Genomic DNA, 57,380 nt, shown 5'->3' with positions numbered 1-57,380 from the left:
CCCGTAAATCATGAAGGCGATCGAGAAGGCACCGAATTCGGACGCGCTGACCGATCGGGCGATGACGACGGCGAGCGCGAAGTTGCTGGCCGCCGACAATGCCTGATCGACCAGATTCCAACTGACCCGACGGATCAGACGATTCGACAGCCACGCCATGTGATCATTTTCCCGTCACTGCGCGGGGCGCAGCGCCCGCCAAGGCCATGGCGTGATTGACCTGCGCCTGGGTCTGGGCTGCGGCGAAGACACCGTACCGCCACCGCAACATGCGGCCACCGGTCCCGAATGCGAAGTCCTGGTGGACGTCGAGCTGTTCACTCCAGCGCAGTTTGGCGACATTCGGCCCCGGTGACAGGTTGATCCACCGGTCGCCCCGATCGGCCGCATCCGCAATCGCCTCGCCCTGCAGGAAGGTCACCGGGCCGAGATCCCAGACGTCGGGGACGAAGCCCGACGAATGGATGTAGGAGGTCCCCGGCGCGTGCAACACCAGCTGGGCCGCGACGACACGACCGCCGAGTTCGAGTTCGAGGATGCGTGCCCTGCCGCGGCGCCCGAGCTCGGGCAGCAGCATCCGCAGCAGCTCCCGGCGGGACCGTTCGGCGAACGCGTCCGGATGCCGGTTCCGGGACTGTTCGCTGTCCGCCCGATTCCTGTGCAGAGCGAGGAAACGGTTCACCACCGCGAGATCGAGGTCCTCGGTGTATTGACGGACCGCCCACGGGCGTCCGTCCTTGGCCAATCGATTCCTGGATCGGCGCAGGCTCTCCTTCACGTTGCGTTTCAGACCGGCCTTGGTCAGTTCCCAGCTCTCACGCAACGGGATGATCACGCAGGCCCGTCCCAACTGCGGCCGGTGGAAAGCGACCGGCTTGCGTGTCCCGACCACCCATTGCGGCTCGAACCATCCCTGCTGGCCGGTGATCGCGGTCTCGGTCCAATCGGCGCCGACGTCGGCGGCCAGCACCGCCGCGACGATGTCCCGCACCGCCGATCGCTGCTGGTCGGGCGCGGCCAGGATCTGCGGCAACTCCAACAACGAACCGCCCTGGCCTGCACCGGCCAGCTGGAGCCGCCGGGCCAGCACCACACCGCCGGCTCGGACCCGGCTGCGGAAGAACGGGGCCACCGCCGTCAGCCGACCGCCGTCCCGCTTGACGAACAACACCCGATCCTCGGGCTCGGTGAAGACCTCGTACCAGCGCTGCACCCACTCGGGTGCGGCGAACGGATTGACCAGTCCCCGTTGGGATGTGAACAGATCGTCCCAGGCCTGTCGCTCCGGCCCGGCGAGCTGGGCCAGCGAAACCAGCTGGACGCCGTCCGGTCCCGGCCGTTGTTGATCATCGACAGTTGATCCTTCTGCCGGAACCGGTGGTGGCGTCGACGCAGCGCTGGTTCTCACGGCTATCCCCCCGAATAGACACGAACACTGACAGCCACGCTAGCCGATGACGTTCGCCTGTTCGGCGAATCCGACCGATTCCTGAGGCTCACCACCGTGGCATTAGTTGATCATGGCGCGGGGTACACCGGACGTGGCGGTGGAGGCGGCATACTGCGGCCCATGACTCCGCAGTCCATCATCTCGACGGTTTTGCTGGTCGTCGACTACGCCGTCAAGCTGATCGCGATCGGGACGGTGCCGGAGAATCGCCGGCCCAGCTCCGGGCAGGCCTGGCTGTTGCTGATCCTGTTCCTGCCGATCGTCGGTCTGCCGTTGTTCTTCCTGATCGGCTCACCGTATGTGCACGGACGCCGGCATCGGCTCCAGGCCGAGGCCAACCGGGCGATCAAGGAATACACTGCTGCCCATCCGTTGGTGCCGGCGACGGTCCGCTCGACGGCGACCAGCGCCACCCTGGTGACGCTGAACCGTCAGCTCACCTCGATGCCGTGCGTGGTCGGCTTCACCGAGGATCTGCATCCCGATGCGCGGGCCTCGATCGCCAGTATCGCCGCGGCCGTCGATCGCGCCGAGCGGTACGTCCACCTGGAGATCTATGCGCTCGGGCTGGACGAGGTGACCGAGCCGTTGTTCGCGGCGATGGCGCGAGCGGTCGAGCGCGGTGTCACGGTGCGGGTGCTCTACGACCAACTCGGTTCCAGCAAGTACAGCCGGCATCAGGAGATGAATCGGCGGATGACGGCCGCCGGCATCGACTGGCATCGGATGATGCCGATCAACCTGCTCAAGGGCAAGTGGCGGCGGCCCGATCTGCGCAACCACCGCAAGCTGGTGGTGATCGACGGCGAGCGGGCGTTCATGGGCTCGCAGAACCTGATCGAGCCGGGTTACCACAACAAGCGCAACCACAGGATCGGCAGGGAGTGGATCGACCTCAATGTCGAGGTCAGCGGCGAGATCGTGCAGTCCCTGGACGTCATCTTCGCCACCGACTGGTACGCCGAGTCCGACGATCTGCTGGTCTCCACCGCGACCGGTGAGGTGCGCGACGTCGACGGTCGCCCGGCCGCGATCGAGTCCGGGCCGGAGGTCGCGACCGACGCCCATCCCGAGCAATACCATCCCGAGTACCGCGATCACCGGACGCCCGACCGCGAACCGACCGTCTTCCAGTTGGTGCCGTCCGGGCCGGGATTCCCGACCGAACCGAATCTGCGGCTGTTCACCTCGATGCTCTACCTGGCGCAGCGCTCGGTGTCGATCGTCAGCCCGTACTTCGTACCCGATGAGTCGTTGTTGGCAGCGATCACCACCGCCGCCTACCGCGGTGTCGTGGTCGAACTGTTCGTATCGGAGAAGGCCGACCAGTTCATGGTCCATCATGCCCAGCGGTCCTACTACCAAGGTCTGCTGGAGGCCGGCGTGCGGATCTATCTCTACCCGGCGCCGTACGTCTTGCACACCAAGGCGATGACCGTCGACGACCAGGTCGGCGTGATCGGCTCCTCCAACATGGACATGCGTTCCTTCGCCCTGGACTACGAGATCATGCTGCTCGGGATGGGCGCCGATTTCACCGCGGGTCTGAACCGAGTGATCGGCGATTACCGGGACCGTTCGACCGAGCTCGACCTGGCCGCCTGGACCCGTCGGCCCTGGCACCAGCGCTATCTGGACAACGCCCTCCGGCTGACCTCTGCGCTGCAGTGAGAACTAGTGATAGTCCTTGCCCGGAACCCAGTCGCTGAAGACGTAGTCGTCCTCCGACACCTTCGCCCCTGATTGCCGGGCCGCCTTGATGGCCTGTTGGCGATCGGCCTCGTTGCTGTCGCTGAGCTTCTTCAACGCGCCGCGCAGATCGGTGATCGCGTCGACCAGATAGCCCTGCACGATGTTGCCCAGGGTCGGGCTGACCGGCTTGCGTTTCGCGTCGACGGCCGCGATCTCCGGGTTGCGCACGATCGCCTCCGGCATCAAGAAGACGTTGTCCCGGACGAAGGCGACCCCTTGTTTGTAGGCATCGGTCGCATCGGGATTGTCCGCGACCAGATCCAGATTCAGCGGCGGCTGGTCCATCGCGGCGATCATGCCCTTCTGGTACTCCTCGGTCAGCAACGAGTCCACCAGTCCCTGCGCGGCCTGCAGGTCGTCCACACCCTTCGACACGAAGTACGTCGGCGACGGACTGCCGCGATAGGTCCACGGATCCGTCCCGGCGGTCGGAACCAGGATCGGGCCGAATGCCATCTTGTCCACGAACGTCGGCTCGATGGCCTTGCAGCCGCCCGGCGAGAAGTTGCCGTCCACGAACATCGCGACCGCGCCGGCGGCGAACCGGGTACGGGCGTTGACGACGTCCAGGGTGTTGCTGCCGGGCAACAGGTACTTCTGCTCGTACAACTCCTTGAGGAATTCGATCACGGTGAGGTAGCTGTCGTCGTGGTAGGCGTACTCGCCGCTGAACTTCAGCCCTTCGGAGCCGGCGAACCCGGCGACCTGGGCGAGCTCGTTGACCTGCTCCTCGGCCCGGCCGCCGTCCCCGCCGAGCGCCATCGTCAGCGGGATCGCCTTGACCGCCGCCAGTCGCCGGCAGAAGTCCTTGAAGCCGGCATAGTCGGTCGGCGGCTCGGTCGGGTCCAGACCGGCCCTGCGGAGATGGTCGGTGTTCATCCAGGTCAGCGTCGAACTCTGCCGCATGCTGAGCATCGGAACGCCGTAGATCTTTCCGTCCAGGCTGGTGATCCCGTCGGTCATCGTGCCCTTCGGCAGCTTCGCCAGGTCTGCCTCGGACAGCTTGATCTCGTGCACCCAGTTGCCGTCGACCAGGGCAGCCAACGGGATGCCGACGACGTTGGAGTAGACCGCCGGCATCTTGTTGGCCTGATGCGCCAACTGCAGAGCTTGATCGGCCTTGCCGGCGTCGCTGTAGGTGTGGACGACCTTGACCCCGAGTGCCGTGGACTGGGTGGCCGCCCAGTCGTCGTTGAGGGTCTGGAAGGAGCTGAAGTGATCCCACCAGTCCAGAGTCCCGGCACCGGAGGCGACCGCGGGAGTGTCGGAGCTGGCCGCATCGTCAGTGCAGCCGGTAGCGAGCCCGGCGGTGGCGAGCACCGACAGACCGAACAGATTCCGCCGGGTCATTCTGGTCATGATCATCCTTCTGGTGTTGATCAGGAGCTGGCGTCGCGTCGGATCAGGACTTCACCGCACCGGCGATGCCTTCGACGAAGTAGCGCTGCAAGAAGATGAACAGCAACACCACGGGCACGATCGAGATCACGCCGGCGGCTGCCATCCCGCTCCAATCGGTGGCGCTCTCACCGACGAACGCCTGCATACCGACGCTGACCGTGCGGAGGTTGGGGCGGCTGAAGGTGAACACCAACGGCAGGAAGAACGAGTTCCAGGTCGTGATGAAGGTCAGGATCGCGACCGTCGAGGTCACCGGCATCGCCAACGGCAGCATCACCGAGAAGAACGTCCGGAAGAAGCCTGCTCCGTCGACGATCGCGGCTTCCTCCAGTTCCCTGGGCATCTGCCGGAAGTAGCCGTAGTAGATCAGGATCGCCGACACGTAGGCGGCCCCGCTGAGCGCCAGGATCATCCCGGCCAGTGAGTCGATCAGACCGAGCCGCATCGATACCTGGACGATCGGGATGATCGTGTAGCCGGTCGGCACGAACAGAGTGGCCATCAGCACCCCCATGAAGAGCTTCGAGCCGCGGAACCGGAACCGGGCCAGCACATATCCCGCCATCGCGCAGCGCACCGTCACGATCAGCACGGTCAACCCGGTGACGACGATCGTGTTGATCAGGTAGCGACCGAAGTGCGCATCGGTCCAGGCGCGGACGTAGTTGTCCCAGCGGAAGTCCTTGGGGATCAGATTGAGGCCGCCGGCGAACATCTCCATGTTGTCCTTCAGCGACGCCGCCACCATCCAGATGAACGGGAAGATCCACAGCACCGCCGCACCGATCAGGAACGCCGCGCCGATCCACCAGGGCAGCCGCCGCAGGAACCGACGTCGACGACCGGTGTCGGCCGGCGGCGCCGCCGTGAGCTGGGCAGTCATCGCGCCTCTCCCCTCATCCGACGGCTGGCGTACAGCCCCCACAGCTGGAGGACTCCGACGACGGCCACCAGGACGCCGAAGAGCACCGCGGCCGCGGAGGCATGACCGAGCTGCGGAACCGATGCGCCGAACGCCCACCGGTAGATGTAGATCTCGATGATCTCGGTGTGGAAGTACGGTCCGCCGGCGGTCAGTGTGTACATCAGGTCGAAGTTGTGGAAGGTCTCCTCGACGGTCAGCACGGTGATGATCACCAGGAACGGCTTGAGCATCGGCAGGGTGATGTCGGTGAACAGGCTGCGGGTGCCGGCGCCGTCGATCCGGGCTGCCTCGTAGACGTCCTGCGGGATCGTCTGCAGTGCGGCCAGCCAGTAGATCATCGTGACGCCGAAGAACTTCCAGACGTACAGCGCGGCAGCGGTGGGCAACGCCCACTCGGGTTCGCCGAGGAAGCTGATCCCGCCGCTGCCGAGTCCGATCAGCACCTTGTTGATCGGGCCGCTGGCGGGATCCAGGATGAACTGCATGACCACCCCGATGATGGCGGTCGTCGTCACCACCGGGATGAAGAACGCCGACCGGAGGATCCCGACCAGCGGCATCCTCGGAGAGTTCAGCACCATCGCCAGCAGCAGACTGAGCAGCACCCGGGCCGGCACCACCATGATCATGAAGAGCAGGGTGATCTTGAACGAGTTCCAGAACAGCGGATCGGTCAGGACCGCTTGATAGTTCCGGACGCCGACGAAGCGTTTGTCGGCGTCGAAGCCGTTCCACTCCAGCAACGAGTAGCCCAGGCTGGCGATGATCGGATAGAGCGTGTAGACGCCGTACAGCACGACGGTCGGCAGCAGGAACAGCCAGATCCAGGTCGTCTTCTTCCAGTCCCGCCAGCCGCGGCGGGGCGGACGATTCGCCGGTGTCGGCGACTCCGCGACCTCGGCACGTTCACGGCTCGCCGACAGGGCTCGGGTGGTCATCGGTCCCGCCTTGTCACTCAGCGACGTTCCGGTCGGAGCAGCAGCAGCGACGCCGCCGGCAGCGGGAGCGAGACGTCGATGGTGATCGTTCCGTCCGGATCGGCCTGGACCGTTGTCGTCTCCTCGAGCTCCTCCAGCCCCTGCCGCGCGGTGATCTTGGTCAGTTGCTCCGGGGTCGGATCCTGCGGTGAGCCCAGTTCCTTCCATCGGGTGTGGGCGTTGCTGTGCTCGGCATCGATCCGGTAGTGGGTAAGCCCTAGGGTGCCGACCGGAGCATTCCGCACCGTCAGTCGGACCGTGGCCTCGTCGGTGCTGGTCCGATATTGATCATCGGTGTGTCGCCAGACCAGGATCGCCAGCGTTCCGTCTTCCGCCCGTGAGGCGAGGGCGTCGACCTCCTCGCCCATGCTGCGGCCGGCCTCCGGGTCCAGGTCGTCGAGCGTCCAACCGGCGTCCGATGTCGCGGCGATCCGCTCGGTGCCGAGCAGGGACAGCATCCGATAGCCGTTCAGCAGTGGCTTCTCCACGCCGCCGGCGGTCTGGAACGACCGGGTGCCTTCGAAGTAGCGCTCACCCTCGAAGTAGAAGCTCCAGGAGGTGGCGCGCTCGACCTGCACCACTTCCTCGGTATTGAGGTCGAGGATCTTCTTCATCAGCTTGGCCTGGAACACCGGGTAGTACTCGGTGTTCTGGAACTCGTAGTTGGGATTGTCATAGGTCCCGAAGTGCGCCGGCACGGAGGCGTCGCACTCGTCGACGTAGACCGGCAACTGCCGATACTGCTCGTACTGCGCGATAGCCCGGTTGAACTCACGGATGTCGTTGATCATCTTCGTCGACGACGGGCTGAGCTGTTCCGACGGCGGGCTGCCGATCGGTCGGTACTCCCGATTGGTGAAGTAGCTCCCCTTGGTGTGGAAGGAGATGAAGTCCAACGGCTCATTGCGGCTGGAGGTGTAGTCCAGGAAGCCCTTGAGGAATTCCAGTCCGCCGTCGGTCACGGTCGGCCCGCCGACCTTGCCGGTCGGCAGCACGCTGCGGACGGCTCGGGCGGTGACGGTGTAGAGCCGGTTGAACTGGTCCAGCGAACCGCGCCAGTAGGAGATGTCCGGCTCGTTCCACAGCTCCCACAACCAGCTCGAGACCTCCTGCTCGCCGTAGCGCTGCACGCAATGCTCGACGAGCGCTGCCACCAGGCCGCCCCACTTGTCGTAGTCGCGGGGCGGATAGCCCCAGGCCCCTGCCTCATAAGAGGTGTAGACGGTCGGGCTGGGCACGACCGTCAACGCGGCCGCTTCGTCACCGAGCAGGTCGCGCGGGGTGAAACCGAGCTCGACCAGCACGTGATGCCCGGCGTCGACGATCGCGTCGTAGGCCTGATCGACGATCGTGAAGTCGTAGATCGGGTTGCCGTCGGCATCCTCGTGATAGACGTTGCCCGAGCCCCAGTGCGGGATGCCGAAGCCGCTGCCGGAACAGAAGACGTAGTGCGGTCGGACGTGGTAGCCGCCGCGCTCGGAGGAGAACTTCTGCAGCAGGCGTTTGCCGGTCGGCGTGTAGGTCCAGTTGATCTCGTCGTAGCCGATGCTCTCCCACGCCGGCGTCAACGGTCCCTGACTGTCGGCGGCATCCACGTCGACCCGTGCGGACCGTACGTGTGGTGCGTCGGGGTCGCTGGGCAGCGCGCGCGGAAACGAACCCAAGCGGGTGCGACTGACGTGGGTGGGGGCGATATCGGCGGTCATGCCTGTCGGAGACCTCTACTTCCTCGTGAGTGTGTCCACGCCGAACTGCCGGTCGGAAAGGACGACGGCTGCGGCGTGGTCTGACGGCGATGGGTCCCGAGCCTTCCCGAACCAACGGAGGTTGTCAATGACAAATCGTTTACAATTTACGAGGCATCGGGACTCGACTACAGTTCAGCTCGAAACGTCGGATCGCGCCGGAAGGAGAGTGAACCGTTGATGACCGAGGGCGTGCCCCAGTTGCCGTCGCAGCGCGCGCTGGGTGATCTCGTCACCGACGTGATGCGTGACATGATCACCGGTGGCCGGTTCGAGCCCGGTCAGCACCTCAAGGAGTCCGAGCTCGCCGACGCGCTGGACGTGAGCCGCGGCCCGATCCGGCAGGCGCTGGCACGTTTGGAGCAGGAGGGCCACGTGGAGATCCGCCGGCACCGCGGCGCCTTCATCAGCACCCTCACCCGGACGGATGTGGAAGAGGTGCACACGCTGCGCGGCGCCATCGAGCGACTGGCCGCCAGCCGCGCCTGCACCCGGCTGGACGCGACCGGCTTCGCCGAGCTGGACGCGGTCCTGGACGAGATGAAGAGCGTCAGCACCCCGATCGCCCCCGAGGACGCCGCCCGGCTCGACCTCCGCTTCCACGACATCATCTACACCTACAGCCAGCACGGCCGAGTGCAGCGCGTCTGGGAGTCCATCCGTGGTCAGGTCACGGTCTTCCTGCGCGCCCGCAACGCCAGCTTCCCCGACTTCGGGCAGGTCGGGCACAGCGAGCACAAGGAACTGCGCGACGCACTCGCGCTGGCCGATCCGCGCGCCGCCGAGGACGCGATCGACAAGCACATCCTCGGCGCCTACGAACGCCTGAAGCGGCTCGATCTGCCGGACCGCTGACCTCATCCAAGAGCCCCCACCCAAGAGCCCTGAGCTTGTCGAAGGGCTGGTCTGAAAGGCAAGCCGCGATGGTGAACAACAATGCAGAACCGCAGAACTACCGGATCGGACTGGCCACTGACGACGCGGCGGTCACCCTGCGGAATCACCTGGCCGAGATACTCCGGAACGATCAGCGGGTTGCCGAGGTCGTCGACTTCGGCGTTCCCGACGCCGACGACCACACCCCCTACCCGGTCCCGGTCATCCGGGCGGCCGAAGCCGTCCGGGACGGACGACTCGACCGGGCCATCGTGCTCGGTGGGACCGGTCTCGGAGAAGCGATCTGCGCCAACAAGGTCCGCGGCATCCGGGCAGCGGTCGCGACCGATCCGTTCTCACTGGAGCGTTCCGTGCTGTCCAACAACTGCCAGGTGCTGGCGCTCGGCGAGCGGGTGGTCGGCCTGCCGCTGGCCGCCCGGCTGGTCACCGACTGGCTCGGCTACACCTTTGATCCGCAGTCTCCGTCAGCGGCAAAGGTCGCGGTGATCACCGAATACGAGAAGACCGGCCGCCTGGACTGGCCTCGGCGACCTGAGCATGGATCGCGATGATCAGGAATCGCCATCCAGGTCGGTCCGCTGTCGGCCGAGGCGCAGCGTCGATCCGGTGAAGTCGATCTCGTAGAGCTTGCCGCGGGCGTTGTTGAAGGGGCGATGCACGATCAACAACGGCCGGCTGAGACCGGACCAGAACGGCCCCGCACCGTGGTCTGGTGCGGGGCCGTCGTCCATCCGGTGGCAGGTGATGGATTCGAACCAACGTAGGCGAAGCCGACGGTTTTACAGACCGCTCCCTTTGGCCGCTCGGGCAACCTGCCATGCCACCGACGTTGTCGGCAGCGGAGAGAACCATACCAACTGATCTGCCGGTCCGCGAAACCGAACCCGGCGCCGCCCGGATCCAGCGATCTGGGACGGGCGACAAGGCACCGTCGACAGGGCACAATGTCGCCATGGCATCGGAGAGTTCATTCGACATCGTCAGCAAGGTCGACCGCCAGGAGGTGGACAACGCGCTGAACCAGGCCGCCAAGGAGGTCCGGCAGCGATTCGACTTCCGCAACACCGATGCGGCGATCGCCTGGTCCGGTGAGTTGATCGAGATGGAGGCCAACTCCGAGGAGCGGGTGAATGCCGTCCTGGACGTCTTCCAGACCAAGCTGCTGCGCCGCGGCGTCAGCCTCAAGGCGCTGGACGCCGGCGACCCGCGGACCTCCGGCAAGCTGGTCAAGATCACCGCCTCGATCAAGGAGGGGATCAGCACCGAGAACGCCAAGAAGGTCTCCAAGCTGATCCGCGACGAGGGCCCGAAGGGCGTCAAGGCGCAGATCCAGGGCGAGGAACTGAGGGTCAGCAGCAAGAAGCGGGACGACCTGCAGGCCGTCCAGGCGTTGATCAAGGAACAGGACTACGACTTCGCGGTGCAGTTCACCAACTACCGCTGACCGAACTTCTCGATCGCTGCGGCGAGCTCGGGGACCTTCGCCGCTCGGGACTCCAGCGACTCCCCCTCGACCGCTGCCGCCCAGGCTTCCTGCATCGACCGGACACCCGCTGCCGATCCGCCGGGGTGGCCGTGGACGCCGCCGCCGGCGAGCACCAGCAGATCGTCGGTGCCGGTGGCGGCATAGGTCGCATGGGCCAGTCCGGCGGACTGTCCCGAGGACAGCACCGGCAGGATGTGGTAACCGCCGAGGAAGGGCCGTCGGACGGCTTCGATCGAGGCCAGCACCTCGTCGTCGGATTCGTAGAACTTGTTGGCGATCCCGTTGGTGTGCAGATGATCAACACCGGCCAGCCGGGCGAGTTTCTGGAAGGCGCCGAAGCCGATCCCGAGTTGCGGCCACCGGGAGAACGCGCCGAACATCGCGCGGTGGCCGTGGATCGGCAGCTCGGATCGCTCCCGCAGGTACTGCACGCCGGCCAGCCCGACAGTGTTGACGCAGACCATCACGCAGCTGCCGCCGGCCTCGGCGACAAGATCATGATTGGCACCGAGCCGGGAGATGTCGTCGGTGATGTTGAAGGCGTACATCGGCATCCGGCCGGTCCGGTCGGCGTACGGCTTGAGCACCGACATCACCGCCCGGACCCGCTCGGCCAAGGGCAGGTAGGGCGCGCTGCCCTGCAACTCGTCGTCCTTGATGAAGTCGATCCCGGCCTCGGCGATCTCGGCCACCAGGGCCGCCAGCTGGGCTGCGGAGAGTCCGATGCTGGGTTTGATGATCGTTCCGATCAGCGGCCCCGTTCCGCGGTCGACCAGCTTGCGGGTCCCCAGCACACCGAACGCCGGCCCCGGGTAGGCAGCGGCGAACGCCGGCGGGAGGTCGAGGTCGACCAGCCGCAGCGCGCCGACCTCCCGGAGATCGAACAGGTTGCCGGCGACCGCGGCCAGCAGATTCGGCAGCGAGGCGCCGAAGTTGTGCAACGGAAAGGCGATGGTCACCCGGGCCCGTCGGGCGTCGGCCCAGTCCCCCGAGGAACCGGGCAGCGGCGGCCGGCCACTGGGTGGCAGGTCGACGATGGATTCGACGGCTGCGGCATGCAGAGCGGTCAGCCGCTCGGTCTCACCGCGCACCGCGACAAAGGTGCCGGTGGACTGCTCCCCGGCGATGGTGGCGACCGTCTTCTCCAGCGGGAGGGCGGTCTCGATCTCGTAGACCGCACGTACGACATCCATCAGATCAGTTGCCCTCAGTTCCACGGAGACGGAGTGGTACCTGGCTTGTCGAACCTCATGTCGGCGTCATCCAGCACCAACACCCAGTCGTTGCCGTTCTCGGTGCCGCCCGGCGGGTTGAAGGTCTGGATCCCGCTGTTGGTGCGGGTGCCGTCGGCACGGCTGGCCCCGTTGCGGGTGTTGTACCACCAGACCTTCACCTGGTTGCCCGAGATGTGTCCCATCTCCAAGGAGAACGAACGCCCGGTGTAGCTGTAGGCGAAGAGATACTCGTTGCCTCGTGTGGTCAGGATCCGGTCGTAGCGCCAACCGGCGTCACCGTGCACGATCGACGGGTCGTAGATCCGGCTGAAGTACGGGCGAGACAAGATCAACTTCTTCAGATACTGCAGCTGACCGGCACCCGGATCGTCCAACCCCTGGTACCAATACTTCCGGACGCCGTAACCGTTGACCGGTCCGTCGGACTCGACGTGCATCGGCATCACCGCACCGTTGCCGTAGGAGTGCCCGCACGCTCCGGCGAACACCGCCCAGTAGGCGTACCGCCGGATGTCCTCGGCCTTCCAGAACGGCTGATCAAGATCATGCAGCCCCTGCGGGACGCGTTCGTAGCTCGGCTCGCCGTCCAGAGTCGGCTTCGGCGGATACAGCTTGTGATCCTCCAGCACGAACTTCCAGTTGTCCTCACCCTTCCACAAGGTCGGCAGCTGGACACCGGTCTCCTCGGTGCTGATCTCGGCGAACGCCTGGGCGTAGGTGCGATGCCCGGACTGGAACAGGTGGAAGTCCAGCCAGTCGGCGTTGTGGAACCAGGTCGCGGACGAATATCGCCCGAAGGGATGGAAGGTGATCAGGTGATCAGGATCGACCTGTCGGACGGCCTCGCCGAGCTTGGTCCAGATCTCCAGCCGCTCGTGGGCGATGGTGTCGCCGCCGATCAGCCAGACGATGTTCGGCGCATGCCGATAGCGTTCGGCGATCCAGGTCCCGTAACGCTTCGCGCCGGCGACGGTGAGCGCACCACTCTTGACCACCGAACCCCAGACCGCGTCCATCCCCATGTAGAGGCCGTATTCGGCGGCCAGCTCGACCATCGCGTCGACGTGTTCCCAGTACGGCTCGTTCGGCTTGTCCATGTTCTGACCGATGAACGGGGTGTCGCCGTAGTAGTTCTTGAACGCCAGGCTGGCCGGCACCACCTGCAGCAGGGCGACGTTGAAGCCCTTGTCCCGCCGGTCCTCGAAATAGGTGGGCAGTTCTTCGCGGGACAGCTTGTGCAGCAGCCAGGGCGTGTCAGCCAACCAGAAGAACGGTTCGCCGTCCTGATGTTGGAAGAAGCGCCCGTTGTCGGAGATCCGGATCGGGCCGTGCTCCTCCCACGGCGGCTTGGCGGCCGCAGCGGTTGACGAGTCGGCGGGCTTGTCGGTCGACGAGTCGGTGGGTTCGTCGGCGGTTGCCGTACCGCCGTCGAGAGCCATCGACCCGGCCCAGGTCGCGACGCCGGCCGCGAGCACGGTGCGACGGGTCAGGCTCAGCCGATCGACCGGCTTGATGATCTCCGCGGTTCCGTCGGACATCGTTGTCTCCTTCGTGGGGGGATCTGTCGGGCTACTGCCCGGCGGCCTTGTCCGGATTGGGCAACAGGTGCTGGATGGTGATCGTCGCGTCCACCGGCTGGGTGATGTGCGGGATGTAGTCGGCGCTGTTCGGGTCGGGCCAACCGATCCAGTCGGTCGAGTTCACGTTGACGTAGTAGGCGGCCGAGTGCAGTGGCGCGTACGGCACCTCGTCGGTGGTGATCTTGGTGATCGCAGCCGTCAGCTTCTTCAGCTCGGCCTCGTCGAGCGTCTGGCCCATCTGCTGCAGCAGCTTGTCGACCTCGGCATTGTGGTAGCGGCCCTGGTTGGCGACCGCCGCGGTGCCGATCGGCTTGAGGTATTCGCTGTTCAGCTGCGAATTGAGGCTGGCCCAGATGTCGTCGCCACTCAGCAGGTACTGCTGGATCATCTGGAAGTCGCCGTTGCCAAGATCACGAGCCCACTGCTGCCCCGGGATCGACTTGACCTTGACGTCGAGTCCGAGGACCTCCTTGAACTGCTTCTTGATCGCCGGACCGAAGGTCTTCCAGGTCGTGTCGTCGGAATTGGATGTCATGGTGAGCGGATAGCTCTTGCCGCCCTTGGTGAGCTTGCCGTCCTTGACGCTGTAGCTGCTCGCCTTCAGCTCGGACTTGGCCAGCTCGACGTTCTGCTGGTGGCGGACGTCGACCAGGTCGGCGGGCAGATAGCTGCCCCAGCTGTCCGGCTCCAGGCCGGTCGGGCTGGCGGTCTTGGTGCCGGAGTTGAACAGCTTGGACAGGCTGTCGGCGTCGATCGCGGCGTAGAGGGCGCGGCGGACGTGCACATCGTTGGTCGGCCCCTTCTTCATGTTGAAGAGCAGACCGGTGGAGAATCCCGCCGGGTAGATCCAGTACTTGTTGTGATCGGGATCGGCACCGACGAAGTCGTCCTGGTAGTTCTGCCAGGACATGCCCGCCCAGGAGATCTCGTTCTTGAGCAGCATCTGCTTGCCGGATTCCTCCGACGCGAATGGCTTGATCTCCACGTGCTTGACGCCGTTGAACTTGCCGTTCCAGTAGCCGTCGCGGACCTTCAGTCGGATCGACTGCGGGCTGAAGGACTCCAGCGTGAAGGCCCCGGTGGTGACCGGCTCCTTGTTGGTCCACTTCACCGCGTCCTGCTTCTCCCACACGTGCTTGGGAACGATCGCCCGCGGGATCTTGCTGTAGTTGCTCAGGTCGTGCAGCTGCGGCGCCTTGTAGTTGATGATCACCGTGTGTTCGTCGGGCGTCTCGATCGAATCAAGATCAGGAATGGGCGCGACCGCCAGGCCGTCGGTCGTGTTCGGCAGCTCGAGGGTGTACTTGACGTCGGCGGAGGTGAACGGCTTGCCGTCGCTCCAGGTGACGCCTTCCTGGAGATGGAAGGTGAGCTTCTTGCCGTCATCGGAGAAGTCGTAGGACTTGGCCAACCAGGGTTGCACCTTCATCTCGTCGGCGCGGTTGACCCGGAGCAGCGGCTCGAAGATCAAGTTCATCAGCGGGCTCTTGTTGGCTGCCGGTGAGAAAGGATTGAAGTTCTGGGTGTACGAGGTCGCACCGCCCATCGCGAGCTTCAAGGTGTCGACGACCTTCCCGGTCGGCGCTTTGGTGCGTTCGGTCGAACAGGAGACACCGGCCACGGCTAATGCCAGGGCCAGGATGACGGCGATGATGCGGCTCTTCATTGATCTCCCACCTTCTACGTCTGTTGGGTTTCGGCCTGTTTCTGTTCGGCATCGGGGCGTTCGAGGTGGAGCCAGCAATGCGTCCAATGGCCGTCGCTGGTTTCGCTGCGAGCAGGGAATGTGGTCCGGCAGATGTCCATCGCCGACGGGCAGCGTGGATGGAAGCGGCAGCCGCTCGGTGGGTCGGCGAGGTTCGGCGGCTCACCGAGTTCGAGCGCATCGCCGGGATCCAGGCTGCTCTCCGGATCGGGGGAGGATTCGAGCAGCAGCTGGGTGTAGGGGTGCTGCGGGTTCTGGATCACCGACTCGGTCGGCCCACCCTCGACGGTCTGGCCGGCGTACATCACCTGCACCGCATTGGCCAGATAGCGCGCACTGGCGATGTCGTGGGTGATGTAGAGCATGGCCAGATCGTGCTCGTCGCGCAGGGTGCGGAGCAGGTTCAGGATGTCCAACCGGATCGACACGTCGAGCATCGAGATCGGCTCGTCGGCAAGCAGCACCTCGGGATCGACCGCGAGGGCGCGAGCGATCACCAGTCGCTGGCGTTGGCCACCGGACAGCTGATGGGGATAGGCATCGACCAGATCGGCGGCCGGGGTGAGGTTGACGCGTTCCATCAGCTCCAGGACGCGCTGCTCGAGCTCTGCCTTGTCGGTGAACTGGTGATGCAGCTTGAGGGCTCGTTCGAGGTTGTGTCGTACGGGTTTCTGCGGGTTCAACGCGCCGAACGGATCCTGGAAGATCAACTGGACCCGGCTGTGGAACGCGCGATCTCCGAATCCGCGCCCGTCGTCGACGGCTTCCCCGTCCAGCAGGATCTGCCCCGACGTGACCGGATAGAAGTGGGCGAGCAGCCGGGCGAGGGTGGTCTTGCCGCTGCCCGACTCGCCGACCAGGGCGACGATCTGCCCTCGGCGCAGTTGCAGCGTGGCGTCTTCGACGGCATGGATCGTCGAGCCGCGGCCGAAGGTGTTGCGCACCTCGAAGTGTTTGCTGACTGCCTGTGCTTCAAGGACCACTGGGGATTCCGGGTCCGCGGGTGCGTGCGAGACCGTGGGCGAGACTGTCATCGGACGGTGCTCCTCGATGGCTGGCTTGCGGACTGGTCGGTGCCGTCGTGGAGGTGGCAGGAGACCCGTCGGTCGCCGATCGTCAACAGCTCCGGCGGCTGCGAGGCGCAGTGTTCCAGCCGCTGCGGGCAGCGGGGGTGGAACGGACAGCCGGAGGGCGGGTTCCGCAGATCCGGTGGGCTGCCGGCAATGCCGGACAGCTCGGTCAACGGCGCATGCAGGGAAGGGAAGGCGTCGCGGAGGCCACGGGCGTAGGGGTGCAGCGGATCGGTGTAGATCTGCGCCGCGCTGGCTTCCTCCACGATGCGTCCGGCGTACATGATCGCGATCCGGTCGGCGAGCTGCACCAGCAGCGACAGGTCGTGAGTGACGAAGACGACCGCGAACCCGAGCTGATCTTGCAAGCTCAACAGCTGGGCGAGGATCTGGCGTTGCATGACGACGTCGACCGCGGTGGTCGGCTCGTCCATCACCACGATCCGCGGTTCGCAGGCCAACGCCAGTGCGATCAAGGATCGCTGCCGCATCCCACCGGACAGCTCGTGGGGATAGCTGCGGGCCCGGTTGGCCGGGACGCCGACCATCTCCAGCAGCTCGCCGATCCGCTGCTTGACGGCCTTGCGGCTGATGCCGCGATGGTGCTCCGCCAACGCGTCGGCGAACTGGTCACCGAGACGCATCACCGGGTTCAGGCAGTCCATGGCCGACTGCAGCACGATCGCGATCTCGTTCCAGCGCAGGCGTCGCAGGGCCGCATCGGGCAGGGTGGTCAGCTCGACCGGATCACCGGCCGCCGGGTGATAGCTGATGCTGCCGCCGACGGTGACGGCCGGCGGGCGTTGCAGCCGGGTCAGTGCCGTGATCAAGGTCGACTTGCCGGATCCGGACTCTCCTGCGACGCCGACGATCTCCCGCTCATGCAAGGTCAGGTCGATCTCGTTGACCGATCGGACCGGGCCGCGCTCGGTCAGATAGTCGACGGTGAGGCCAAACACGTCCAGGATCGGACGACCGCGGCGGCGGGCGGCGGACGTCGGTGGGGTGGTCGGGACGGCACGCTCCCGAACAAGACTGTCAGTCATCGAAGGGCCACCTTCTCTGCCGCTCGCCCCTCGGCCGTCGTCCGGTCAGCGGCGAAGCTCTTCCTGCGGAGCTTGTCGAATTGCCGGACCAGCTTGCGCTCCTTGCCCTGCAGCCGAGGGTTGCTGATCTCGTCGATGCCGAAGTTGATCAATGCGGTGGCAGTGCCGATCAGCGCCAGACACAGACCAGGCGGCAGATACCACCACCAGTAGCCCAGCCGGATCGCGGATTGGTCGCGGGAGTCCTCGATCATCGTTCCCCAACTGATCGTCTCGGCACTGATGCCCAGGAACGCCAGGCCCGCTTCGGCCATCACGCCGGCCACCATGGCCCGCAGGAACATCGCGGAGATGATCCCGGTGAGATGCGGCAGGATCTCGGAGAAGATCAGCCGGATCCGGGTCTCCCCCAACGCGCGCATGGCGACCGCGAAGTCACGGTTGCGCAGCGACAAGGTCTGGGACCTCAGGTAGCGGGCACCGCCGGGCCACTCGAAGATGCCGATCAGGAACGCCACCACCACCCAGGTCACACCCTGGACGTAGCCGGCGACGATCAAGATCAACGCAAAGCTGGGCAGCGTGATGAAGAGGTTGGTCAGGACGGTCAGCAATTGGTCGGTCCGACCACCGAGGAAGCCGCCGGTCACGCCGACTCCGATCGCCAGCACGGTGGCCAGCACTGCCGAGGTGACGCCGACCGCAACGCTGCTGCGGGCACCGACGATCACCTGGGACAGCACGTCCTGACCGCTGTTGGTGGTGCCGAGCGGATGATCACCACCGGGCGGCCGGTGCAGCGCGTTGTAGTCGATGGCATCGGCGGGCATCTGCAGCACGTGGTCGACGAACGGCGGACCGGCGATCGCCACCAGGATGAAGAGGCCGAGGATCGCCAGTCCGATCCGGGAACGCCAGGAACGAAGGAATCGCCGGGTGGTCATCAGCCGGCCTCCCGGGTCCGCGGGTCGAGCAGTACATACAGCGAATCGGCGATGAAGTTGGCAGCCAAGGTGGTCAACGTGATCATCAGGAACACGGTCTGCATCACCGGGAAGTCATGGGCGCCGATCGCCTTCAGCAGCAGATAGCCCATCCCCGGGTAGGTGAACACGATCTCGGTCAGCAGGACGCCACTGATCACACTGCCGATCGACAGCGCCAACCCGGTCACGTTGGGCAGCAGGGCGTTACGGGCGGAGTATTTGAGCAGCACTCGCCGGTTGGACAGTCCCTTGGCATGCGCCAGCAGGACGTAGTCCTCGGCGACGGTGGTGACCATCACGTTGCGCATCGAGAAGAACCAACCGTTGAAGCCGACGAAGATCAACGTGATCGCCGGCAGCGCGCCGTACTTCAGCACCGACAGCAGGAACCAGAGGTTGTTGATCTGGAACGGGACCGACGGGTCGTAGCCGCCGGACAGCGGGAACCAGTCCAGGACGAAGCCGAACAGCCACAGGGCGAGCAGTGCGAGCCAGAACGGCGGCACCGAGTGCAGGAACGTCGTCACCGGCGTGAAGATCGTGTCCACCCGGCTGCCCGGCCGGGCGCCGATCCAGGCCCCGAGGAAGGTGCCGATGATCCAGGCGAAGATCGTGGTCACCCCGACCAGCAGGACGGTCCAGGGCAGCGCCTGGCCGACGAGTTCGGAGACCGGCGTGGGGAATTCGCTGAGCGAGGTCCCGAACCGGAACCGCGCGATGTCGGCCCAGTAGTGCAGGTATTGCCCGATGATGTTCTCGGTCGGGTCGCCGTAGAAGGTACGGATCGCGGCGATCTGTTCCGGGGTCGGCGTCTGGCCCGTCTGTTGCCGCAGATTGTTCAGCAGATCCTGGGCAGGGTCGCCGGGGACGAACCGGGGAATCAGAAAGTTCAGCGTGATCGCGGCCCAAGCGGTGAAGAGATAGAAGCCGAACCTGCGGGACAGGAAGCGCAGCGGATTCTTCCGGGCACGACCGGCACTGGTCGCCTTGGGCTCGGCATCCTGGGCTGCGTCGGGCGGCTGGACAACTCCAGCTTGTGATGCGGTCATCGTCGGAATCCCGCCGGCATCCTCGGAGGGTCCACAGTGTGGCCCCCGGTCGTGATCAACAAAATCTGGGCCCCCCATCGCGCTCGGCCGATGTCCCCTGACGCGCCCCGGTGGGAACAGGTCGACCCCCGTCACGAATGCCGGTTGGCATGGCTAGTCAGCAACACATATTTAGTCAGTCTCCGGCGTCGATGTCAACCGGGCGCCGCGCTCAGGGTCGTCCGGGCCGCGAACCGCAGACCGGTTCACTCCGGTCCGAAGCGGCCGCGTCAGCGATAGTCGGCGAACAGTCGACGACTGATGCCGTCGACGGTGACGCGTCCCCCGTACGGCAGGATCCATTGCGGACGCGTGTGGCCGAACGGTGGTCCGATGACGACCACCGCCTCGCGGTTGTAGTGATCGACGAGCTCCGTGACGACGTCTCGCTGCGCCTGACGATGCGATTGCCGTTCGGCCGCGGACGGTCGCAGGGCGGAACGCGACGTCGGCGGTCGGGCCACCAGCACGGCGTCGACCGCCGCGATCACTCCCCGCTCGCCCAGCGAACGAAGGATCCAGCCGAACTCGGTGGCCGAGATGAGATCCTCCGATGCCTCCAGCAGCAGCACCCCGCCCCGCAGGACCGATGGGTCGGCCGGGAACCGTCCGGCGGTCAGAATCCATTGCAGGACCTCGATGCAGCCACCCCAGGTGCGGCCGACCACAACCCGGCTCGGTCCTGCCCAGGTCCACGGCTCGGTCGGCTCGCGATCACCGAACTCCACCAGTGCTCGCGAATCCTGCCAGTCGTGGCCAAAGTCCTCCGACTCGCCAGGCTCGGTGATCTCCAACGTCTCGCCGGTCATCAGGGCTGCGCGCAGCGATGCCGCATGGACGGGGTCGACCTGCGGGCCGGGCCCGAGGTGGAGTTGGGTGGCACCGCCGTGGAACCCGGCGATGCCGTGGGTCCACAGCCAGTTCAACAGATTGGTGTTGTCGCTGTAGCCGAGGAACGGTTTCGGATCCTCCGCCATCACTTCGGCATTCAGATGCGGGATGACCGTGATCTGATCATCGCCCCCGATCGTCGCCAGCACCGCTCGGATCGACGGGTCGGCAAAGGCGGCATTCAGGTCGTCCGCTCGCTCGCGCGGTGAGGCATTCAGCCGGCGGGTGGTGCGAAACTCCACCGGCTCGAGCCCGGTGACCGACGTCAACCGCTCGAGAGCTTGAGCATGCACAGCGAGTGCAACCGCGGGTGCGGCGAACGAGGGCGACACGACCGCCACCTTGTCGCCGGGCTGCAGCTTCGGCGGAGAAACCAGATCCATTCGGAAGAACCTAGGACAGCAGCCCGACTCTGCCCAACGAGATTCACCGGTTCGGACCTTCATCGACGAAGCCCATACCCGGTGCCGACCCTCCCCTGGACTGATCCCGACCATGATCAACTTTACGGCTTGCCCAGAACACAACTCAGCCCGACGCACTGCTCGGAGCCCACGAGCCGGCCACGCCGGCTTCGTTCCGCAGGAGTAGATACCCGGACATCATCGTTGACCGGGCAGGTGGCCAGCTTAGGAGCTCAGCCGCCACGCTTGATCGGTCTCCGACCTGCCAGGAGAGGATCAATGACCGGGCAGTCTGGATTGGCAGCAAACCCCCGGACATTCCACCGGGACCACCCCTCTCCACCGGCATTCATGGGGTCGCGGCAGGCTACTCGAGCTTGGAGTTGTCGATCCGCGATCCTGGGGACTCGATCCTCGAGTAACCAAGTACCTGCGCGCCGACAGGGCAATGCCACGAGCGACTGAGCGTCGAATCGTCCGGTCGCAGGGGCCGCTGACAGAAGTCCGGAGATCTGCCCATAACGACTCTGGTCGGTGTGGCACAAGGGATCGATCACTGGGGCAGAGCCCCACACGTGTCCGCAAGGAGGCGTCATGCGCAGCTGGGACCCCGGTTCACCGCCGTCTCGAAGATCGTGATCACGCGGACTCATCGGAACAGCCACTGGCCGCACCGGTGCGTGGAGTTCGTCAACTTTCAAGGGCTCTGGCCACGCGGTCCGCGGCCGTGAGTTCGGCTGCCTGGAAAGGCTGCTGCGTCAGTTCCTCAGCCAGGAGGATGTAGCGGGTTGCCGTCGCGATCCGGACCTCGTCGGTCAGGACGGGTGCTTCCCCTTCGCCGTGGAACCCTCGCTCCACCAGCCATTCCCGCAACGGCTCCTTGTCCAGAGATCGTTGTTCCTCGCCGCTTTGGAACAGCTCGTCGTAGCGGTCTGCGTACCAGTAGCGCGAACTGTCGGGCGTGTGGATCTCGTCGATGAGCACGATCTCGTCACCGAGCAGCCCCAGCTCATACTTCGTGTCGACCAGGATCAGTCCGCGGCGGGCGGCAAGCTCAGTCCCCCGAGCGAACAGTCGGAAGCAAACGTCGGCGCAACGGTCGAACAGTTCCGCCGTCACCAACCCGTCAGCGATGGCGTCGGCGCGGCTGAGGTTTCGATCACGGATCTCGAACTTCGTCGTCGGCGTCAGAATCGGGGCCGGCAACCGCTCGTTCCTCCGAAGCCCCTCGGGCAGCAGGTTGCCCGCGATGTTCCGCTCACCCGCCTCGTAGTTGACCCACAACGACGTGTTCGTGACGCCCGTGGCGTAGCCCCGGACGACGAACTCGAGCGGTATCGGAGTGCACTCGCGAACCCGCCAGACGTTGGGGTCGGGTACCTCGAGGAGGTGATTCGAGACAATGTCGGCGGTGGCGTCGAACCAGTAGTTCGCGATCGCGTTGAGGATCTGTCCCTTGAACGGGATGGTTCCCACGTACCGGTCGAAAGCCGACAACCGGTCGGTGGTCACGATCGTGCGAACATCTCCGTCGACGTAGCTGTCACGGACTTTCCCCTCGTGACGGACACCCAGATGACCGAAGTCCGTTCGATCGAGCGTGCCGTGAAGTTCCTTCGCCATTCTGCGATCCGTCAGCAGTGGCGCCCCCTCATCGACTCGCAGCGCTGACTCCACGACGTCCTCCCTTTCGATCATCCGGTCCATCGCATCCACCCGGGCAGCAGCCCGATGTGCAGCCTGCGCCAGGCGTCGACGATGTTCGATCAGCTGCGCGCGCCGGATCTCCCGATCGGCGGTGCCGGCGATCGCCGCGACCTCGTCCAAGGGCATCCCGACGTCCCGCAGGACAGCCAGCGTGCTCGCGGTAGCTGGCGCAGCAGGTACCTGCGGTAGCCGGTGCGACCATCGACCTCGGCCGGCACGAGCAGGCCGACCTGGTGGTAGTGCCGCAGTGTCTCGACCGTCAGTCCCGACAATTGCGCGAACGCGCCGATTCCGATCCATTCACCAAGGCCCACAGCCGTACGGTCCCACTCTCTGCCACCCGAGAGTCAAGGCCGCACCGACACGATCGAATCGATCGTGAACCAGCTTCAGGATGAGCGGCCAATATTCGCCGTTGCCCAGGCCTCGAAGCTGGTCAGCGGGATGCCGAGCTTCGTCGCGTACTCCGGGCGCGCGGGTTGACCGGCCACGTTCATGTGCGCGTGCGATGCACCCATCGCGGGCATCCCGGCAGCGAAGGCCTGCTGCTCGGTCATGTCCGGCGCGGCCAGCGGGGTGCCGAGCACTCGGGACAGGATCTCGGCGATCCGACTCATCGTCAGGTAATCGCTGGCCAGCTCCAGTTCGACACGGTCGAAACGTTGTGGATCGGCGAAGGCGGCGGCGGCCGCGGCGCCGATGTCCTCGGTCGCGACCGGTGACATCCAGGTGTCGGGCTTGAGCACGCTGACCAGGCCGCCCTCGATGCCACGCGGGAACAGGAACCGCATGGAGGGAAGGAAATTCTCCATGAAGAAGCCCGGCTTGAGCAGGGTCCAGTGGGCGAAGCCGGCGTCGCGGAGTCGATCCTGGATTGCCGCCTTCGCGCCCATCGTCGCCTCCAGCGACCGCCACCGGCCGTCGGCCCAGCCGGGGAGTTCGGTGTGCTGGCCCGCGCCACTGACCGAGGTGTGCACGAACTGCCTCACGCCGGCGGCCTTGGCTCCTTCGATGAGGTTGATGGCCTGCGCCACCTCCCCGTCGAAGTCGACACCCGCCGCCGACATCCGGGGCATCTGCACGGAGAACACCCCGCGGACACCGTCGGCCGCCCGAACCACCGAGTCGCGGTCCAGGAGATCGCCGACGACCAGATCGGCGCCTTCGGCCCGCACCGACCTGGCTCGCTCGGTGCTCGGATCGCGAACCAGGGCACGGACCGGAACGCCCCTGGCGAGCAGAGCGCGCGCGGTGGCACCGCCCTGCCGTCCCGTCGCACCGGTGACCAGGATCGGCATAGCTGCTACGGACATGAATCTCCTCCTGAGGGCCGGCCGCGCCAGCGGCCGAAGCTAAGTGGCGGGGTCCGCCGATTATTCCTTGATAGGATATGGCGGACCCCGCCACTTAGCAAGATCGGAAGCGAGATGTCGGATCGACAGCGTGCCGACGCACGCCGCAACTACGCACGCATCCTGACCGTGGCCGATGCGGAGGTTGCCGCCCACGGTGCCGAGGCGTCACTGGAACAGATCGCCCGGACCGCAGGGGTCGGTTCGGCCACCGTGCGCCGCCACTTCCCCACCCGCCAGGCGTTGCTGGAGGCGGTGTCCCATGATCGGGTCGAGGCGCTTCGGGTTCGCGCACAGGAACTGGCCGGGACCTCGGACAGCCGCACCGCGCTGCTGACCTGGTTGGGCGAGCTCATCGACTACTGCGTGACGGCCCGCGGGTTGGCGACCGCCCTCAGCTACGAGCACGACGCCGACCCGATCCGCGGGAACAGCTGCGCGGCCACGATCGAGGAAGCGGCGGCGCCGCTGCTACGGGCGGCCGCCCGGGACGGCAGGATGTCCGCGGACGTGACCCCGTCGGAGTTGATCACTCTCGTGGTGGGCATGGCCCTGGCGACCGAACACGCTACCGATCCGGCTGCGCGAGCGAACAGACTGCTCGCGATCACCGTCGCGGGCCTCAGCCCGTCGGATGATCATCCGGCAGCCTTGCGGAGCAACCAGTAGTCCGCGCCGCCGTTGTCCAGGTACGGCGCATTGATCAACTCGCTGACAACATCGACAGCACCGGCGGCAGCCAGCGCGGCGACCTTGTCCCGGTAGCCGTGCTCGACCGAGTGACTGTGCCGGACACTGACCGCGAGATGTCCCCCGGCGCTGGTGATCCGCAGCAGGGCGTCCAGCCCTTCGACGCCGACGTGGCCGTGGGTCAGGGTGCCGCAACACAACACCAACGGGAAGGTCGGCGCATCCTCCGCCGCGGCGTACTCCAGCAGATCGACACCGCCGAGGGACGAGACGTAGGAATCATCGCGGGCCGCGATCTCGGCCATCTCCTCGGAAAGATCAACACCGAGGATCCGCACGGCCGGCCTGCGCTGGTGCAGCAACCGCCCGACAAGACCGGTGCCGCAACCAACGTCGATCGCCTGGATCGAGCTGCCAGCGTCGGTGATCATCGCGGCCAGACCCGCGATGATGAACGGACCGGCATACCCTTCCTCCAGCATGTCCTGGTCGTAGCTGGCCGCCCAGTCGCGGTAGTAGGCGGTGATGCTGTCGCGTTCGCCGTCGAGCTGCAGGGCACCGTCGGCCTGCGCGGCCGCCCCGGTGGTCCGTGCATCGTTCGTCGGCTGGCTCATGGCATCGCTCCAAGTCACTCGTGATCGACAGGACCCCCGACGATAACGACCCACGCCACGACCCGCCGAACCCGGTGTTGTCCTCGGCGTGCCGCTCCGCGATCACACCGAGGCCGCGGAGCGACGCCGCCGCAGCCAGGCCGAGACGACGAAGATGATCACCAGTGCGGCATAGACGAGCACTGCGAAGGGTGACGAAATCAGCGTCAGCGGATCGCCCTCGGCGATGGCCAGCGCCCGCCGCAACTGACGTTCGAAGATCGGCCCCAGGATCAGTCCGACCACCATCGGTGCGACCGGGTAGCCGTAACGACGCATGAAGAAGCCGATCAGTCCGATCACCAACAGCAGGAAGACATCGGCCGGAGTGAAGTTGACAGCGAAGGCACCGAGGGCAGCAAAAAGGAGGATGCCCGCGTACAGATAGGGCCGCGGGATCTGCAGGATCGTCACCCAGATCCCGACCAGCGGCAGGTTGAGCACCAGCAGCATCACGTTGCCGATGTAGAGGCTGGCGATCAAGGTCCAGACCAGGGCGGAGTTCTCCGCGAACAGCTGCGGCCCGGGAGCGATCTGATAGCGCTGGAACGCGGCGACCATCATCGCCGCGGTCGCCGTCGTCGGCAGCCCGAGGGTGAGCAGTGGCACCAGCACACCGGCTGCCGCGGCGTTGTTCGCCGCCTCCGGCCCGGCAACCCCTTCGATGGCACCGTTCCCGAATTCGGCGCGGCGTTTTCCTTTGGCCAGTTTGCGTTCTGCGGCGTAGGACAGGAAGGTTGCCAGGTCCGCACCGCCGGCCGGGATGGTCCCGATCGGGAAGCCGATCATGGTGCCCCGCAGCCAGGACGGCCAGGACCTCCCGACGTCCTCCCTGGACATCCGGTTGGCACCGATCTTGATCAACTCCGGCGGGTCGTGCCGGAGCCGGGAGGCAACATAGAGCCCTTCCCCGACAGCGAACAGTCCGACCGCGACCAGCACGACGTCGATGCCGTCGCCGAGGACCGGCAGTCCGAAGGTGTAGCGGGACTGGCCGCTGATCCCGTCCACTCCGACCAGTCCGATGATCAATCCGAGTCCCAACGCTGCCAGACCACGCAGCACCGACGCGCCCAACAGGGCACCGACAGTGAGGAAGGCGACCACCATCACAGCGACGTAGTCCACCGGCCCGAGCCGGACGGCAACCTCGGCCAATCCGGGTGCAGCGAGCGTGAGTGCCATCGTCGCGATGGTTCCTGCGACGAAGGAGCCGATCGCGGCCGTGGCCAACGCTGCGGCGCCGCGTCCTGCCTTGGCCATCAGGTTTCCCTCCAACGCTGTCACGATGGAGGCGGACTCTCCGGGTGTGTTCAGCAGGATCGATGTCGTCGAGCCGCCGTACATGCCGCCGTAGTAGATGCCGGCGAACACGATGATCGCCGCGGTCGGTTCCAACTGATAGGTGATCGGCATCAGCAGAGCAAGGGTCATCGCCGGGCCGATGCCGGGCAGTACACCGACGGCGGTCCCGACCAGCACACCGAACAGGGCATACAACAGGAACTCCGGCTGCGCGGCGGCACTGAAGCCGTGCACCAGACCGGCGAGGCTATCCACCGAACACCTCCAGCCCGAACGTCTGCAGCCCGGACAGCAGCGGACCGGGCGGTAGCGACAGCCCGAGCAAGCCACCGAAGACCGCCTGGACGATCAACGCGAGCGCGATGCCGATCGGCAGGATCCGCCATCGCCGGGCGCCGAGGATCCAGCCGGTAGCGATGAACAGGGCAGCAGCCGCCACCGGCCAGCCGAGTGGAATGATCAAGAACACATGTCCGACCAGCGCCGCGACCAGCAGTCCGACCGTCGTCCAGCCGGTGCGAGCAGCGGAGTCGACGTCTTCCGATTCCTCGGCGCGGCCGGTGTGGCCACGGAGCACGGTGATCACCAGCAGGATGCCGATCACCAGGGTGAACGCGCCGACCACGCGAGGGAAGGCCCGCGGCCCGGGATCGGACGCGCCGAGTGGCGACGCTATCGAACCGGCCGCGACCAGCACGACGCCACCGGCCGCCGCCACCGCGACGGCGAAGATCAACTCGCCGACCGCTGTCGCCGACCGCGCCACTACTCGGTCAGACCCCACTACCCGGTCAGACCCCACTACTTGGTCAGACCAATGTCACGCAGCGTTCCCTGCACGCTGGTGGTCTCGGCGGCGAGATAGCCGGAGAACTCCTTCCCGGACAGGTAGGCATCCTCCCAGGAGTTGGTCTTCAGCGCCTTCTTCCACCCACCGCTGCCGTGCATGTCATCGACCAGTCGGGTCAACTGTGCTGCCTTCTGCTGGTCGATGTCGCCCGGGGCGATCACACCGCGCCAGTTGGTGAGGGTGACATCGACCCCTTGGTCGCTGAGAGTCTTGATCTTGGGCAACTCCGGGCTGGCCGCGGCACCGGACACCGCCAGCGCCCGCAGCTTGCCCGCCTTGACCTGGTCGGCATATTCGGCGACGCCGGAGATCCCAGCATCGACCTTGTTGCCGAGCAGCGCGGCCAGCGATTCGCCACCGCCGGAGTACGGGATGTAGTTGAGCTTGTCGGCGCCGACGCCGGCGTCCTTCAGCATCATCCCGGCCAGGATGTGATCGGCTCCACCGGCCGAGCCGCCGGTGATCGACACACCTCGCCCCTTCTGCTGCACGGCTTCGATCAGGTCGTCGATCGTCTTGTACGGCGACTCGGCCGGCACCACGACGACCAGCGGTTCCTCGGTCAGCCGCGCGATCGGCGTGGTGTCGGCCAGGGTGGTCTCGGACTTGTTGGTCTCGATCGCACCGACCATCACCAGGCCGGTGACCATCAGGGTGTCCGGCTCCTTCTCCTGGGCCAGCTTGGCCAGGCCGACGGTGCCGCCTGATCCGCCGATGTTCTGGACCTGGGTGTTGCCGGCCAGCGCAGCCGTGTCCACAGCCCGCTGCATCGCCCGCCCGGTCTGATCCCATCCACCACCGGGCTCGGCCGGGACGATGATCTTCAGGTTGTCGATCTTCTCACCGGCTGCCGACCCCTTCGATCCGGCGGTCACACTGCTGGTCGTACCACAGGCGCCGACCAGCAGCGCACCGATCATGATCGTCACCGCTGTCAGGAGCCGACGCTGTCGGCGGCGGCCGATGGTCCTGGTTCTGGTTGTCACTGCACACCCTTCATGATCAACAGGTTTCGAGCACAGAGAGCCAAGACTCGACCGGCCCGGTCGGTCGGGGCAATGTCTTTCGATCTGGATCGACACACAGCGGGACCAAACTTGTTCGTAACGAACATGTTCGTTACGATGGTGTTCGTGAACGCTTCCGAGTCATCGCCACGCAGCCGACGCGATCGCCCCGCCAAACCGCCGCTGTCCCGCGACTGGATCATCGACTCCGCGGTCGAGATCATGCGGACCGAGGGCTTGGCCAAGGTGACGATGCGGCGAGTGGCCCAGGAGCTCGACACCGGCCCGGCATCGTTGTACGTCTACGTCGCCAACACCGCGGAGCTGCACAGCGCGATGCTGGATCGACTGCTCGGCGATCTGCGGCCGTCCGGCTCCGGACCCTGGACCGAGCAGGTCGAGCAACTCCTGATCGACTACACCGTGCTGCTGTCCGGCTACCCCGGACTGGCACGTGCGGCGCTGATGATCAGACCGTCCGGCGAACACGCTCTCGGCCTGTTCGACCGGCTGCTCGGTCTGCTGCTCGACGGCGACGTCGCACCCGACCGGGCCGCCTGGGGCGCCGACCTGTTGATCTTGCTCGGCACCGCGGAAGCCGCCGAGCACGGCGCCCGGGACACCGCGGATCCCAACCCTGCCGTCGATCCGAGCCATGGTTGGGCTGCGGTCGAGGCCGCGGTCCGCGCCGCGGATCCCGGGCGGCTGCCGCACCTGGCAGCGCACGCCGACGTGGCCCTGGCCGGCAACGGTCCCGATCGACTGCGATGGGCGTTCCGAGCGGTGCTGTCCGGGATCGCCGCGACCGCCACGATCACCACCCCACCCACACAGGAGGACCACCGATGACACCCGAACACCTCCCCATCTGCATCGTCGGCGGCGGACTAGGCGGCCTCACCCTGGCCCGCGTCCTGACGGCGAACGGCATCGACACGGTCGTACTGGAAGCCGAACCCTCCCGCCACTCCCGGGTCCAGGGCGGCATGCTCGACATCCACGCCGAGAGTGGGCAGAGCGCACTGCGCACCGCCGGGCTGCACGACTCCTTCCGCACCTTGGTCCATCCCGGCGGTGAGGCGATGCGGATCGTCGACCGCAGCGGAACGGTGCTCCGCGACGAGGCCGATCCGGGCACGTTCGATCGTCCGGAGATCGACCGCGGACAGCTCCGCGATCTGCTGCTGGATGCACTGCCCGCGGCGACCATCCGCTGGGGCCAGAAGGTCACCGGTGCCGAGCCGATCGACTCCGCGACCGGACGTCACCTGGTGCAGCTGGCGGACGGCCGCAGCTACACCACCGATCTGCTGATCGGCGCCGACGGTGCGTGGTCGCGGATCCGGCCGCTGGTTTCCGACGCCCGTCCGGCCTATGCCGGGATCTGCTTCCTGGAGGTGGATCTGCACGACGCGGACCGTCGGCATCCGGCGGAGGCGGCCATGATGGGCGGCGGCATGCTGTTCGCTCTCGACGGCGATCTCGGCGTCCTCGGGCATCGCGAAGCCGACGGCAGCCTGCACGTCTACGTCGGCCATCGGTGTGCGGAGGACTGGATCGACACCATCGACTTCGCCGACACCGCGACGGCCCGGACCACCGTGTCAAAGATGCTGGACGGCTGGCACCCTGCGCTCCGCGGGATGATCGAACACGCCGACGGTCCGATCATCCCGCGCCGGATCAACGCGTTGCCGGTCGGCCACAGCTGGCCCCACACACCGGGCGTCACGCTGCTCGGCGACGCCGCCCACCTGATGTCCCCCTTCGCCGGTGAGGGCGCCAACCTGGCGATGCTCGACGGTGCCGAGTTCGGCCGCGCGATCGTGGCCTCACCGGATGATCTCGAGCAAGCGGTAGCGAGCTATCAGGAGGCGCTTTTCCCCCGCTCCGCCGCGGCGGCGCAGGACTCTGCCGACAGTCTGGAGTTGATCTTCGCCGCCGACGCTCCGCACGGCCTGGCGCGGGCGTTCGCCGCGGCAGCGCCTGCCTGATCGGACGGCGGGCCGGGGCCGCTGCGCTCAGGATCTGGCGGCCAGGTGCTCGCGGAGCGCCGGGATGACCGTCTCACCGTAGCTTCGCAGGGTTTCCTCCTTGTTGTCGTGCTGGAGATAGCCGGCGAACTGATGGACCCCGATCTCCTTCAGCTGTTGGAGTCTGGCGATGTGATCGGTGGCCGAGCCGAGGATGCAGAAGCGGTCGATGATCTCGTCGGGGACGAAGTCGGTGTGCGTGTTGCCGGCCCGGCCGTGCTCGTTGTAGTCGTAGCCCTGCCGGCCGGCGATGTAGTCGGTGAGGGCGGCCGGGAGGCCGCCGTCCTTGCCGTAGCGAGCGACCAGATCGGCGACGTGATTGCCGACCATGCCGCCGAACCACCGGCTCTGATCACGCATGTGCTGCCGCTCCTGACCGATGTAGAACGGCGCCGCGACACAGAAGGTGATCGCGTCCGGATCGCGTCCGGCTTCGATCGCTGCCCGTCTGACTTCGTTGATCATCCAGCGCCCGATGTCGGGGTCGGCGAGCTGCAGGATGTAGCCGTCACCGACCTCACCGGCCAGCGCCAGCGCCTTCGGCCCGTAGGCCGCCACCCACACCTCGCAGCGACTGTCCGCGGCCCAGGGAAATCTCACCGTCGACCCGCGATAGTCGACCTGCCGGCCGTTGGCCAGCCCCTTGATCACCGCGATCGCCTCCCGCAGCTCGGCCAGGGTCGTCGGCTTGCCGTTGGTGACCCGGACCGCGGAATCGCCACGGCCGATGCCGCAGACGGTGCGGTTGCCGTACATCTGGTTCAGGGTGGCGAACACCGAGGCGGTGACGGTCCAGTCGCGGGTCGCCGGATTGGTGACGAACGGCCCGACCATCACCCTGCGGGTCTCGGCCAGGATCCGGCTGTGGATGACGTACGGCTCCTGCCACAGCAGATGACTGTCGAAGGTCCAGACGTGGCTGAAGCCGTATTCCTCGGCCTGCCGCGCCAGCGCGACCGTTCGCGCCGCGGGCGGATCACACTGCAGCACGATCCCGAAGTCCATTCGCTCCCCCTCAGCCAGGTCGTCCGGGCCGTGGTCAGTTCAGGTACTGACTCAGGTCCCGTTTCAGATAGCGCCCGTGGCCCTTGCGGCCGACATAGGCGCCGTCGTCGATCAGCACCGCCCCGCGGGAGAGGACAAGATCAACATGCCCGTCGATCTCGAACCCCTCCCAGGCCGAGTGATCCATGTTCATGTGGTGGGTCTTCTGCAGCCCGATCGAGGTGTGGCCGTTCGGGTCGTAGATCACGACGTCGGCATCGGCTCCGGGCGCGATCACTCCCTTCCTGCCGTACAGACCGAACATCCGCGCCGGAGTCGTCGAGGTCAGCTCGACCCAGCGCGGCCGGCTGATCCGGCCGGTCACCACACCCTGGTAGAGCAGGTTCATCCGATGCTCCACCGAGCCGATCCCGTTCGGGATGGCCCGGAAGTCGTCGACTCCCAACTCCTTCTGATCCTTCATGCAGAACGGGCAATGATCGGTGGACACCATTTGTAGATCGTTGCCGCGCAGCGCCTGCCAGATCGCGTCCTGGTGTCCCTCGGCCCGGGACCGCAGCGGCGTCGAGCAGACCCATTTGGCTCCCTCGAATCCCGGCGCTCCGAGCTGTTCCTCCAAGGACAGATAGAGATACTGCGGGCAGGTCTCGCCGAAGACGTTCTTCCCTTCGCCGCGGGCAGCGGCCAGTTGCGCGACCGCTTGTTTGGCCGAGACGTGCACCACATAGAGCGGAGCCCGGGCGACATCGGCCAGCATGATCGCCCGATGGGTGGCCTCCTCCTCCAGCTGCCAGGCCCGCGCGATCCCGTGGTAGTACGGCGATGTCTTGCCCCGCTCGACCAATTGCTCGGCCAACACGTCGATCGCCGGCCCGTTCTCGGCGTGCATCATGGTGAGCAGCCCCAGCTCCGATGCCTTCTGCATCGCACGCAGCACCTGGGCGTCGTCGGAGTAGAAGACGCCGGGATAGGCCATGAACAACTTGTAGCTGGTGATGCCCTCGTCGATCAGCGTGTCCATCGCCTTCAGACTCTGCTCGTCCACGCCGCCGATGATCTGATGGAAGCCGTAGTCGATCGCGCAGTTGCCGTCGGCCTTGCGATGCCACTGCGCCAACCCGTCCTCGACCTGTTCCCCGGAGCGCTGGATGGCGAAGTCGATGATCGTCGTGGTGCCGCCCCAGGCGGCCGCCCGGGTGCCGGTCTCGAAGGTGTCGCAGGCTTCCGTGCCACCGAACGGCATCTCCATGTGGGTGTGGGCATCGACGCCACCCGGAATCACATACTTGCCTGCGGCGTCGATCACCCGGTCGACACCGGCAGCAAGATCATGTCCGAGCAGCGTCGACCCGGGCGCGAGGACGGCGGCGATCTGTTCGCCGTCGATCAACACGTCGGCGGCCGTCTCGCCGGTGGCCTGGATGACGGTGCCGCCGGTGATCAGGATGGTGGCCATGCTGGATCCCCCTCAGGGCTTGCTGATCACGGTGTAGCTGTCGGGGCGACGATCCCGGTAGAACTGCCAGTCCTCACGCATCTGCCGGACCAGATCGAGGTCGAGATCACGGATCAGCAGCTCCTCGTGGTCGCTGGCCCCGAGCTCGCCGACGTAGTTGCCGCGGGGGTCGACGACCTGACTGCGGCCGTAGAAGTCCACCGCCTCGTCGCCGAACTCGTTGTCCTCCCGGCCGACCCGATTGGGAGCGAGCACGAAGTAGCCGTTGGCGACGGCGGCGGCCGGTTGTTCGATCTCCCACAGTCGGTTGGACAGCCCCGGCTTGGTCGCGTTGGGGTTGAAGACCATGTCGGCACCGGCCAGGCCGAGTTCCCGCCAACCCTCGGGAAAGTGCCGGTCGTAACAGATGTACATCCCGATCCGGCCGATCGAGGTGTCGAAGACCGGGTAGCCGAGGTTGCCGGGACGGAAGTAGAACTTCTCCCAGAACTTCTCCACCTGCGGCAGATGGTTCTTGCGGTACTTGCCGATCACGGTGCCGTCGGCGTCGACGAGGACGGCGGTGTTGTAGTAGACGCCGGCGTGCTCCTCCTCATAGATCGGCAGCACCATCACGATCCCCAACTCGCGTGCCAGTGCAGCGAATCGCTGCACCACCGGCCCGTCGGCGGGCTCGGCGAAGCGGTAGTACTTCGGATCCTGCACGATGCCGAAGTACGGCCCGTGAAAGAGCTCCTGGAAGCAGATCACCTGGGCGCCGCCGGCCGCGGCGTCCCGGGCGAACTGCTCATGCTTGTCCAGCATCGAGGGCTGGTCACCGGTCCAGGTCGTCTGACTGATCGCCGCGCGAATCGTCGTCATGGTCTACCTCTTCCGAAGCCTTTGTCGGCAGTTGGAGCGTAGACAGCGGATATTAGTCTTCGACCGGCCCGATCGGCCAGAGTTTCGTCAGATCAGAAATTCCGAGATGTCAGCCGACAGTGCAGTCCCCCACCAACAACCAGCCGGACGGGCTGACTCGGCCCTCGGCTGCCAACTCCAGCCCCGGAGTATCCGACCGGCCGGTGTCGACGACCGCGACACCCCACTGATAGCGCCCACCCGGAACGTTGTCGATCTTCGGAGTGAACCGGTACTCGGTCGAAGTGCCGCGCAGCCAGACCGACGGCTCGGCGTCCCGGTCGACCGCGGTCGCTACCACCGTCAGGTCCTCATCGAGCAGGGCAAAGGCCGGCTTGTACCGGTACCCCCACTGCGGGAGGTTGTTCGGGCAGTACCCCCACCCGTCATTGCTCCAGCGGTGCACGATGGTCGGCGCGGCACCCGGATGCAGCACTGTCGGCAGCGACAGTGTGTCCGGATAGAGCCGGTAGGACCCGTTGGCGGTGAACGCGTCGATCAGGTCGGGTGCGTCGTTGAACCAACTCAGGGTCTCGTTGCCGACCCGGAAGTCCATTGTGTTGACGTGCCCCTCGGCGGAATCGTCGTATTCCCCCTGCCGGACGTCGCGAGGGGTCTGATATCCGCGCGGATCGTCGGTGTAGCTGTGCGACCCGGTGATCCAGCCGCCCTCCATGATCACCGGGCGACGGAACTTCCAGGCGGCCGCCAGGTCGCGTTCCCACTGGCCGTAATAGGTGGTCATCCCGAAGGCGTCATGCCGCAGGCTGCAGCCCTGCTCGAACGCCCAGGTGAGCAACTCGAGGCTGCCAGGTGCCGGGCTGCCCCAGCCGGTGGTCGCCGAGGGCGGATCGCCCGGCTTGTGCCAGCCGATGAACCGGTGGTAATTGACCGCGACCGGGACCTTGTCGAACAGCCGCAGCCACAGACCGATGTTCCAGCGGAACACCTCCTCCCGGTTAGCGTCGTCGAGATAGATCAGCGAATGTCCCTCGCCCCACTTGCCGAGCCCGTAGCCGTCCATGAAGTCGACGACCTCGGGATCGTTGAACTCCGCGGCGAAGGCGATCAGGAACTTCTCGTACTTGGCCCGGAAGATCGGATCGTCAGGATAGGCGGTCCAGACCGTGTGACTGCCGGTCTGGGTCTGATAACCCTGCGCGCCGGCGCCGCGGACATAGGACGGCGTGAAGTCGGTGGCCTTGTCGCGGCTGTCGGTGACCACTCGGAAGGCGAGCTTCATGCCGCGCTGCCGGGCGGTGTCGATCAAGGATTTCAGCTTGTCGTCGGTGTTCCACCCGTAGACGTCCTCGGCCGGGTTGAGCACCGACCAGGCGATCCGCAGATAGAGGGTGTTGGCGTAGCCCTGGATCCGCACCGGTGCGGCAAGATCATCCAGGGACTGCCAGTAGTCGTCGGCAACTCCGGTGCTGCCGTAAAGAACCCAACCGGACAAGGGGTTCTTCAGCACCCGGGTAGTGTCGGCTGTCACCCGGCGTAGACGATTGCCGTGGATCTGTGGGTCGGGACGGGACGGTCCGACGGCGGTAGCCGGCCGAGCCGTGGTGGCTGCCAGGGCGAGGCCCGCCACTGCCCCTGCTCCGATCCTGAGCGCGGTGCGCCGGGGTAGTCCGGTACGGGTGTCCGCCGAATGATCATGCATGGTGAATGGCCCTCTCCGTTGAGTCCTGGTGGTGTGTTGATCATGGCCGGCACGCTCCTCAGAGCACCGACTGATACTCCTGGCGCATCGCGTCACCGCCGTCCTTGCGCCACTTCTCGACGGCCGGTTTCCAGTCCGTCATCTTCTTGCGACCGGCGATGATGTCGTTGCGGACGTCGCTGAGGTCGGTGGAGATCTTGGTGCCCTTCTCGTTCGACGTCGGCGAGATCAGGTTCTTGCACGGGTTCTCGACCGCCATCTTGTCCACGGCCTGGTTCGCGTCGATGTACTGCTTGACGAAGTCTGGATCGGAGTTGGAAATGGTCAGCCCCGGGCCGACCAGGTAGCCCCACGGGACGGTGAGATCACGGCTGCCCTGTTCGGTCAGCACCGGCGATCCACTCTTGTCCAGGGTATGGTCCTTACCCTGGATGCCGTAGTGCAGCAATGTGTACTCCTCGCTGCCGAAGGGCGCGGCGAAGAAGTTCAAGGCGCCGAGGATCTGCTGTATCCGTGCCTCACTCTTCTTGTTGATGAAGGTGGTGCCGAAGGTGACGTTGTCGAAGTAGGTGACGCCCTTCTGCCCTGGCGCCCCGACCGGGATGTACGGCAACGGCTCACCCTCGGGCATCTCGCTGAAGTAGCCCAGATAGCCGGGCAGGCCATCCTGGACGAAGGCGGCCTTGCCTGCCTTGAAACTGTTGGTCCGCGCGGTGCCGTCGATGCCGTCCGACCCGGGCACCTGCAGCTTCTTCTTCACCATCGTGGTCATGTACTCGATCGCGGCGGCGTACTCGTCGGTCTCCAGATCGGCGATCAGCTTGCCATGATCGTTTCGCCAGCCGTACGGCACGCCGAACATCATCGCTATCACCTGGAAGTAGGTGTTTCCGGTGGTGTTGATGAAGCCCCAATGACCGTCCTGCGGTCGGGTCAGCTCCACCAGGGCGTCGAGGAAGTCGTCGGTGTCGGTCGGCATCGTCGTGATGCCGGCCTTGTCCAGCAGGGTCTTGTTGTAGAACCCGGCACCGGCACTGCCACCGCGCGGGATCGGTAGCTTGAAGATCTTGTTGTCGACGATGCAATCTTTCCAGGCCAGCGTTGGGATCGCCGCCAGGTTGGGATAGTCCTTGATCGCGTCACCGGACAGGTGTGCGGTCAGGTCGACCGCGACCGAATTGAAGAACTCGGCCGGATGATCGATCGTGCTGACCAGGGTGACGTCGGGCAACTTCTTGCCCGCGATCGCGGTCTGGAACTTCGTCAGGTAGTCACTGTTCGGCACGATGGTCAGGTCCAGGCGAGCCCCGAGCCGGCTCTCGACCTCCTTCCATGCCGGGTTCTTGGCCTGCCCGGTGGGCAACGGACTGAAGGTGCCGACCATCGCCGACAGCGGCTCGGTGAGCGGCGGCTTCGGCACCGTCCGGACGGTGTCGGCCGGATACTTCGTGAAGCCGGACGGGGCGGCGGGCAACGACGACGGGTATTGCGGCGTCGGACCGTCGAAAGCGACGAAGGTCGGCAGTTTGACCGTGTTCACCGCGGCCCTGGTGTTGGCGACCTTCGGTCCGGTCGAACAGGCCGACAGCAGCGGCGATCCGACGGCGGCCATTGCACCGACGCCGATCAGTCCGCCGAGAAGCCCGCGACGGGAGACATGCGATGACATCTGGAACAACCTCTCTGTTGATCAGGACATGTGACGAGCTGAACGGGACGGCCGAGCCCGGGGCCTGTGCGGCCGGTCCGATCACCCCTTGATGGCGCCGGTCAGCACTCCCTTGGTGAAGTAGCGCTGCAGGAACGGATAGACCAGCAGGATCGGCACCAGCGCGACGACCACTACCGCCATCTGGATCGCCTGGATCGACGGGATCGCGTCGGTCACCACGTTGCTGCCGGTGGCGCCGACCGGCTGGCCCTGCAGGACGTACAGCCGCAACACCAGCGGCAGCGGCCATTTGTTCTGGTCCTGCAGATAGAGCAGGGCGTTGAAGTAGGCGTTCCAATGGCCGACGGCGTAGAACAGCGCCACCACGGCGGTGACCGCCTTGGACAGCGGCATCACGATCCGGACGAAGATGGAGACGTCGCCGGCGCCGTCGACCCGCGCGGAGTCCAGCAGCTCGCCGGGGATGGACTGGAAGAAGTTCCGCATCACCAGGAAGTTGAAGGCACTGATCAACCCCGGGACGATCAACGCGGCCAGACTGTCGTAGAGCCCGAGAGCGTTGATCAACAGGAAGTTCGGGATGATCCCGGCGCCGAACAACATGGTCAGCAGGACGGTGGTCAGGATGAACCGGCCGGCGAAGATCGGACGGCTCAGTGCATAGGCCAGGCTGGCGGTGAAGATCACGTTCAGGCAAGTGCCGATCACGGTGATGCCGATGCTGATCAGCATCGCCCGGGTCACGGTGCCTCCAGCGAAGATCGTTTGGTACGCCGCCAGCGTCGGCGCCTTGGGAAAGAACGGGATCAGTCCGCCGTGTTCGGTGATCTCGTGCTCGGAGGCGAGGCTGGTGGCAATGATGTTCCAGAACGGATAGAGAACCGCCAGACAGACCAGCACGAGCGCCACCCCCTTGAAGGCAGACAGCCAGATCGGCGGCTTCTCCTTCCACGGCGGCCGCTGACTGTTGCGGTAGTAGGCCTTCTCGGCGGCGGTTCGGCTGTCGATGCTCATCGCGCGTAGATCCCGTCCTGGCCGAAGATGTGGGCGAGCTTGTTGGCGCCGAGGATCAGGATCAGCCCGACGATCCCCTTGACCAGACCGACGGCCGTACTGGTCCCGAAATCGCCGTCCACCACGCCGTGGAAGTAGACGTAGGTGTCCAGCACCTCGGCCGCGTCGGCGCCGACGGCGTCCCGCTGCAGCAGGATTTGCTCGAAGCCGACCGACAGGATGCTTCCCAGTTGCAAGATCAACAACAGGATGGTGACCGGCATGATCGCCGGCAGCGTGACGTGCCACAACCGCTGTCGGCCGCCGGCGCCGTCGATCGCTGCGGCCTCGTACTGTTCGGTATCGATGCTGAGCAGCGCGGCGAGGTAGATGATCGTCCCCCAGCCGGTGTCCTTCCAGATGGTCTGGAAGGTGATCAGGAACGGGAAGAAGCTGCCGTCAGTCATCAGGTCAACGCGCGGCAACCCGAGCGAGCCGAGCAGGTGCGGCAGCAGCCCGGTGCCACCGATCAGCTGCCGACAGATCGACACCAGGATCACCCAGCCGATGAAGTGCGGCAGATAGACCACGCTCTGCACGAAACGCCTGATCTTGGAGCTAACGATGCTGTTCAGCAGCAAGGCCAGCGCGATCGGCGCCGGGAAGAACAGGACCAACTGCAGGAGTGCGAACTTCAGCGTGTTCAGCAACGCGTGCAGGAAGTCCGGCTCGGCCAGCACCGCAAAATTCTGCAGCCCGTTCCACGGCGAGGCGAGGAAGCCGAGATAGGACTGGTAGTCCTTGAACGCGATCAGGTTGCCCAGCAGCGGCACGTAGTGGAACAGCACGAAGAAGCAGAAGCCGGGCAGCGCCAGCAGCAACATCACCCGATCGCGACGCAGCCGTTCCAGCCAGGACCGGCGGCCGGTGAGTCGCGCGGAGACCGCTGGGTGCGAGAGCCGCCGCGACCGCTCCAGCAAGCTGTCCGTCATCACTTGACTCCCGTTCCGCACCTGATAGTAAGCGCTTTCTATCGCCAGGCAGGATGATGCCGCCGCGGACATCGTGGTGTCAAGGGGTTGCTGGTTGCCGCCACTACGGCCGAGGCCCGCGTTGTCGCTTGAAACGTAACCGCTTACTATCAGGCTCGGCCCCACCGGTCCGCGGCCGATCCACCTACCAGCGGTGCCGGAATCGGGCAGGCAATAGGGTTCAGCAACGCGTCGTGCCGAAGGGAGGTGACCGGCGATGGCCGCAACGCCGTCCCGGCGGAGTCCGCGTCGCGCCGACGAGGCGATGACGATCTACGACGTCGCTGAGGCCGCCGGGGTCTCGACCGCGACCGTCTCCCGGGTGGTCAACGGCAACTACCCGGTGAGTGCGGCAACCCGGTCCAAGGTCGAGGCCGCGATGCAGCGGCTCGGTTACGTCACCAACGCCCATGCCCGCGCACTGGCCGGATCGGGCCGGCGGCTGATCGGGATCCTGATCGAGGAACTCGGCGACCCCTACTTCGCCAGCATCGCCCGCGGCGCCCAGTTGGAGGCTGCGGCGTACGGGCGGTTGAGTCTGGTCTGCAACACCCGCGGCAGTTCCGACCTCGAGGACAGCTTCCTCGATCTGCTGCTCGAACATCGCGCCGACGTGGTGGTCGTGGTCGGCGGCGCCACCTCCGACGATCGGTATCAGGAGATCAACCGGGTCCGGGCCACTCGACTGGCCAGCACGGGATGCCGGCTGGTGCTGTGTGCCCGTCCGCCGCTGACCGACGTGAGCACCACCATCGGCGTCCAGTTCGACAACGAGCAGGGCGCGTTCGCCGTCACCGACCACCTGCTCGCACTCGGACATCGAAGAATCCTCTATCTCGGAGGGCCGCCGACACTGTCCACTACCATGAACCGGATCGCCGGCTTCGAACGCGCGCACCGGACCCACGGCCGATCGGTCGATCCGACCATGATCATCACCGGACCGTTCACCCAGCGCTGGGGATACCAGCGGATGCAGCAACTGCTCGACGCCGAGCCCGCGTTCACAGCAGTGTTCTGTGGCAACGATCTGGTCGCCGCCGGGGCGTACCAGGCGATCAAGGAGCAGGGGTTGACGATCCCGGGCGACCTGTCGGTGGTCGGCTACGACGACATCCCGATCGCCCGCGTGCTCGATCCGGCATTGACCACCGTCCGAGTGCCGACCGAGGCGATCGGGCGGGAAGCCGTCCGGGCCGGCCTGGCGCATCTCGCCGACGGCCCGGCCGATCCTTACACCGATCCGGACGAGGCGGCCAGTCTCGGCACCTCGTTGATCATCCGTGGCTCGACGGCCGAGCCGCGCGATTGATATCAGCGCGGCACGTTCTCCAACTCGGCCAGCCAAGCCGCCGGGCTGGCGTCGGACGGCATCCGCCAGTCACCGCGCGGCGACAGCGTGCCGCCCCAGCTGACCTTCGGGCCGTTGGGGATCGCCGACCGCTTGAACTGGTTGGCGAAGTAGCGTCGGATGAAGACTTCCAGCCAGTGCCGGATGGTCGGCAGGTCGTAGGCAAGTTTGTCCTGCTCGGGAAAACCGGGCGGCCACTGACCTGCCTGTTGATCATGCCAAGCCTGCCAGGCCAGGAAGGCGATCTTGCTCGGCGGATAGCCGTAGCGCAGCACGTGGAACAGGGTGAAGTCCTGCAGTGCGTACGGACCGATCATCGCCTCGGTGCTCTGCGGCTTCTCCCCCTCGGCTGCCGGCACCAACTCCGGTGAGATCTCCTGATCCAGGATCACCTGCAGGATCTTGTCGGTCTCCGGATCGAACTGCTCGGTGCTGATCACCCACCGGATCAGGTGCTGGATCAGCGTCTTCGGTACACCGGTGTTCACCGCGTAGTGGGACATCTGATCACCGACGCCGTAGGTGCACCAGCCCAGCGCCAGCTCGGACAGGTCCCCGGTGCCGACCACGATGCCGCCGCGCTGGTTGGCCAACCGGAACAGATAGTCGTAACGCAGCCCGGCCTGCACATTCTCGAAGGTCACGTCGTAGACCGGCTCACCGCCGGCGAACGGATGTCCCATATCGCGCAGCATCTGTTCCGCGGCCGGCCGGATGTCGACGGTCTCGTAGCTGGTGCCGAGCGCCTCCATCAGCGCCAGGGCGTTGGACTTGGTGCCCTCGCTGGTGGCAAAACCGGGCATCGTGAAGGCGAGCACGTCGCTGCGCGGTCGACCCAGCCGGTCCATCGCGTTGGCGGCGACGATCAGCGCGTGGGTGGAGTCCAGACCGCCGGAGATGCCGATCACCACCTTGGGAGTGCCGATCGCCCGCAGCCGTTGCGCCAGGGCAGTGACCTGGATGTTGTAGGCCTCGTAGCAGTCCAGGGCGAGCCGTTCGGGATCGTCGGGCACGAACGGGAACCGGGCGATCGTCCGCCGCAGACCGACGTCTCCGGTCGGGGCGGCCAGTTCGAAGTCGATCGTCCGGAAATGATCATGCTGATCAGTGCGGCGACGGGACAGGCTGCGGGCATTGTCATCGAAGGTGCCCATCCGGATCCGTTCGGTCCGGATCCGTCCCAGGTCGACATCGGCGACCGACCGCCGTGGACCGTCGGGGAACCGTTCGGACTCGGCGAGCAGATCACCCATCTCGTAGATCATCGTCTGGCCATCCCAGGACAGGTCGGTGCTGGACTCACCCTGCCCGGCGGCGGCGTAGACGTAGGCAGCCAATCCCCGGGAGGACGATGCCCGCACCATCAGCCGCCGATCCTCGGCCCGGCCGACCGTGATCGGGCTGCCGGAGATGTTGGCCAACACCGTCGCCCCGGCCAGCGCCGCCTCCGAGCTCGGCGGCACCGGGACCCACATGTCCTCACAGATCTCCACGTGCAGCACCAGGTCGCGGACGTCGCTGGCCCGGAACAGCAGATCCGGGCCGATCGGAACGTCCTGGCCGGCCAGCCGGATCTCGCCGCGCACCTCGTCGCCGGCGGCGAACCAGCGGCGATCGTAGAACTCCCGGTAGGTCGGCAGGTAGGACTTCGGCGCGATGCCGAGGATGCGACCGCGATGGATCACCACCGCGGCGTTCACCAGCCGGTTGCCCGAGACCACCGGTGCGCCGACCACCAGCACCGGCAGCAGGTCCACCGACGCGGTGACGATCTGCTCGATGGCCCGCTCGGTCGCATCCAGCAGGCTGTCCTGACCGAACAGGTCGTCGACGGCGTACCCGGTCAGGCACATCTCGCTGAAGACGGCGACCGCGACCGACTCGTCGTGGCAGGCTCGCGCCTGCTCCAGGACGGTCGCGGCATTGCTGGCCGGATCGGCGATCGCGATCGGCACCGTACAGGCAGCGATCCGGGCGAACCCGTGGGCATAGGCACTGGAGAACTCCACGTACGGAGTCTAGGGAACCACCGAAGCAGAGACGCCACAGGTACGACCGCCGACCGCCGACGTCGGCCCGTAGACAGACCCCACCGGGTGTTCTTCCGCACCACGGCCCGATGCCCGATCAGCCGGTCCCGGACACGATGGTAGCCATGATCATTTCGGCCCGGAATCTCACGATGACCTACGGCAGCGGCGGCATCGCCGCCCACGCTCTGGCTGGGGTGAACCTGGACATCGAGCCCGGCTCGCTGGCGATCATGGGACCCTCCGGCTCCGGCAAGACCACCTTGCTGCACTGCCTGGCCGGGATCCTGCGTCCGACCGGAGGCTCGGTGTCGTTGCGCGGACAACAGCTGACCACCCTGTCGGACCGGGACCGGACCGCGCTGCGTCGACGCGACTTCGGCTTCGTCTTCCAATCGGGCCAACTACTGGCCGAACTCCCGGCGAACGAGAACGTGGCGCTGCCGCTGATGCTGGACGGGATGAACCACCGGCTGGCGATCGCCCGGTCCGACGAGTACCTGCGGATGATCGGGCTGGCAGGTCTGGAACAGCGCCGTCCTGGCGAACTCTCCGGCGGACAGGCCCAGCGGGTGGCGATCGCCCGCGCCCTTGTTGCCGAGCCGGCCGTCGTGTTCGCCGACGAACCGACCGGCGCCCTTGATCAACAGACCGGGCAGGACGTGATGGACGTGCTGGTCGGCGCGACCGGGCAGGCCGGCGCGGCGCTGGTGGTCGTGACCCATGATCCCGGGGTCGCGCGGCACTGCGATCGCACCATCACGATGCGGGACGGTCACATCGTCGCCGAGCACTTCGCCCCCGGCGGCGGACACGTTCACGGTCCTTCGACAAGCTCAGGACCCTCTGTCGCTGGGGTACAGCGATGACCGCGATCCGGCTGTGGTGGCGGCTGCTCCGGCGCCAGGATTCCGCCCGGTTGACGATCATGTTGGCGCTGATCGCGTTCGCCACCGCGACCGGCGCCCTGCTCACCGTGCTCGGCGGGCTGGGCGCGTTCACCGACCGCGGCGGCAACGAGCTCTACGTGATGCTGGCCCAGGCCGCGACGGTGATTCTGATCATCCCGGTGTTCACCCTCGGCGGCGCGGCAGCCCGGCTGTCCATCTCGCGACGGGACGAACGACTGGCCGCGCTGCGGCTGGCCGGCGCGACAGGCGGCCAGGTCGGCGTGATCGCCATCGCCGACGCCGCCTCCCAGGCATTGGTCGGCGCGGTCGGCGGCGTCGTCCTCTATCTGGCAGCCCTGCCCGGCGTTGCCATGATCAACTTCCAGGGACGGGCGTTCACCTGGTCCGAGCTGTGGGTCGGCCCGGGAGTCCTGACGGCCGCGGTCGCCGCGGTGGTGTTGCTGGCGGCGGTGTCGGCGGTGATCAGCCTGGCCCGGATCGTGGTCAGCCCGCTCGGGGTTGCGCGTCGGACGTCGCCGGCTCGGGTCCGGACGATCCGGATCGTCGTCGCTGTCGCCGTGCTCGCCGCATGGGCCCCGGTCACCCAGATCTTCAAGACCGGTGCCCAGCTGACCGTGATCATGGTCGTCTTCGCCGCCTGCTTCGGTGTGCTGAACCTGATCGGGCCGCTGGTCCTCGCCCTGATCGGCAAGATCAACGTCCGGCGGGCGAACACCGTCCCCAAGTTGCTGGCCGCGCGGCGCTTGATCGACGATCCGCGCAGCGCCTGGCGCACCGTCGCCGGCGTCACCCTGGCGACCTTCGTGGCCGGTGTGCTGAGTATCGCGCCGGCCATCGCCGCCGCGCAGGACGCCAACAGCGACAACGTCTCGGCCGATCTGCGGTATCTGCCGATCGATCTGATGACCGGGGCCATCGTGACACTGGTGATCGCCGCGTTGCTGGCCGCGGTCTCCAGCGGTGTCAATCAGGCTGCCCGGATCTACGACCAGCGGGATCAGTATCGGATGCTGCATCTGGCCGGCACCGACGTCTCGGTCTTGGAGAACGCACGGCTGCGGGAGACCTGGCTGCCGTTGATCTCCTCGGTGCTGATCGCCGCGGTGGTCGCGGTGATCATGGTCGCGCCGTTCGGTGTGGCGTTGATCGGGATGTCCCAGTTGGGCCCGTTGATGTTCATCGGCGGCGTCGTCGTGTCGGTGGCGATGGTGATGGGCGCGGTCCGGCTGAGCCAACCGCTGGTAGGCCGGGTGGCGCTCGGCGAACGCGCCTGATCCCGTTCGGATCGGATGAGGCAGAATGCGCGAGTGCTGCGCATCGCCTCTCTCAACGTGAACGGAATCAGGGCAGCCGTGCGACGGGGGTTCGACGACTGGTTGAGCGATCGTGATCCCGATATCGTCGGCCTGCAGGAGATGCGCTGCCCGGTTGATCAACTTCCGGTGCTGGCCGGTTACCACCTCAGCTATCATCCCGGCGAACTGGCCGGCCGCAACGGCGTCGCGGTGCTCACCCGCCGCCCGCCGATCGCGGTCCGGCACGGCTTCGGCAATCGACGCTTCGACGCCGAGGGTCGTTATCTGGAGGTCGATTGCGAACCGGCCGACGGGCATCCGGGGCTGACCATCGGCTCGCTCTACCTGCCCAAAGGTGATCGCCCGACCGACGGCCCGGCCGCCGAGGCCAAGCATCGCCGCAAGCTGTCCTTCATGGCCTCACTGCGCGGCTACCTGACCCGGGCCCGCAAACGGGCGCAGTCGGAGGGTCGGGAGTTCGTGATCATGGGCGACTTCAACATCGCCCACACCGCTCTCGATCTGCGCAACTGGCGGTCCAACCGGAAGAACTCGGGCTTCCTGCCCGACGAGCGGGACTGGTTCGCCTCCATCCTCGGACCTCGGACCCTGCACGACGTGGTCCGCCGGTTGCACGGTGAGGAGCCCGGCCCGTACTCGTGGTGGACCTGGCGCGGGCAGGCCTTCGACCAGAACACCGGTTGGCGGATCGACTACCAACTCGCCACACCGGAACTGGCCTCGACAGCGACCACCGGCGGCACCGATCGGGAGCCGAGCTATCAGGCGCGGATGAGCGACCACTCGCAGGTCGTCGTCGATTACAACCTCTGAAATCGGGGGTTGCGTTGCCCCGTCGTCGGGCCTAGAGTCATCCACCATCTACGCGGGTAGATCCCTCAATCCTGATTTTCGAGGCTCCTTGCCAGCCATCGGTCTACGCGCGTAGATGCGCCGGGTGGAAAGCTCACCCGGACCGCCCAGGCAGCACGGGACGAGACAGGATCGGCGATGCACGAACCGCAGGACCTTCGGCGCCGCGCCACCCGCGCCGATGTCGCGCGCGCTGCCGGCACGTCCACCGCCGTGGTCAGCTACGTGATCAACAACGGCCCGCGCCCGGTCGCCCCCGAGACCCGGCAGCGGGTCCTCCAGGCGATCGAGCAGACCGGCTATCGCCGGGATCCGATCGCCGGCGCGCTGGCCACCGGCAAGACCCGGACGCTGGGTCTGGTCGTACCCGACATCGAGAACCCGTTCTACGCCGCCCTGGCCAAGCAGCTGGAGACGACCGCCCTGGCCAACGACCACACCCTGTTGCTGGCCAACAGCGGCGAGTCCGCCGATCGCGAGGCGCACCTGGTGACCAAGCTCGTCGAACGCCGCGTGGACGGTGTGATCATTGCCCCGGTCGGCGCATCGGTCGAGCCCGTCCTGGAGGCTGCGGGCGGCGTGCCCATCGTCGTACTGGACCGCCGGGCCACCGACCCCCGGATCGGCGAGGTCACGACGGACACCCGGCTGATGGCGATGCTCGCCACCCAACACCTCGTCGAGCACGGCCGCACCCGGCACGCGATCATCACCGGACGACGCGAACTGCCGACCGCGGCGGATCGGGTCGCCGGTTGGACCCTGGCCCTGCAAGCTGCCGAGCTGGCCGTCCGCGAGGCAGCCATCTCCTGGGCGGCGTTCAGCAAGGACGGCGGATACCGAGCAGCCAGCAGTCTGCTCGACGGCGACGTCGACTTCGACGCCCTGTTCACCGGCAGCGAGCAGCAGGCCATCGGCGCGCTGCGGGCACTGCAGGAACGTGGGGTCGCCGTGCCCGCCGAGGTGTCGATCGCCTCGGTGGACGGCACCGATGCTTCGGCGTTCACCTACCCCGCCTTGAGCTCGATCCGGCAGCCGTTCGAACAGATCGCGGCCAACGCCATCGAACGCGTCCTCGACCCGGCCTCGGCCCGCACCGTGACGATCGACTCCTATGAATTCGTCCGCCGCGAGTCCTGCGGCTGCTACCCGCTACGAGCCCCCAACCGCCCGACACCCGACCGCCCGCCATCCGACCGCAGATCCCGGGCGACATCCGCACCGATCCAGACGAGGACCCGAGAAAAGGGAGAAACCGTGAGTGAAGATGCGACCACCCGTGACTCGATCCTGAACGAGCTCGACCAGCTCGAACAGACCGGGTACGACGTCGCCGAGCTCCGCACCACCAGCGATGCGGCCCATCTCGCTTCGGCGACCTGGGACTCCTTCGCCGACGAGGTGCGTAAGCTGCCGCAGTCCAATTTCGGCTACAACGAACCGAGCGATCTGCGTCAGATCGAGGAACAGCTCGACGCGGACCTGACGGCGAGCTACCAGGTCGCCGACGATCTTTCCGACCGGCTGATCGCCGCCTGGCGCGGACGGGTCTGCGGAAACATGCTGGGCAAACCGGTCGAGTACGGGGTGTACTGGACCCGATCGCGGATCAAGGAATACCTGCAGGCCGCCGACGCCTACCCGCTGAGCGACTACATCCCGGCACCGGAGGGGTTGCGCGACCGGTTCGAACTGCGCGAGGACAACTGGCGGGCCACGACCCGCGGCAACGTCGACGGTTCGGCGCGCGACGACGACGTGGACTACACCGTCCTCGGCCTGCACATCCTGGAGGAGTACGGCACCGACTTCACCAGCGCCGACGTCGCCACCGAATGGCTGACCCGGCTGCCCTTCCACCAGACCTACACCGCCGAACGCGCGGCCTACCGCAACCTCGTCGAGGAACGCGGTGTCGACGAGGCGGCGGTCTACCGCAACCCGTACCGGGAGTGGATCGGCGCGCTGATCCGCGGCGACGTCTTCGGCTACGTCACGCCGGGCGACCCGACCGCGGCACTCCGACTGGCCTACAAGGACGCTTACCTCTCGCACCGGGCCAACGGCATCTACGGCGAGCAGTGGGCAGCGGTGCTGTTGTCCCTGGCACTGTCGTCGGACGACATCGGCGAGGTCTTCACCCGCTCGCTGGACTACGTGCCGCGGGCCAGTCGACTGCACGAGGCGATCACCCGGCCGCACCGGATCTGGAAGCGCGGCGGCAGTTGGGAGGACGCCGTGGAGGACGCCGATCACGCCTGGAGCGGCTATCACTGGGTGCACACGGTCAACAACGCCGCCATCATCGCCGCCGCCCTGCTCTGGGGTGAGGGCGACTTCTCCCGCAGCATCGGGCTCACCGTGCAGGGTGGCAAGGACACCGACTCCAACGGTGCAACGGTCGGCAGCATTCTCGGCGCCCTGAACGGGACCGCAGGCATCCCGTCGCATTGGACAGAGCCGATCCATGATCATGTCCGGTCGGCGGTATTCGGCTTCGAGAACACCTCGATCCCCGATCTTGCCCGGCGCACCGAAGCCGTCATGACCAGATGACCCGAGCCGATGTCCACCTCAACGATGAGTCGACGAAGCCTGCTGGCACTGGCCTCGACCGCCGCCCTGACCGGCTCACTCAGTGGCTGCATCCAGGGGTCGGCGACCCGCAGCGCCGGCAACGGATTGTCACTGTGGCTGACCTTCACCGACAACGACCAGCGCGACTACTACGAGCAGCACTTCGTCGCACCCTTCAACAGCCAGCACAGCGGGGTGCCGCTCACCCTCACCATCCGCGGTGACGACGACGCGCTGCAACGGCTGCAGCGCACCGCGATCGCCTCCGGCTCCGGCCCCGACCTGGTCTACACCGCGGGCCCGTCCTATGGCCTCGAGTTCGTCAACGCCGACCGGTTCGTGTCGCTGGATCCCTACGCAGACAAGCATTCCTGGCAGCAGTTGATGCTGCCGTGGGCCTACCAGGCTGGGATCCTGCAGGACCACTGCTACATGATTCCGACCTCGTACGAGACGATGATCATGGTCTACAACGCGAAGGTCTTCCGGGACAACGGCTGGCAGGTCCCGACCGACCGTGCGGAGTTCGAATCCTTCGCCACCGCAGCGAAGGCGGCGGACATGATGCCGGTCGGCATCGGTGCCGGCGACTGGGCCGCCACCACGGAATGGCTGGTCAGCATCTTCGTCAATCACGCCGCCGGCCCGGAGGCGGTGCACGATGCCCTGACCAGCAAGATCAAGTGGACGGATCGGCGGATCGTCGACGCGATCGCGCTGCTGAAGAGCTACTTCGACAAGGGGTGGATCGGCGGCGGCATCGAGTCCTACTTCACCAATCGCGAGGCCGACCTGTGGGCCGGACTCGTCGACGGGACCGTCGGCTGCTTGTTCATCGGCAGCTGGGCCTTCTCCTCGATGGCGCCCTACTTCAACCCCGACGAGAAGAACGACGACCAGTGGGACTGGGCGCCCATTCCGCAATTCGGCGATACGACGACCCGGGAGCTGTATGCGATGGGCGTCGGCTCGACATTCTCGATCAACTCCGACTCACCACAGCCCGACGACGCTGCCGCTTACCTCGACTTCCTGATCCAGGATCCGCGCGCCCAGTTGCGTAGCGTGGCCGATGTCTCCAGCCAGCCCCTCCCCTTGAACTACGACCCGGGCGACTATCCGGACGATCTCGACGCCAGGGTCCGGCGGCTCTACGACGCCGTCGATCGGGCCGACCGGATCGGCTATCTGTCCTGGACATTCTGGCCACCACGCAGCGACGTCTACCTCTACGAACAGATGGATCGCGTGATCATCGGCGAACTGTCCGCTCGGGAGTACTGCGAGGGGCTCGACGAGATCTTCGGTGAAGAGGCCGAGGACGGCAAGGTGCCGCCGATCCCGGATTGGCAGGTGCGGCGATGACCAGCACCGTCTCGCCCGACACCGTCGCACGGTCCGAGGCCGTGCGACCTGCCGCGATCCGCAGCCGTCGCAGACGCCAGCTGACCGGCTGGCTGTTCCTCGCGCCGCTGCTGGCGCTGAATCTTTTCGTCATCGGCGGCCCGGCCGTGCTGAGTGTGTTCTACTCCTTCACCGACTGGACGGGCATCGGGAACGCCGACTTCGTCGGACTGCAGAACTATCTCCGACTGTTCACCGACGACAAGTTCCTGCAGGCTTTGATCAACAACATCTGGTGGACGATCTTCTTCCTGATCGTGCCGATCGGGTTGGCCCTGGCGGCCGCATTCCTGCTGTCCCGGACGACGCGCGGTCAGATGATCTTCCGGGTGATCTTCTTCATCCCCTACACCCTGGCCACCATCGTGGTCGCCACGATCTGGGAGAACATCTACTCCCCGGTGTACGGCATCATCAAGGCACTCGGCTCGGATCTCAACGTGCTCGGCAACGTGTCGACCGCGTTGCCCGGCGTCGCCGTCGCCAACACCTGGCAATGGTGGGGCTATCTGATGGTCGTCTTCATCGCTGCAATGGCCGGCGTCAACCCGTCCCTCTACGAAGCGGCGAGACTCGACGGAGCGGGCGGCTGGCAGCAGTTCCTCAACATCACGATCCCGGGGATCCGGCCGACCCTGGTCTTCATGGGCCTGATGACGATCATCTGGTCGTTCCTGGTCTTCGACTACATCTACATCATGACCGGCGGCGGGCCCGCAGGATCGACCGACGTGGTCGGCACCCTGCTCTACACGACCGCGTTCTCCACCTACGAGGCCGGCTACGCGGCCGCGATGGGCATCGTCCTGGCCCTGATCAGCATCGTCGTCACTCTGGGCTACCTGGGGCTGCGCCGGTGGAGAGGATGGGACATCTGATGAGCACCCACACGCTGGCACGGGCGTCGCAGCAGCGGACAGTCGGCATCGGTGTCGTCGCCCGCTACGTCGTCCTGATCGCCCTGGGGCTGATCTGTCTGACCCCGCTCTACCTGTTCCTGACCGAGTCTCTGAAGTCCCAGGCCGAGCTCGCCGCCAACCCGATCGGCCTGCCCTGGACCTGGCGATGGAGCAACTTCGCCGAAGCGTGGACGACCGGCCGGATCGGCACCGGACTGCTCAATTCCTTGATCATCGTCGCCGGCACCGTGCTGCTGGTGGTGCTCATCTCCAGCCTGGCGGCCTACGCAATGGCCCGGCTGCAGGTGGCCGGTTCGTCGGGAGTGTTCGTCTACCTGTTGGTGACCGCATCGCTACCGATCCAGTTGTTCCTGGTGCCGCTGTTCTACCTGATGGCACGGGTGCATCTCTATGACACCCACCTCGGTCTGATCTTGATCCACGCCGCGGTGTTCTCTCCGTTTGCGACGCTGCTGCTGCGATCGTTCATGATCGACATCCCGCACGACTTCGAGGAGGCCGCCCGGATCGACGGCGCCAACGAGCTGGTGGTCTTCGCCAGGGTGCTGCTGCCGATGGCCTGGCCGGGTGTGATGACGGTTGCATTGACCGTGGCCCTGCAGTCCTACAACGAATTCCTGCTCGCCGTCACCTTCATCCAGTCCGAGGAATTCCTCCCGGTGTCCAGTGCGATGTTCAACTTCAAACAGGGCTTCACGCTGGACTACAGCCTGATCGCCGCGGCCGGCGTGATCATGGCCGCGCCGATGGTGCTGGCGTTCCTGCTGATGCAGCGCAAGTTCATGGACGGTCTGACCTCCTCCGGACTCGGCGGCACCTGAGTCAGTTGGCGGCCGGCTTGATCCCAACGACGTAGGCCGCAACCGACGGCAGCACGATCTCGCCGTCTCGGGTCAGCTCGGTCGCCCGGCTACGCAGTGCATCTCGAAAACGATCTTGGATCTCCGGCGACTGCGCCAGATAGGTCTGTCCGACACCCGCGACACCGGCCGAGATCCCCTCCCACAGGTCGTCCCAGGCGATCCGCCAGTCCCAGCGCAGTTCGCGTCCTTCCCGGATCTGAAGTCCGGCGCCGGTGCACAGCTCGGCCAGCCCGTCGATCGATCGTTCGAAGTCGTCCTCGGGTGGCAGCCGAATGCCTGCCGGTCGGATCGCCTCGACCTCGTCGAAGGCGCCGTTGATCAGGCGTGCCTGAGCGGTCGGTTGATTGGTCCAGGTGGTCAACAGGACGACCCCTCCTGGCCGGGTCACGCGCACCAGCTCGGCGACGCCCTGTCCCGGCTGCCGGACGTGATTGATCACGAAGTTCGCCACCACGACATCGAAGGCGTCGGCGGCAAAGCCGAGCTGTGGAAGGCTTCCCCGCACGGCGGCAGCACGTTCACCGAGCGCGGTGGCGGCGATCGCCACCATGGACGGGTCGGAGTCGACCGCCGTCACCGTCGCCCCACGGTCGGCTGCCTGCCCGGCGAACGCGCCGGTTCCCGAACCGACGTCGAGCACCCGGTCGCCGGTGTCGAGCACCTCCAGCAGCACCGGAAACGTCCCCGCACAGACGCCCGCGAAGGAACGCCGATACGCCTCGGCAACGTCATGCCACCCGCCCGGCATCCTTCTCCTCCGCTGTCCTGATCTCGGCCCGAGGCTGCAGGCTAGCGCTATCGGCCTTTCGTCACGAACGGCGTTTCAGGGCCGCGGCGAGTCGTGGCACCAGCGCATCCACCGCGTACAGCAGCGCGTCCGGTCCGGAGTAGGACAGCGCCGCGGCCAGGTCGGACTCGAAGCTGGTGTAGAGCGTCCGCCCCTGCTTGACGACCTGCAGCCGGGCGAACAGCTTCGAACGCAGCATCTGTGACTCGGTGGCACCGAGCACGAACAGGATGTCCCGGTCGAGGATCGACAGCTTCTCCTCGCTCAGCTCGCCCTTCTGCTGCTGAGTGGCGAAGCCCAGGGCATCCACCAGCGCCCGTCGAGGATCACCCTTGCCGATCAGGTAGTGGCCACCGTTCTCCGGGCCGTAGTCCTCCACCAGCACGGCGCCGACGAACTCTGGGTGCTCGGTCTTCGCCCGGTCAACCGCAGTCTGCACGTCCTTGATCAACGCGTGGGCCCGATCCTCCCGTCCGAGGGCCTGCCCGGTGATCAACAGCTGAGCGTCCCAGGGGGTCTCCTCGTCACGGCGCCCGGCCGGCTGAACCACGGTCGGGGCGATCTCGGAAAGCCGACGATAGGTCGCCTGATCGACCGTCTCGTAGATCGCCAGGATCAGCTCCGGACGAGCCGCCGCGATCTGCTCGAAGTCGATCTCATCGGTCGACACGACCGGCAGCGGCCGTCCTGCTGTCGACCGTTGCACCCACGGCAAGCGGTCGTAGTTGTCGAACCAGCCGCGGACACCGACCGGGACGATCCCGAACGGCAACACGAAATCCTGATCGTTCCAGCCGACGGTCACCACTCGACGCACATCGGCCGGCACCGCCGTGCTGCCGAACTTGTGACGGACCACGGCTGATGCCGGCGAGGTGCGGGCCGACGACGAGCCGGAGGAATTGCAGCCGACCAGTCCGCCGGCTGCCGCGCCGGCGAGGATCATCGACGCTCCCGACAACACGGCTCTGCGATTCGTCCGCACCCGACACCCCTCGAAGTTAGGTTTACCTAACTCTAGCGCCGGGAGATACCAGGTGGCCAGCGCGACCGCAATCTGGCAGCGTCGGACCATGACCCTGCGTATCTCGCACACCTCGATCGATTCCCGCAACGCCTACGAACAATCCGTGTGGTGGAGCCAGGCGATCGGCTACGCCGAGGACCCCGACGATCCGAACGAACCCGACCACGAGGAGTGCATGATCATCTCGCCGGACGGCGGCCACAAGGTGTTGTTCATCGATGTCCCGGAGGAGAAGACGATCAAGAACCGGCTGCACTTCGACCTCCGTCCGACCGACACCACCCGGGCCGCCGAAGTCGAGCGGCTGATCGGACTCGGCGCCGGTCACCGGGGTGATTTCATCCGTCCGGACGGCACCGGTTGGGTGACGCTGGCCGATCCAGAGGGCAACGAGTTCTGCATCCTGACCGGACAGCCCGAACTGGATGCGCTCGGCTGATCGCAGGCGTTAGCGTTGGAGCATGTCTGCTGCGACGCCACTCAACCTGCTCCCCCAACCACGCTCGGTGACCGTCGCAGACGGCTCCTTCACCCTGACCTCTGTTGCGGCCATCGCCGGCCCGGTTGACTGGGCGGCGATCGTCCGGCGACTGATCGGCCCCGGGACCGGGTGCGACCTGCTTCCCGGCGAACACGGCGACCTGAAGTTGATCAAGGACGACGGGTTGCCACCGGAGGGATATCGGCTGACGGTGAACGGCGACGGGATCGCCATCACTGCCGCCGACGATCGTGGCGTCAACTGGGCGGCCCAGACGCTCAAGCAACTGCTGCCGGTGCCGTGCTTCGGTCCGGCACCCGCCCTACGAAACGGATCCCGGGGCGGAACTGCCGTGCCGTACGTCGAGATCGAGGACGAGCCTCGGTTCGCCTGGCGTGGGGTGATGCTCGACACCGGGCGGCATTTCACGCCGTACCACGAGCTGATCGGGCTCGTCGACCTGCTGGCGATGCACAAATACAACACCTTCCACCTGCACCTGACCGAGGATCAGGGTTGGCGGTTCGAGTCGAAGAAGTACCCGCAGTTGACCGAGATCTCCTCTTGGCGGACCGAGACGAAGAATCCGCACTGGGCTGCCGGCGACGGCACCCCGCACGGCGGCTTCTACAGCCAAGATCAACTTCGGGCGCTGGTCAGCTACGCCGAACAGCGCGGTATCACCGTCGTGCCGGAGATCGAATTCCCCGGGCACGTCCTGGCTGTGCTGGAGGCGATGCCGGAACTCGGCAATCATCCCGGGACCGGCTACCGGGCCGCGACCACCTGGGGCGTGTTCCCCGAGGTGCTCAACATGTCCGACCAGGCCCTGGCCTTCGCCTTCGACATCTGGGAAGAGGTCCTGGACATCTTCCCCAGCCGCTACGTCCACGTCGGCGGCGACGAATGCCCGCGATCGGAGTGGGAGGAGAGTTCGGCAGCCCGGCAACTGGCCGCCGAGCGCGGCCTGCCCGGGCCGGATCATCTGCAGCGCTGGTTCACCGAGCAACTCCGGGACTGGCTGGCCGAGCGTGATCGGCAGTTGGTCGGCTGGGACGAGATCAACGACGAGGGCATCCTCGCCGGAGCGGTCACGATGGCCTGGCGGGACGAGAAGTACGGCGTCGCCGCCGCGCAGGGCGGCCTGCCGGTCGTGGTGGCGCCGGTCAGCAAGACCTACTTCGACTACTACCCCAGCGACGATCCGGACGAGTACTACAGCATCGGCGGACTGATCGACACCGAACGCGCCTACAGCCTCGAGCCGACCGAGGGCATCCCGGCCGAGCTTCATGATCAGATCCTCGGCACCCAGTGCCAGGTCTGGACCGAATACATGCCGACCATGCGGCGGGTGCAGTACATGCTGTTCCCCCGGGCCTGCGCGCACAGCGAGGTCGCCTGGTCCGATCCCGACGGCCGGAGCTGGCAGGAATTCTCCGACCGGCTCGCCGGTCATCTGACTCGTCTCGACCTGCTTGGCGTCGACTACCGGCCGGAGTCCGGTGCACGGCCGTGGCAACGGGGCGGGACCGGACTGCGGCAACGCCCCGCCGCCCACCGGAAGGGCGCTACCGCCTGAGCCTGGTCGGGCACCGGTCCGCAGGGCGAGACATGGTGTGGGAGCGTTCCCACACTGCCGCCGATCCGTGGCAGCGTGGCTGTCATGCAGCTCCGCTACGACCCCGACCTCCGGGAGATCCGCGCCGCAACCTACCGGCTGCGGCTCGACGGGAACCGCCCCCGCGCCGAGCTGTTCGACCCCGAGGGTCGCTCCTGGGGCCGGCTGAACCTGATCGCCTCCGCCCATCCACTGGACGGGCGGGACACCGCGTACCCGACGTCCGGTCCGGTCGTCACGTCCGCCACCGACGGCCGTGTCGAGATCGTTCAGGAGCTGCATTCGTCGACATGGCAGTCGGCGCGGGTCCGACTGGACTGCCGACCCGATCACCTCGCGATCACCTTCATGATCAGCCCCGATCGTCCGCGCGCCCTCGACCGGGTCACGATGCTCGGCGGCGAAGCCGTCCTCCCCTCCGGCGCGACGGGCGCCTTCCGTTCCGGCATCGGTTTCGAGACGACCTTCGTCCCGGCACCCACCGAGCCGGTCTCGTTCACCCGACCAGCCGCCGTCCCGGCGACGATCTCGGTCACCGGTGACGCCGACCCCGGCCGGCTGCACGGCATCTACTCCCCCGGACCGTTCTGTTACGCCTTCGGGCTCCGCACCGAGGAGGATCCGGTCACCGCCGATGGTTGGCTCGGCTGCTGGCTGCGGGCCGGCATCGACGACTGCACGTTCACCGAACTCGGCTACCGCCCGCTGGACGGCGGCTATCTGCTGGAGCTGGATTATCAGGGCCACACGGTGATCGACGGCGGCTGGCAACTCACCGTGGTGCTGCGGCCGACGGCGGGCCCGGCGACGGCCCTCGCCGACTACCGCGAAGATCTCCGACGGCACGGCCTGACACCGCCTGTCCTGTCCGCGCCGGAGACCAGGCCGGACTGGTGGCAGCAGCCGATCTTCTGCGGCTGGGGTGCCCAGTGCGCGGCGGCGGCCGGCAGCGACCTGGCTGCCGCGGAGCTGTCCCGCCAGGACCACTACGACCGTTGGCTGGATCGCCTGGCCGGGACCGGCATCGTTCCCGGCACGATCGTGCTCGACGACCGCTGGCAACTCGAGTACGGCACCGCCGAACCGGACCCCGACCGATGGCCCGATCTGCGCGGCTGGATCGCCGATCGGCACGCCGCCGGACAGCGTGTGTTGCTGTGGTGGAAGGCCTGGGATCCGACCGGCCTGCCGGTCGACGAGTGCATCACCGACCAGTCCGGTCGCCCGGTCGCGGTCGATCCGGGCAACCCGCGCTATCGGCATCGGCTGACCATGATCATCCGACGGCTGCTGGCTGCCGACGGACTGGACGCCGACGGCTTCAAGATCGACTTCACCCAACGCACGCCGAGCGGGACCGGAATGCACGGAACAGGACCGTGGGGAGTCGCCGGGCTGCACCGGCTGCTCGCCACTCTCGCCGACGCAGCCAAGAACAGCAAGCCGGATGCCTTGATCATCACCCATACCGTCAATCCGCTCTTCGCCGATGTCACCGACATGATCAGGTTGAACGACATCACCGAGCGGGATCCGGGAGGCGTCCCCGTCCCGGTGCCGCAGCAGATGAGAATGCGACAGCTGATCGCGCGCAGTGTGCTGCCGGACCTGCCGATCGACACCGACCAGTGGCCGATGCCCAACCTCGAGCAGTGGCTGGACTACACCGCACTGCAACCCGACCTGGGCGTTCCGGCTCTCTACTACACAGACCTGATCGACAACTCCGGCGAACCGATCGGCGATGATCATCTTCGACTGGTCGCCGACAGCTGGCGGCGCTACCGCGAGGTGATCGGGTGACCGGAGCCGACGTCGTCGTCTACGGGGCGACCAGTGCTGGCGTCTGCGCGGCGGTCGCCGCGGCCGAGCGCGGCGCATCGGTGGCGTTGGTCGAACCGGGGCGACACCTGGGCGGAATGACCTCCGGTGGACTCGGCTACACCGACGTCGGCGACATCCGGGTGCTCGGCGGGTACGCCGCCCGCTTCCGGCAGCAGATCGCCGAACACTACGGGGTGCCGATCGGTCACCATGCCGGGCCGGAGCCGAAGGTCGCCGAGTCGATCTTCGAACGGTGGTTGAGCGAGGCGGGTGTCGACGTCGTCCTGGACGCACCGCTGACCGACGTCGAGACCTCCGCCGGCAGCATCGTCGGCGTTCGCTGCGGCGAGCATCGATTCGACCCGGCGGTGATCATCGACGCGTCGTACGAGGGTGACCTGCTGGCGGCCGCCGGAGTCCCGTACCGGGTCGGCCGCGAGGACCGCAGCCGCTACGGCGAA

Annotated in this window: 51 protein-coding genes and 1 tRNA gene (2 of these 52 cut by a window edge); 19 read left to right on the top strand and 33 right to left on the bottom strand. The window is 66.5% G+C overall.

The window, feature by feature from the left end; translation table 11 throughout:
- Positions 1-159 carry the start of an MATE family efflux transporter gene (locus BLU38_RS17865; RefSeq protein ID WP_091526846.1) on the bottom strand. It extends 1,128 nt beyond the left edge of the window, so only the first 159 of its 1,287 coding nucleotides appear in the window; its start codon is at positions 157-159; the stop codon falls past the left edge of the window.
- A 4-nt stretch (positions 160-163) separates the two neighbouring features.
- Positions 164-1,408 carry a GNAT family N-acetyltransferase gene (locus BLU38_RS17860; RefSeq protein WP_091526845.1) on the bottom strand — a complete coding sequence of 415 codons (1,245 nt, stop codon included), beginning with the start codon at positions 1,406-1,408 and terminating at the stop codon, positions 164-166.
- Positions 1,409-1,570: 162 nt separating this feature from the next.
- On the opposite strand from BLU38_RS17860, the gene BLU38_RS17855 reads away from it, so the two are divergent.
- Entirely contained in the window at positions 1,571-3,121 is a 1,551-nt protein-coding gene (locus tag BLU38_RS17855; RefSeq protein WP_091526844.1) for a phospholipase D-like domain-containing protein, read from the top strand.
- Positions 3,122-3,124: 3 nt separating this feature from the next.
- On the opposite strand, the gene BLU38_RS17850 is transcribed toward BLU38_RS17855, so the two are convergent.
- From BLU38_RS17850 to BLU38_RS17835, 4 genes are read right to left on the bottom strand one after another with little or no spacing between them, the layout of a single operon-like run.
- Positions 3,125-4,561: an ABC transporter substrate-binding protein gene (locus tag BLU38_RS17850; protein ID WP_157683535.1), complete on the bottom strand. Its 1,437-nt coding sequence runs from the start codon at positions 4,559-4,561 to the stop codon at positions 3,125-3,127.
- A gap of 43 nt (positions 4,562-4,604) precedes the next feature.
- On the bottom strand, positions 4,605-5,486 hold the full coding sequence (locus tag BLU38_RS17845; protein ID WP_091526842.1) for a carbohydrate ABC transporter permease: 882 nt from the start codon (positions 5,484-5,486) through the stop codon (positions 4,605-4,607).
- Positions 5,483-6,466, bottom strand: coding sequence for a carbohydrate ABC transporter permease (locus BLU38_RS17840; protein WP_091526841.1), 984 nt, complete (start codon positions 6,464-6,466; stop codon positions 5,483-5,485). Before BLU38_RS17840 ends, BLU38_RS17845 begins: the two co-directional genes overlap by 4 nt.
- Before the next feature lie 17 nt (positions 6,467-6,483).
- Positions 6,484-8,211, bottom strand: coding sequence for a GH39 family glycosyl hydrolase (locus BLU38_RS17835; protein ID WP_091526840.1), 1,728 nt, complete (start codon positions 8,209-8,211; stop codon positions 6,484-6,486).
- A gap of 219 nt (positions 8,212-8,430) precedes the next feature.
- On the opposite strand from BLU38_RS17835, the gene BLU38_RS17830 reads away from it, so the two are divergent.
- Together BLU38_RS17830 and BLU38_RS17825 are read left to right on the top strand one after the other, a co-directional pair.
- On the top strand, positions 8,431-9,105 hold the full coding sequence (locus BLU38_RS17830) for a GntR family transcriptional regulator (RefSeq protein WP_091526839.1): 675 nt from the start codon (positions 8,431-8,433) through the stop codon (positions 9,103-9,105).
- A gap of 68 nt (positions 9,106-9,173) precedes the next feature.
- Positions 9,174-9,698 (top strand): RpiB/LacA/LacB family sugar-phosphate isomerase, encoded by a 525-nt coding sequence (locus BLU38_RS17825; protein ID WP_091526838.1) that lies wholly within the window; start codon positions 9,174-9,176, stop codon positions 9,696-9,698.
- On the opposite strand, the gene BLU38_RS17820 is transcribed toward BLU38_RS17825, so the two are convergent.
- Together BLU38_RS17820 and BLU38_RS17815 are read right to left on the bottom strand one after the other, a co-directional pair.
- Positions 9,699-9,878: a hypothetical protein gene (locus tag BLU38_RS17820; RefSeq protein ID WP_091526837.1), complete on the bottom strand. Its 180-nt coding sequence runs from the start codon at positions 9,876-9,878 to the stop codon at positions 9,699-9,701.
- Between the two features lie 4 nt (positions 9,879-9,882).
- Positions 9,883-9,964, bottom strand: a tRNA-Tyr gene (locus BLU38_RS17815).
- Positions 9,965-10,099: 135 nt separating this feature from the next.
- On the opposite strand from BLU38_RS17815, the gene BLU38_RS17810 reads away from it, so the two are divergent.
- On the top strand, positions 10,100-10,591 hold the full coding sequence (locus BLU38_RS17810; protein WP_091526836.1) for a YajQ family cyclic di-GMP-binding protein: 492 nt from the start codon (positions 10,100-10,102) through the stop codon (positions 10,589-10,591).
- Here BLU38_RS17810 and BLU38_RS17805 read toward each other — a convergent pair.
- The 11 genes from BLU38_RS17805 to BLU38_RS17755 all read right to left on the bottom strand — a co-directional run bounded on the left by BLU38_RS17805 (position 10,582) and on the right by BLU38_RS17755 (position 23,658).
- Entirely contained in the window at positions 10,582-11,826 is a 1,245-nt protein-coding gene (locus BLU38_RS17805; protein WP_091532692.1) for a RuBisCO large subunit C-terminal-like domain-containing protein, read from the bottom strand. The two genes, BLU38_RS17810 and BLU38_RS17805, sit on opposite strands and share 10 nt — an antisense overlap.
- A gap of 14 nt (positions 11,827-11,840) precedes the next feature.
- Positions 11,841-13,406, bottom strand: a complete 1,566-nt coding sequence (locus BLU38_RS17800; protein ID WP_197679761.1) for a glycoside hydrolase family 140 protein — start codon at positions 13,404-13,406, stop codon at positions 11,841-11,843.
- A gap of 31 nt (positions 13,407-13,437) precedes the next feature.
- Positions 13,438-15,114, bottom strand: coding sequence for an ABC transporter substrate-binding protein (locus BLU38_RS17795; RefSeq protein WP_091526835.1), 1,677 nt, complete (start codon positions 15,112-15,114; stop codon positions 13,438-13,440).
- Positions 15,115-15,128: 14 nt separating this feature from the next.
- Complete coding sequence (locus BLU38_RS17790; protein ID WP_091526834.1) at positions 15,129-16,187, bottom strand: ABC transporter ATP-binding protein; 1,059 nt, start codon at positions 16,185-16,187, stop codon at positions 15,129-15,131.
- Positions 16,184-17,269, bottom strand: a complete 1,086-nt coding sequence (locus BLU38_RS17785) for an ABC transporter ATP-binding protein (protein WP_091526833.1) — start codon at positions 17,267-17,269, stop codon at positions 16,184-16,186. The genes BLU38_RS17790 and BLU38_RS17785 overlap by 4 nt, the downstream gene beginning before the upstream one ends.
- Positions 17,266-18,213 carry an ABC transporter permease gene (locus tag BLU38_RS17780; RefSeq protein WP_091526832.1) on the bottom strand — a complete coding sequence of 316 codons (948 nt, stop codon included), beginning with the start codon at positions 18,211-18,213 and terminating at the stop codon, positions 17,266-17,268. The genes BLU38_RS17785 and BLU38_RS17780 overlap by 4 nt, the downstream gene beginning before the upstream one ends.
- Entirely contained in the window at positions 18,213-19,304 is a 1,092-nt protein-coding gene (locus tag BLU38_RS17775) for an ABC transporter permease (RefSeq protein WP_231919904.1), read from the bottom strand. Before BLU38_RS17775 ends, BLU38_RS17780 begins: the two co-directional genes overlap by 1 nt.
- Positions 19,305-19,573: 269 nt before the next feature.
- Entirely contained in the window at positions 19,574-20,776 is a 1,203-nt protein-coding gene (locus tag BLU38_RS17770; protein WP_231919903.1) for a S66 family peptidase, read from the bottom strand.
- 552 nt (positions 20,777-21,328) lie between these two features.
- A complete protein-coding gene (locus BLU38_RS17765; RefSeq protein ID WP_091526830.1) occupies positions 21,329-22,471 on the bottom strand; it encodes a phosphoribosylaminoimidazolesuccinocarboxamide synthase in 1,143 nt (380 codons plus the stop codon).
- The gene (locus BLU38_RS32390; protein WP_091526829.1) at positions 22,405-22,659 is read right to left on the bottom strand and encodes a MerR family DNA-binding transcriptional regulator; all 255 of its coding nucleotides are present in this window, start codon (positions 22,657-22,659) and stop codon (positions 22,405-22,407) included. Before BLU38_RS32390 ends, BLU38_RS17765 begins: the two co-directional genes overlap by 67 nt.
- Before the next feature lie 75 nt (positions 22,660-22,734).
- Positions 22,735-23,658: an NmrA/HSCARG family protein gene (locus BLU38_RS17755; RefSeq protein WP_091526828.1), complete on the bottom strand. Its 924-nt coding sequence runs from the start codon at positions 23,656-23,658 to the stop codon at positions 22,735-22,737.
- 114 nt (positions 23,659-23,772) lie between these two features.
- On the opposite strand from BLU38_RS17755, the gene BLU38_RS17750 reads away from it, so the two are divergent.
- Positions 23,773-24,366, top strand: coding sequence for a TetR/AcrR family transcriptional regulator (locus BLU38_RS17750; protein ID WP_091526827.1), 594 nt, complete (start codon positions 23,773-23,775; stop codon positions 24,364-24,366).
- On the opposite strand, the gene BLU38_RS17745 is transcribed toward BLU38_RS17750, so the two are convergent.
- The 4 genes from BLU38_RS17745 to BLU38_RS17730 all read right to left on the bottom strand — a co-directional run bounded on the left by BLU38_RS17745 (position 24,336) and on the right by BLU38_RS17730 (position 28,181).
- A complete protein-coding gene (locus BLU38_RS17745) occupies positions 24,336-25,001 on the bottom strand; it encodes a class I SAM-dependent DNA methyltransferase (protein WP_091526826.1) in 666 nt (221 codons plus the stop codon). The genes BLU38_RS17750 and BLU38_RS17745 overlap by 31 nt on opposite strands.
- 102 nt (positions 25,002-25,103) lie before the next feature.
- A complete protein-coding gene (locus BLU38_RS17740) occupies positions 25,104-26,600 on the bottom strand; it encodes a tripartite tricarboxylate transporter permease (protein WP_091526825.1) in 1,497 nt (498 codons plus the stop codon).
- Positions 26,593-27,111, bottom strand: a complete 519-nt coding sequence (locus BLU38_RS17735) for a tripartite tricarboxylate transporter TctB family protein (RefSeq protein WP_091526824.1) — start codon at positions 27,109-27,111, stop codon at positions 26,593-26,595. Before BLU38_RS17735 ends, BLU38_RS17740 begins: the two co-directional genes overlap by 8 nt.
- Before the next feature lie 35 nt (positions 27,112-27,146).
- Positions 27,147-28,181, bottom strand: a complete 1,035-nt coding sequence (locus BLU38_RS17730; protein WP_231919902.1) for a Bug family tripartite tricarboxylate transporter substrate binding protein — start codon at positions 28,179-28,181, stop codon at positions 27,147-27,149.
- Positions 28,182-28,328: 147 nt separating this feature from the next.
- Here BLU38_RS17730 and BLU38_RS17725 point away from each other — a divergent pair, with 147 nt between their 5' ends.
- Together BLU38_RS17725 and BLU38_RS17720 are read left to right on the top strand one after the other, a co-directional pair.
- Complete coding sequence (locus tag BLU38_RS17725; RefSeq protein WP_197679760.1) at positions 28,329-29,051, top strand: TetR/AcrR family transcriptional regulator; 723 nt, start codon at positions 28,329-28,331, stop codon at positions 29,049-29,051.
- A complete protein-coding gene (locus tag BLU38_RS17720) occupies positions 29,048-30,196 on the top strand; it encodes an FAD-dependent oxidoreductase (protein WP_091526823.1) in 1,149 nt (382 codons plus the stop codon). The genes BLU38_RS17725 and BLU38_RS17720 overlap by 4 nt, the downstream gene beginning before the upstream one ends.
- 27 nt (positions 30,197-30,223) lie before the next feature.
- On the opposite strand, the gene BLU38_RS17715 is transcribed toward BLU38_RS17720, so the two are convergent.
- The 7 genes from BLU38_RS17715 to BLU38_RS17685 all read right to left on the bottom strand — a co-directional run bounded on the left by BLU38_RS17715 (position 30,224) and on the right by BLU38_RS17685 (position 38,916).
- The gene (locus tag BLU38_RS17715) at positions 30,224-31,240 is read right to left on the bottom strand and encodes a TIGR03842 family LLM class F420-dependent oxidoreductase (protein ID WP_091526822.1); all 1,017 of its coding nucleotides are present in this window, start codon (positions 31,238-31,240) and stop codon (positions 30,224-30,226) included.
- A gap of 34 nt (positions 31,241-31,274) precedes the next feature.
- The gene (hydA, locus tag BLU38_RS17710) at positions 31,275-32,696 is read right to left on the bottom strand and encodes a dihydropyrimidinase (RefSeq protein ID WP_091526821.1); all 1,422 of its coding nucleotides are present in this window, start codon (positions 32,694-32,696) and stop codon (positions 31,275-31,277) included.
- A gap of 12 nt (positions 32,697-32,708) precedes the next feature.
- Positions 32,709-33,557, bottom strand: coding sequence for a nitrilase-related carbon-nitrogen hydrolase (locus tag BLU38_RS17705; RefSeq protein WP_091526820.1), 849 nt, complete (start codon positions 33,555-33,557; stop codon positions 32,709-32,711).
- Between the two features lie 109 nt (positions 33,558-33,666).
- Positions 33,667-35,088 carry a DUF4832 domain-containing protein gene (locus tag BLU38_RS17700; protein ID WP_157683534.1) on the bottom strand — a complete coding sequence of 474 codons (1,422 nt, stop codon included), beginning with the start codon at positions 35,086-35,088 and terminating at the stop codon, positions 33,667-33,669.
- A gap of 229 nt (positions 35,089-35,317) precedes the next feature.
- Positions 35,318-36,928 carry an extracellular solute-binding protein gene (locus BLU38_RS17695; RefSeq protein WP_091526818.1) on the bottom strand — a complete coding sequence of 537 codons (1,611 nt, stop codon included), beginning with the start codon at positions 36,926-36,928 and terminating at the stop codon, positions 35,318-35,320.
- 81 nt (positions 36,929-37,009) lie between these two features.
- Positions 37,010-37,945: a carbohydrate ABC transporter permease gene (locus BLU38_RS17690; protein WP_091526817.1), complete on the bottom strand. Its 936-nt coding sequence runs from the start codon at positions 37,943-37,945 to the stop codon at positions 37,010-37,012.
- The gene (locus BLU38_RS17685; protein WP_231919901.1) at positions 37,942-38,916 is read right to left on the bottom strand and encodes an ABC transporter permease; all 975 of its coding nucleotides are present in this window, start codon (positions 38,914-38,916) and stop codon (positions 37,942-37,944) included. The genes BLU38_RS17690 and BLU38_RS17685 overlap by 4 nt, the downstream gene beginning before the upstream one ends.
- A 256-nt stretch (positions 38,917-39,172) precedes the next feature.
- Here BLU38_RS17685 and BLU38_RS17680 point away from each other — a divergent pair, with 256 nt between their 5' ends.
- Positions 39,173-40,267 (top strand): LacI family DNA-binding transcriptional regulator, encoded by a 1,095-nt coding sequence (locus BLU38_RS17680; protein ID WP_172836175.1) that lies wholly within the window; start codon positions 39,173-39,175, stop codon positions 40,265-40,267.
- A 2-nt stretch (positions 40,268-40,269) separates the two neighbouring features.
- On the opposite strand, the gene BLU38_RS17675 is transcribed toward BLU38_RS17680, so the two are convergent.
- Positions 40,270-42,315, bottom strand: coding sequence for an NAD(+) synthase (locus BLU38_RS17675; protein WP_091526816.1), 2,046 nt, complete (start codon positions 42,313-42,315; stop codon positions 40,270-40,272).
- A 146-nt stretch (positions 42,316-42,461) separates the two neighbouring features.
- Between BLU38_RS17675 and BLU38_RS17670 the strand changes: the two genes are divergently transcribed.
- The 7 genes from BLU38_RS17670 to BLU38_RS17640 all read left to right on the top strand — a co-directional run bounded on the left by BLU38_RS17670 (position 42,462) and on the right by BLU38_RS17640 (position 51,137).
- Positions 42,462-43,205, top strand: coding sequence for an ABC transporter ATP-binding protein (locus BLU38_RS17670; RefSeq protein ID WP_197679759.1), 744 nt, complete (start codon positions 42,462-42,464; stop codon positions 43,203-43,205).
- Positions 43,202-44,521 (top strand): hypothetical protein, encoded by a 1,320-nt coding sequence (locus BLU38_RS17665; protein WP_091526815.1) that lies wholly within the window; start codon positions 43,202-43,204, stop codon positions 44,519-44,521. The genes BLU38_RS17670 and BLU38_RS17665 overlap by 4 nt, the downstream gene beginning before the upstream one ends.
- A 36-nt stretch (positions 44,522-44,557) precedes the next feature.
- Positions 44,558-45,376, top strand: coding sequence for an exodeoxyribonuclease III (locus BLU38_RS17660; protein WP_091532674.1), 819 nt, complete (start codon positions 44,558-44,560; stop codon positions 45,374-45,376).
- Between the two features lie 177 nt (positions 45,377-45,553).
- A complete protein-coding gene (locus tag BLU38_RS17655; protein WP_091526814.1) occupies positions 45,554-47,971 on the top strand; it encodes an ADP-ribosylglycohydrolase family protein in 2,418 nt (805 codons plus the stop codon).
- A 9-nt stretch (positions 47,972-47,980) separates the two neighbouring features.
- Positions 47,981-49,357: an ABC transporter substrate-binding protein gene (locus tag BLU38_RS17650; protein ID WP_091526813.1), complete on the top strand. Its 1,377-nt coding sequence runs from the start codon at positions 47,981-47,983 to the stop codon at positions 49,355-49,357.
- On the top strand, positions 49,354-50,274 hold the full coding sequence (locus tag BLU38_RS17645; RefSeq protein WP_091526812.1) for a carbohydrate ABC transporter permease: 921 nt from the start codon (positions 49,354-49,356) through the stop codon (positions 50,272-50,274). The genes BLU38_RS17650 and BLU38_RS17645 overlap by 4 nt, the downstream gene beginning before the upstream one ends.
- Positions 50,274-51,137 (top strand): carbohydrate ABC transporter permease, encoded by an 864-nt coding sequence (locus BLU38_RS17640; RefSeq protein WP_157683533.1) that lies wholly within the window; start codon positions 50,274-50,276, stop codon positions 51,135-51,137. The genes BLU38_RS17645 and BLU38_RS17640 overlap by 1 nt, the downstream gene beginning before the upstream one ends.
- Before the next feature lies 1 nt (position 51,138).
- Here the strand turns inward: BLU38_RS17640 and BLU38_RS17635 are convergent, their stop codons facing one another.
- Complete coding sequence (locus BLU38_RS17635) at positions 51,139-51,927, bottom strand: class I SAM-dependent methyltransferase (protein WP_091526810.1); 789 nt, start codon at positions 51,925-51,927, stop codon at positions 51,139-51,141.
- Positions 51,928-51,988: 61 nt separating this feature from the next.
- Positions 51,989-52,951: an ABC transporter substrate-binding protein gene (locus BLU38_RS17630; RefSeq protein WP_231919900.1), complete on the bottom strand. Its 963-nt coding sequence runs from the start codon at positions 52,949-52,951 to the stop codon at positions 51,989-51,991.
- A gap of 88 nt (positions 52,952-53,039) precedes the next feature.
- On the opposite strand from BLU38_RS17630, the gene BLU38_RS17625 reads away from it, so the two are divergent.
- The 4 genes from BLU38_RS17625 to BLU38_RS17610 all read left to right on the top strand — a co-directional run.
- Entirely contained in the window at positions 53,040-53,432 is a 393-nt protein-coding gene (locus tag BLU38_RS17625) for a VOC family protein (protein ID WP_091526809.1), read from the top strand.
- A 22-nt stretch (positions 53,433-53,454) separates the two neighbouring features.
- Entirely contained in the window at positions 53,455-55,056 is a 1,602-nt protein-coding gene (locus tag BLU38_RS17620) for a beta-N-acetylhexosaminidase (protein ID WP_091526808.1), read from the top strand.
- Between the two features lie 84 nt (positions 55,057-55,140).
- Positions 55,141-56,898, top strand: a complete 1,758-nt coding sequence (locus BLU38_RS17615; RefSeq protein WP_091526807.1) for an alpha-amylase family protein — start codon at positions 55,141-55,143, stop codon at positions 56,896-56,898.
- A protein-coding gene (locus BLU38_RS17610) for an FAD-dependent oxidoreductase (protein WP_091526806.1) crosses the window boundary here: on the top strand, positions 56,895-57,380 show its start. Its footprint extends 1,068 nt past the window's final position; only the first 486 of its 1,554 coding nucleotides appear in the window; it begins with the start codon at positions 56,895-56,897; its stop codon lies beyond the right edge, outside the window. The genes BLU38_RS17615 and BLU38_RS17610 overlap by 4 nt, the downstream gene beginning before the upstream one ends.

The sequence above is a fragment of the Microlunatus soli genome (assembly GCF_900105385.1).
GTDB classification, from domain to species: domain Bacteria; phylum Actinomycetota; class Actinomycetes; order Propionibacteriales; family Propionibacteriaceae; genus Microlunatus; species Microlunatus soli.
The sequence above is the reverse complement of the archived record's forward strand: the minus strand, read 5'-3'. Positions and strand labels throughout refer to the sequence as shown.

Excerpts from the sequence above, each read along its gene's own strand:
- BLU38_RS17715 (WP_091526822.1), bottom strand. The coding sequence starts at position 31,240 with ATGGACTTCGGGATCGTGCTGCAGTGTGATCCGCCCGCGGCGCGAACG.
- BLU38_RS17615 (WP_091526807.1), top strand. The coding sequence starts at position 55,141 with ATGCAGCTCCGCTACGACCCCGACCTCCGGGAGATCCGCGCCGCAACC.
- BLU38_RS17635 (WP_091526810.1), bottom strand. The coding sequence starts at position 51,927 with ATGCCGGGCGGGTGGCATGACGTTGCCGAGGCGTATCGGCGTTCCTTC.
- BLU38_RS17650 (WP_091526813.1), top strand. The coding sequence starts at position 47,981 with ATGTCCACCTCAACGATGAGTCGACGAAGCCTGCTGGCACTGGCCTCG.
- BLU38_RS17800 (WP_197679761.1), bottom strand. The coding sequence starts at position 13,406 with ATGTCCGACGGAACCGCGGAGATCATCAAGCCGGTCGATCGGCTGAGC.
- BLU38_RS17670 (WP_197679759.1), top strand. The coding sequence starts at position 42,462 with ATGATCATTTCGGCCCGGAATCTCACGATGACCTACGGCAGCGGCGGC.
- BLU38_RS17755 (WP_091526828.1), bottom strand. The coding sequence starts at position 23,658 with ATGTCCGTAGCAGCTATGCCGATCCTGGTCACCGGTGCGACGGGACGG.
- BLU38_RS17625 (WP_091526809.1), top strand. The coding sequence starts at position 53,040 with ATGACCCTGCGTATCTCGCACACCTCGATCGATTCCCGCAACGCCTAC.
- BLU38_RS17820 (WP_091526837.1), bottom strand. The coding sequence starts at position 9,878 with ATGGACGACGGCCCCGCACCAGACCACGGTGCGGGGCCGTTCTGGTCC.
- BLU38_RS17840 (WP_091526841.1), bottom strand. The coding sequence starts at position 6,466 with ATGACCACCCGAGCCCTGTCGGCGAGCCGTGAACGTGCCGAGGTCGCG.
- BLU38_RS17835 (WP_091526840.1), bottom strand. The coding sequence starts at position 8,211 with ATGACCGCCGATATCGCCCCCACCCACGTCAGTCGCACCCGCTTGGGT.
- BLU38_RS17695 (WP_091526818.1), bottom strand. The coding sequence starts at position 36,928 with ATGTCATCGCATGTCTCCCGTCGCGGGCTTCTCGGCGGACTGATCGGC.
- BLU38_RS17720 (WP_091526823.1), top strand. The coding sequence starts at position 29,048 with ATGACACCCGAACACCTCCCCATCTGCATCGTCGGCGGCGGACTAGGC.
- BLU38_RS17680 (WP_172836175.1), top strand. The coding sequence starts at position 39,173 with ATGGCCGCAACGCCGTCCCGGCGGAGTCCGCGTCGCGCCGACGAGGCG.
- BLU38_RS17765 (WP_091526830.1), bottom strand. The coding sequence starts at position 22,471 with ATGCCCTTGGACGAGGTCGCGGCGATCGCCGGCACCGCCGATCGGGAG.
- BLU38_RS17845 (WP_091526842.1), bottom strand. The coding sequence starts at position 5,486 with ATGACTGCCCAGCTCACGGCGGCGCCGCCGGCCGACACCGGTCGTCGA.
- BLU38_RS17785 (WP_091526833.1), bottom strand. The coding sequence starts at position 17,269 with ATGACTGACAGTCTTGTTCGGGAGCGTGCCGTCCCGACCACCCCACCG.
- BLU38_RS17665 (WP_091526815.1), top strand. The coding sequence starts at position 43,202 with ATGACCGCGATCCGGCTGTGGTGGCGGCTGCTCCGGCGCCAGGATTCC.
- BLU38_RS17810 (WP_091526836.1), top strand. The coding sequence starts at position 10,100 with ATGGCATCGGAGAGTTCATTCGACATCGTCAGCAAGGTCGACCGCCAG.
- BLU38_RS17745 (WP_091526826.1), bottom strand. The coding sequence starts at position 25,001 with ATGAGCCAGCCGACGAACGATGCACGGACCACCGGGGCGGCCGCGCAG.
- BLU38_RS17850 (WP_157683535.1), bottom strand. The coding sequence starts at position 4,561 with ATGACCAGAATGACCCGGCGGAATCTGTTCGGTCTGTCGGTGCTCGCC.
- BLU38_RS17705 (WP_091526820.1), bottom strand. The coding sequence starts at position 33,557 with ATGACGACGATTCGCGCGGCGATCAGTCAGACGACCTGGACCGGTGAC.
- BLU38_RS17620 (WP_091526808.1), top strand. The coding sequence starts at position 53,455 with ATGTCTGCTGCGACGCCACTCAACCTGCTCCCCCAACCACGCTCGGTG.
- BLU38_RS17805 (WP_091532692.1), bottom strand. The coding sequence starts at position 11,826 with ATGGATGTCGTACGTGCGGTCTACGAGATCGAGACCGCCCTCCCGCTG.
- BLU38_RS17685 (WP_231919901.1), bottom strand. The coding sequence starts at position 38,916 with ATGACGGACAGCTTGCTGGAGCGGTCGCGGCGGCTCTCGCACCCAGCG.
- BLU38_RS17690 (WP_091526817.1), bottom strand. The coding sequence starts at position 37,945 with ATGAGCATCGACAGCCGAACCGCCGCCGAGAAGGCCTACTACCGCAAC.
- BLU38_RS17790 (WP_091526834.1), bottom strand. The coding sequence starts at position 16,187 with ATGACAGTCTCGCCCACGGTCTCGCACGCACCCGCGGACCCGGAATCC.
- BLU38_RS17750 (WP_091526827.1), top strand. The coding sequence starts at position 23,773 with ATGTCGGATCGACAGCGTGCCGACGCACGCCGCAACTACGCACGCATC.
- BLU38_RS17775 (WP_231919904.1), bottom strand. The coding sequence starts at position 19,304 with ATGACCGCATCACAAGCTGGAGTTGTCCAGCCGCCCGACGCAGCCCAG.
- BLU38_RS17655 (WP_091526814.1), top strand. The coding sequence starts at position 45,554 with ATGCACGAACCGCAGGACCTTCGGCGCCGCGCCACCCGCGCCGATGTC.
- BLU38_RS17780 (WP_091526832.1), bottom strand. The coding sequence starts at position 18,213 with ATGACCACCCGGCGATTCCTTCGTTCCTGGCGTTCCCGGATCGGACTG.
- BLU38_RS17640 (WP_157683533.1), top strand. The coding sequence starts at position 50,274 with ATGAGCACCCACACGCTGGCACGGGCGTCGCAGCAGCGGACAGTCGGC.
- hydA (WP_091526821.1), bottom strand. The coding sequence starts at position 32,696 with ATGGCCACCATCCTGATCACCGGCGGCACCGTCATCCAGGCCACCGGC.
- BLU38_RS17645 (WP_091526812.1), top strand. The coding sequence starts at position 49,354 with ATGACCAGCACCGTCTCGCCCGACACCGTCGCACGGTCCGAGGCCGTG.
- BLU38_RS17795 (WP_091526835.1), bottom strand. The coding sequence starts at position 15,114 with ATGAAGAGCCGCATCATCGCCGTCATCCTGGCCCTGGCATTAGCCGTG.
- BLU38_RS17825 (WP_091526838.1), top strand. The coding sequence starts at position 9,174 with ATGGTGAACAACAATGCAGAACCGCAGAACTACCGGATCGGACTGGCC.
- BLU38_RS17830 (WP_091526839.1), top strand. The coding sequence starts at position 8,431 with ATGACCGAGGGCGTGCCCCAGTTGCCGTCGCAGCGCGCGCTGGGTGAT.
- BLU38_RS17855 (WP_091526844.1), top strand. The coding sequence starts at position 1,571 with ATGACTCCGCAGTCCATCATCTCGACGGTTTTGCTGGTCGTCGACTAC.